Raw genomic sequence first — 57,228 nt, forward strand, 5'->3', positions numbered from 1 at the left:
CTTTTCGCACCGCCGGCAACCCGATCAAGCTCAATGCCTACGCCGACATCGACGTCACCACGCCGGTGCGCGCCCCGGGCCTGGACGAACATCGCGAACGCATCCTTTCGCAACTGATGTCACCCACCGGCGATTACGCGCCCGCCGCCGGTACTTTCGACGAATCGCTGCTGCAAGAAGCTATTTGAAACCCTTTCAAAGCCTGCCCCTTTTTCCGGGAGAATGCTCCATGACTGCTGCAACCGTTCCAGCCATCCAAGACAAGAAATCGGCAACCACCAGCGTCAAACCCGCCACCGAAACCCGCAGCGCTCCAGCGCCGCGTTACGAATCGATCCTGGCCGAAAGGCGCGAACGCGTCGGGCTGATCACCCTGCACCGGCCCAAGAGCCTCAATGCCTTGAGCGTGGCCATGTCCCGCGAAGTGGTCGCGGCGCTGCACGCCTTCGATGCCGACGACAACATCGGCGCGATCGTCATCGCCGGCAGCCCACGGGCGTTTGCCGCTGGGGCGGACATCGAGGAAATGGCAGACAAGACCTTGGTCGAGCTGCAACAACACGACGTGTTCGCCGCGTGGTCGCAACTGCCCACCATCAGCAAACCGATCATCGCCGCCGTCAGCGGCTATGCCCTGGGGGGCGGTTGTGAACTGGCGATGATGTGCGATTTCATCATCGCCTCCGAAGATGCGCAGTTCGGTCAACCGGAAATCAAACTGGGCATCCTGCCTGGCATCGGCGGTTCTCAGCGCTTGACCCGCTCGGTGGGCAAGGCCCTGGCCATGGACATGATCCTCACCGGTCGCACCATCAACGCCGCTGAAGCCAAGGCTGTGGGCCTGGTGGCCCGGGTGGTGCCGCCGGCGGACCTGCTGCAAACCGCACTGGAAGCCGCCCACACCATCGCCGGCTACAACGCCCCGGCCGTGCGCATGGCCAAGGAAGCGGTCAACCGTGCACTGGAAGTGAGCCTGGCCGAAGGCATGCTGCACGAACGCCGACTGTTCCAGGCCGCGTTCGCCACCGATGGGCAAAAGGAAGGCATGCAGGCGTTTCTCGCCAAGCGAGCACCGGTTTTCCGCCATCGTTGAAGGGTTGACTGACGCACCGCCTTCGCGAGCAAGCCCGCTCCCACAGGGATCTGCAGCGTACAGAGGATTTTTGTACGACGAAGAACAACTGTGGGAGCGGGCTTGCTCGCGAAGGCGTCGGCAGCATCAACACCATCAAATCGAATATGAGCGGCGCGGGGGAGCGGTGATGCACCTGCCCCCGTTGCCCATGAGCATCAAAGCTCACCGGTCAAAAACTGCGCCCGGCCATGGCCGAAACTCCAGTCGGCATCTTCGTTGGTCACAATGGAAACCATCACGTCGCTCGGCTGTATATTGCAGTGGGTCTGTAACGCCTGAGTCAGCAGCTCATAGAACCTGACCTTCGACGCTTCACTGCGCGGTCGGCTGGTCACGCTGACAATGATCACGTCCCGGGTTCTCGGGATGTCCAGCCCGGTGTCCTGGACGATCATGCGCCCGGGCCGGTGCTCGTTGACGATCTGGTAACGGTCACGCTCCGGCACGTCAAACGCTTCGACCATCGCACCATGCGCCGCGTCCAGCAGGGCTTGCAGTTGGGCGTCGTCGCGGCCCTCCATCACATCGAACTTCATCAGAGGCATGTGGGAAATCTCCGGTATCAGGGGGATGCTGCATCGCAGCGGCAGACCCACACTAAGCCTTTGCTTTGTTCATGACGAGGTGCAAAAATCGAATTAATTGTTTGCCTACGAGAACAATCCCATCATGCCTAAAGTGGAAGTCGAACGACTCTGGACCCATGTGCACTGGCTGGCGATCCTGGAAGAGCAGGGGACTTATACCGCCGCAGCCATCCGGCTCGGGGTCAGCAAATCGGCGGTGAGCCAGCGCATCGTCGAGTTGGAAAAAGCCACCGGATTGAGCCTGGTCCAGCGCACCACCCGCAGCGTGCGCCTGACCGACGCGGGCAACGCCCTGGTGCGCGACGTGCGCAGCGCCTACGAACAAATCGCCCGCAGCTTTACCGACGTTCGCGATTCGGCCGGGGTCGCGAGGGGGTTGCTGCGACTGACCGCGCCCGTCGCCTTTGCTCGCCAGCAACTGGTGCCGGTGCTGGCCGGCTTCTTCAACGAATTCCCCGAAGTCCGCGTACAGCTCGACGTGTCCGACCAGATCTCCTCCATTGCGTCGGAAGGTTTTGACCTCGCCATTCGCCACAGCAACCAGATCCCCGACACCCACGTCGCCTGGAAACTGAGCCCGACACGCTCGGTATTGGTCGCCACCCGCAGTTACCTGGACGCCTTCGGCGAGCCGCAACATCCAGAAGAGCTCGTTGACCATAAGTGCCTCTATTACCCCAGAGGCAGTGACACCCCAGCCTGGGCATTCGAAGCGCCTGCCACCTCGCCAATGGCAGGAAAACGCCTGACAGTTCCGGTCAAAGGCCTGTTCGCCACCAACAACAGCGAAGCGCTGCGCGATGCGGCGTTGACCGATCTGGGCATCGCGCTGTTGCCGGATTTCAGCGCTCAAGCGGGGCTCAGGAACGGCACGCTGGTGCAGGTGCTGCCAGAGTGGAAATCGGTCGGAGCCTTCCCGGAGGACATCTACCTGGTGCGGCCTTATTCCACCCATGTGCCCAGAGCAGTGACGGTGTTTGTGGAGTATTTGCGCGGGCAGTTTGCGGGGGGATTCATGGAGTGACCAAGGCAGCTCTCATGCGCCGATTCCCGACGAATAAGCAGGGTAGAGAGGGCGCTTGCCATGGCCCTTATATATAGCTCTACTAAATAGACGTTTAGTATAGTTAATTGCTATTGATATTAAGTTTATCATTGTCATGGATAATCGATAGGGGCAGCAAAATGATCCGTCCCACATTCACATCCTCTCATTTGTCCAGGCATTCAATTATCGCGGCCCTCGACCTGCAACCGCACCAGGAAGGCGGTTACTACCGCAGAACCTTTCAAAGCGATCAACACCCAATGATCGCGACCCCGCAAGGTCACCGATATTTGATGACCTCGATCTACTATCTGCTGACCGAAGAATCGCCCATCGGGCATTTTCATCTCAACCAATCGGACATCCTGCATTACCACCAATTGGGCGACGCAATTCGCTACAGCCTGATCTATCCGGACGGCACGTTGAGAACTGTGGTGATGGGCAGTGACATTCTGGCGGGACAGCAATTGCAGCTGCATGTACCCGGTGGCGTCTGGAAAGCCTCGCAGCTGGAAAACGGATCGGCGGGATTTGGTTTGATCAGCGAAGCGGTGTCGCCAGGGTTTGATTATGCGGATTGTGAATTGGGGCGTAGAGAAAAGCTCTGGGTGGAATTTCCGGAGCATGTGGAGCTGATTGAGGGACTGACGCGTGACTGAGTTTTCGAGGGTGGTTTCTGGTGGTGAAAAGCACTGGGCCACCGGGGTGACTTTGTTACATCGCATTACGTGTAATGTATATTATGTTAAACGATGTGTCAGAGCGGAACCTTACGAGGTTGCTATCTACCTGTAACCGTCTCGCAACATAGAAATATCTCGCTGGCCTTGATGTTCTCTCGGTGGAAAATTGTTTGGCATCGCGAAGCCCTCGTAGCTATTCATCCTTGTCACTCTCTCGCAAGTCATCCTTATCACGCTCTCGTAAGAGCCAGCAGACGATGCCGAGCACCAGGGTCGCAAATCCTAGTGCGGCAATGGTGAGCGCAGGCGTAGCGGCAGAATCGAGAATAACGAACTTCCGGCTGAGCGCCAGCAAGGCGATCAACAGCACGGTGCGAACCTGAACGATGCTGTTGCGTCGTAGGGCCGGGCGCACAATCGAATGCTTAAACTCCAGGGCTATCAGCACGGTGAAGATTGAACCAAAGAGGGTCTGGAAAACATCGTGATCTAGAGGGTCAATCGCACCATCGATCACCAACGGCACAACCCTGCGACAGAGCTGCAGTAGCGCCATCAAAATCACAGACGCGATGATGAGACTGAGCGCAAGAACAACCAATTGTTCGAAACGTTCGTACGCATTCATCAGCGCCCACTGAAGTCTGAAATTTTTCAGCGTCGAGTTGCGCTCACGCCCTTCAGAATCAGGCTTTGGCACGATAACCCTCCACACTTGCGTCTTCAGTCTGCCGGGCTCATCCAGGCATTTGAGGATCCAGTAGATCATTGCACGTCGTGATCAACAGGCCCGCTCCCAGGTTACGTGAGTGTGTTGAGGCTAAGTTCCAGTCTCCGCAACAGGTGCCAGATCATCTGGCTGGTCTGGAGGACTACCCTTTTCGGCGGTCTTTGGCGCATCCACCTCCACCTTATTGAAGACCACTTCGCTGCGCTCCTTGTCGTAACCCAACTCAACGCTGTCGCCGGCTTGCAGCTTGTCAGCGAGCATTTCCTTCGCAAGCCGCGTTTCGACGGCCTGGCGAATCTGACGTTTCAACTCACGCGCGCCAAACTCAGGCTGATAACCAACATCCGCCAGATGATCGATGAGTGAGCCATCAATTTTCACTGTGATGTTCTGTGCAGCTGCGGTTCGAATGACCCGATCAAGCTGAATGCTCACAATCGATCGGATGTTGTCACGGGTAAGGGCATGGAACACGATGATGTCATCAATACGGTTAAGGAATTCGGGACGAAAATGCCCTTTCAGGACGCCCATTAATTCATCGCGTAACGCTTTATCCGTAAGGCGTTCATCTTCGGGGCGCTCAAGATTCTCCATGATCACGGGAGAGCCCAGATTGCTGGTGGCAATGATGATCGTATTGCTGAAGTCCACGACACGCCCCTTGCCGTCCGTGAGACGCCCATCGTCGAATACCTGCAGCAATACGTTGTTCACGTCGGGATGCGCCTTCTCGATCTCGTCGAGCAGGATCACACTGTAGGGTTTGCGGCGGACACGCTCTGTCAACTGCCCGCCTTCGTCGTATCCCACATAACCGGGTGGCGCACCGATCAACCGGGCAACCGCATGACGCTCCATGTACTCCGACATATCAATACGAATGATCGATTGCTCATCACCGAACACCGTTTCCGCCAACGCTTTGGCAAGTTCGGTTTTGCCGACACCCGTAGGGCCAAGAAAGAGAAACGTGGCAATCGGTCTGTTGGCCTGGCCAAGGCCGGCTCGAGACAAACGAACGGCATCGCTGACCGCGCGAACAGCATCTTCCTGCCCGACCAGCCGATCACGCAATGTGTCTTCCATATTCAACAGCTTTTGACGCTCCTCCTGCGTAAGTTCGGTCACAGGAATACCGGTGAGACGGGACAGCACTTCGGCAATCGACTCCAGGGTCACCTCAAGGGTTTCGGAACCTGTTTTGCGCTCCCAGGCTTCTGTTTCCTCTCCCAGTTGCGCTTGTTTTTGACCAATGCGCTCTTCGAAGCCTTTGGATTCATCAAAACGTTTACGGGAGGATGCATAGTCCTGCTCACGTTTAAGTTGGGTGATTTCGGCTTCCAGCTCCTGAATGCCAGCCGGCCTCGAGGAGGAACTGATTCGAACGCGGGCCGCTGCCTGATCGATCAGGTCAATGGCCTTATCCGGCAGATAGCGCGAGGTGATGTAACGATCCGACAGCTCTGCCGCCGCCACAAATGCTTCATCGGCGAATGTGACCTGATGGTGAGCCTCAAGCTTGTCGCGCAGCCCACGCAGAATAATGATGGTCTGTTCGACGGTGGGCTCGGCTATCAGCACAGGCTGAAAACGTCGTTCAAGCGCTGCGTCTTTTTCGATGTGCTTTTGATATTCATTGAGTGTCGTCGCACCGATCAAACTGAGCTCCCCGCGCGCCAATGCGGGTTTCAGCACGTTGGCAATGTCCAGGCCGCCCTCCTCACCACCCTGCCCCGCACCAACGATCGTATGTAACTCGTCGATGAACAGAATGAGCTCCGAGCTTTTTGCGGCGACTTCATCAAGCAGTTGCTTGGCTCGCTCCTCAAATTCACCACGATATTTGGAGCCTGCAACCATTGAGTTCAGATTGACTTCAACAAGCCGTCTGCCGCGCAAAATCTCAGGGACATCGCCCTTGACTATTCGTTGTGCAAGCCCTTCGACGATGGCTGTCTTACCGACGCCAGGTTCGCCGATAAGCACCGGATTGTTCTTTCTGCGCCGCGCCAGCACCTCGATGGTATTTTCGATTTCCTGTGCGCGCCCCAGTACGGGATCCAGTTTGCCCTCACGAGCCAGCGACGTCAGGTCGCGACCGAACTTGTCGAGTGTCGGTGTTCCCGTCGGGGTGTCGACTCGCCCATCCTCAGCGCCCTTACCCACTACCTTGACCACCTTCTGCCGCAAGGCTTCAGGCGTTACGCCGTATTTTTTAAGCAATGTCCCGGCAATACTTTCCGGGACAGAAGCAAGCCCGATCAACAAATGTTCGGGGCCTACGTACGAATGCCCTAAATCACGAGAGGCCTGGAATGCAAAATTGAACGCTTTCTTCAAGCGCGGAGAAATGGTCATCTGATCGACCGAAACCTCGGCAGTGCCCCTCTGCGCATGTTGATCGACGTAGCCTTTGATATCGTCCGGAGAAAGCTTCAGCTCCTTGAGCAAAGCCGCACCAACATCGGTATCCGCCAGCACGTACAACAGATGCTCGGTATCGAGATCGCTGCGGTTCAGCTCATGGGCTTTCTCTCCTGCGCGCTGCAGGATTTCGAGCGTCTGGGAACTGAATGCATCGGTTGCATCGACAGATTCTCGAGGCACTTGCGCAGAGAGCCTGAAGTCATCCGCCCCCTGCTCCATTGCTCCGCCCATACCGTCGAAAAAGCGAGAGACTCCCCCGCCCAACAGAGAGTCGAATGGGTTCAACATGCTTTGATGACGTATAAGTTGGCGGTAATCGTGGTCGCAAACGGACATTGTTCTGGCTTGGCCATTTTGCGATACGGTCACGCGCGCGACCGCTGGTCTCGCATTACATATTTCACAGAGAGTAGCCATGATGAGTTGTCTCCAAAGGTGGATAACACGAACTCATTCAGATGGATCTACTTCCCTGTAAACGATGCTCAAGAAGCTGAGACATGAGATCCGCATTACATTGAGCTTGTTCAGGAAGACGATTACGTTGGAGGGAATGGCTGTCACGACAGACGACGCCATCCAATCAAGATAGTCGGATCTCATCAAAACACGCTATGGGCGACCCAGGATACCGACGAACGACGTCTGATAATTTCATGGGCAACAGAACGAGCGCGCGGGGCCTTGCTGAGGAAACCGAAAACTCGTTCAGCGACTACGGCAAGCGATAACAACGACTATAGTCATTGGTGAGCCAGAGCGAATCCTGTCGCCGCTCTACCCTCCTGGCCCTCAATCAAATACCGCGAAAGCGCGGCGGACGTCGTCGTGCTTCTTGACGCGGAACGTGAACGTCTCGTTGCCGAAAACACTCAGGCTCAGGCTGAGATCGAGGCATCGTTGCCTTTATAAATCACTTGATGGTGGATGGAGTTATCCCGCCGGGCAAGTCGTATCCCCCTGAGTAGACCCCAACCACCTTTCTATCAGGGCTCAAGCAATGAACACCTCAGAATTGGATGATGCAAAAAAAACGAATGACGACCTGGCTCAGGGGCCGCTGTCTGCCGGCACTGTCGCGCCCGACTTCACGCTGTACGCGACTCCTGATCAGCAGCTATCGCTGCGCGAGCTAAAGGGAAATCCCGTGATTCTGGCGTTTTATCCCGCTGACTGGAGTGCGGTTTGTGGTGACCAGCTGACCTTGTACAACCAGTTGCTACCCACATTTAGAGAATACGGTGCGACGCTACTGGGTATTTCGGTTGACAGCGCCTGGTGTCATCAGGCCTTCGCCAAAGACCGGAATTTTCACTTCAGCCTGCTGGCCGATTTCGAGCCCAAAGGTGCTGTGGCGCGACAGTATGGAGCGTACGACTCCCCCTTGGGAGTTTGTAAGCGGGCACTGTTCGTGATTGACAAGGAGGGAGTGATCGCCTGGAGCTACATCTCACCAATGGCAATCAACCCTGGGGCGGACGGCATTCTGGACGCGCTGGATGCTCTGGCGAATTCGCCACAAAGCACGCTAACCAAAAATTAACAGGTGATCACATGGCCACTCTCAAAGTGCCGGTAAGTGCCAACGACCATCGCCAGGGAAATGCGCATGCCAAAGTCACCTTGGTGGAATTTGGCGACTATGAATGTCCCTACTGCGGTTTAGCGTATTGGGTCGTCAAAAAGCTACAGCAGCATTTTCGCGATGATCTGCTGTTCGTGTTCCGTAACTTTCCACTGACCACCGCGCACCCGCATGCGATGGCCGCAGCGGTCACCGCTGAGTATGCCGGGAGTCGAGGGTTCTTCTGGGAGGCTCACGACGAATTGTATGAAAATCAGGATCGATTGGGTCCGCCGCTGTATCGCGCCATTGTTCTAAAACACGGCCTTTCCAGCGAGGAACTCGACGTTGCCATGCGAGAGGACACTTACATCCCCAAAATACAATCCGACTTCAATGGCGGTGTACGCAGCGGCGTGAATGGCACCCCGGCGTTTTACATTGACGGGCTTCGCTATGACGGGGCTCCAGAGTTCACCGAAATGAGTCAGCTGATTGAGCTTCTGTTAGTGCGCGGACGAAATCGCTAGATAGCCACATCGGCCTGGCATCACCCACACCGTAGCCGAGGGCGAACGTGCCCCATTGCGCAGTGCACCAGGTGTGCATTCGATAATATTTCAATACGGGAGATTGAAGAACCCACGGTGCTGCCAGCGATAAGCATCGCTCATAAAGCAGCGGCACGAAAATTTCAGCCCAGCGAACCAAGGACATAAAAAATGGCGATGTTAATTTTTGACAATTCGGAAGATTCCATAGTCGAGGCCCGTGTCCTGGTCGAGACGCTGAATGAATGGTTGGCGGAACAGCAACCCAGTTGCCCGCTAAGGTCCGCCCGTGCGCAATGTTGCTATCGGCCCGATGGCACGCTGGATTCTGTATTGACCGTACTAACAGACGTGGTGGTGGATTAAAGAGGTGCACACGGAGCCAGCAGCGAATGAAATCTTTGAAGTATTATGAAAAGAATCGACACGCCACATGGTTAGAGTTGTTTTTTGACCTGATTTTTGTTGTTGCAATTGGCAAGGTTACGCATACTCTCGGACATCTTCATCACGGCCATTTTGAACAGGAGCAATTATGGACATTTTTACTGCTTTTTGTTCCATTATGGTGGATCTGGTCCAGCCACACGATTTACTCAAATAGGTTTGATACAGACAGTAATCTTCACCGCTTGGCAACTTTATTTTTAATGTTGCTGCTCATTGTGCTGTCTGCACGGATTGGGGAAGAATTGGAAGTCAACTATGCGCTTGTTATTGCCTGCTATTTTGGTATACGTGCCATCATCAGTATTATGTACATTTCGTCCATAAATAAATTCGATCATCGTAGCGAATTCTCCTTCAGGCTTGGCTTCGCCCTGTTAGTTAGCGCAGTTGTTAGTCTTTCATCCATTCTTTTTGACCCACCTATGCGTTACCTTGTCGCTTACATTGGGATTTTTCTTGACATTCTGCTCCCTTTGTTTTCTTGGGGTAAGCTAAAGCCATTGCCTGCACATACAGAACACTTGGTTGAACGACTAGGTTTACTCACCCTCATCTTATTGGGCGAGTCGGTAATTAGTCTTACTGGAGGGTTATCTGACATTCAATGGGATCGTTATAATGTGATGGCAGCAATCACCGGATTTATCATGATTTGCAGTATCTGGTGGATCTATTTTGATAGCTTTTACCTACTGAGCAAAAATGAAAGTAGTATGAGTGGACACTCCTTAATCTACTCGCACCTTTTTCTATTTATGGGGCTAGCACTTCTCGCAAATTTGATCAGGCATGCGATCCTGAATGACATTGCGATGCGCGATTTCCAGATTACGTCAATCATCGGCATGGCCTTATTTTTCTTAGGCAAGCAATATGGCTACTTCATAGCGGTACCTAAAATAAGGAAATACATACTACAAAACACCTTGATCGTGTTTTCTCTAGGTGGTTTGGTTATATTCCTACCCCGCGTCGAGTACATATTGGTCGGCCTGACAGCAACCATGATCTGTTATGTTTTACTAAACTTCCGGTATCGTTGAATCTTTAACGTTGGGCCATATCACGGGTGGATCAGCTATCCGCGCACATCAATACACCCCACCAACCAAAGCGGGTGGTCGCCTGGAAAGCACGGGGGGCAAACACCGCGCGGCGGGAGGCCCGCGCCAAGCGGCAAAAACCTAATCAAAGAAGGCCAGGGTCCGAACTTCGATACTCTCACGCGGCGGGGATCCCGGCGGCGTATTGGGGTCCTTGAAGGCGGTATGGGGCGTGAAGCGGGCACGGCCGTCGTGACGTGAGTCATACCCCTTGATCAGCAAGACTTCGTCACGGCGCATATCCGGAAAATAGTACCAGCGCTGTTGCGGATTGTAGGCCAGGTGGTAGATCTCACCGATACGATCCGGATAGACCAAATCGGTGGCCAGCAGGTCATTGGGGTCGAGCGTCGAGGCATCCAGCACCGCCAGCGGTGAGCGCTTGACGGGCCCGCTCATCGGGCGCCAGAGGTTAATCTGGGCCACCGACACCAGTGCGGCGGCCTGATCCTGGCCCAGCACGTCGCGAATACGCTCAGGCCCCGAGCGGTCTGTGTAGTCATTATGCACACGGCTGGCTGGCCCGCGAATATCCCGCCGCTCGGCGTCGCTGCGCCTGGTGTGGTCGAAGATGACGACCCGGCTCGCGCCCGTCAACTCCTTGATCAAGGCCCTGACCTCGTCATAGTAGACGCTTTCCACTGAGGTATCGTCGTAGAGATCGTCGACCACCGTATCCCGCCGATGGAGTTCAAACCCCTGCTTGTCCAGAGAAAGGCTGTCTGCTAACGGACGACCGTTGTGTATCGTGACCTCGCGCTCCTCCTGCTCAGCAAAGTAGTGCGGTTCACTGTTACCGGTCAGAGCCTCGGTATGCACATAGGGCTTCGTATCGTGCTTGACCAGGTAGGTGAGTTTTGTGATGACGCTAGCGGGCATATCAGTTGTGCACTTCAAGTAACGCCTCCCGGTCTGCTGACCGCATTCGGCGTGGTGTCACCGTGGCGGCGCTGTCGCTTGCCTGTAAACTGCCTCATCCTCGATCGTATGCCTTCCAAGGGACACTTTCAAATGCACCCCGAGGTGCATGGTCCCCGACCGGTAGAAAAGGACATACCTACCTCGGCACCGACGTGCAGCTTGACCAGTACTGGCGCGTCGGACTCCAGGCCCGCGCCTAGGGCGACTACTACATCGAAGTTCTGAACCAGCAGCGCAAATACGGTGGATATCCGGATGGAAGATCGCATCCCAACACATCATCTTTTGCGCAGCATTGATCAGTATCTCTATCTGAGCAACCTGCGATAGCTGACCAAATTGAGAAAGAAAAAACTAGATATTGACATATCTCGATATCACAAATAGTGTGAGTTCGAAGCCACCCCCCGTATCTCAGGAAGCGCCAAATGCAGAAGATGTGGGTGAACACCTCAACGAAGCGCCTTACGGTTTGCTCTGATCCCGTGGATCCGCATCCATTTAGCGTAATACATCGATATTTCTATATATGCAGGTAAATGAAATGACACAGTCCGCGCTCTTCAAAACCGCACAGCTGGGGCCCTACACCCTCAAGAATCGAATCGTTTTGCCACCACTTACCCGTTCGCGTAGCTCCCAGCCTGGCAACATTCCGAACGATCTCATGGCCACTTATTACCGCCAGCGTACTGGCGCGGGATTCATGGTGACCGAAGGCACCCAGATCGAGCCTCGTGGACAGGGTTATGCCTGGACTCCCGGCATTCACAGCGCCGAGCAGATTGAAGGCTGGCGCAAAATCACCGACGCCGTTCACGCCGAAGGGGGTGTGATCTTCGCTCAACTTTGGCATGTCGGCCGCGTGTCGCACATGTCCTTGCAGCCCGGCGGTGAAGCGCCGGTCGCGCCGTCAGCCATAAAGGCGGACAACGTCAAGGTATTCATCGAGACCGGCCCTGGCACGGGTGCACTGGCCGATCCATCGACCCCGCGCGCTCTTTCCACCGCAGAGGTGAAAGAACTGGTCCAGCTCTATGCACAGGCGGCCCGCAATGCCCTGGACGCTGGGTTCGATGGGGTGGAACTGCACTGCGCGAACGGCTACCTGGTGAACCAGTTCATTTCCGCCCACACAAACCAGCGTGATGATGAATATGGTGGCTCGTTGCAAAATCGACTGCGCTTCCTGCGCGAAATCACCCAGGCAGTTGCTGGCGTCGTTGGCAAGGAGCGTATGGGCGTTCGCTTCGCCCCGCTCTTCGCGACCACCGATGAAGATCGCGTCTACCTCGGCCTGGTCGAGAAAGATCCCCATCAAACCTATGTCGAAGCGGTGAAGATTCTCGAGGAAGTGGGTATCGCCTACCTGTCGCTCGCCGAGGCCGACTGGGAGAACGCACCCGATCTACCTGAGGCGTTCCGGGAAGATATTCGCAGTATCTTCAGCGGTAAGATTCTCTATGCCGGCAGGTACACCGCTGAACGCGGAAATCGTGTCATCCAGGCGGGTTGGGGGGATCTGATCGCGTTTGGTCGTCCTTTCATCGCCAACCCCGACCTGCCCGCCCGTATCGCCAACGACTGGCCGCTCAATCCGGTCGACCCGACAAGCATGTATGGCGGTACCGACAAGGGCTACACCGACTATCCGAGCTATCGCCCCTAAGCAATCCGCGCCGCGTCCCGGACTCCAGGGCGCGGCTTACGCTTGCTGACCGAGGAAGAGGAACATCTTGCCTGGCAACAAACGGACGCAGAGGCCACTTTGGGTGCCTTCCAATTCTCCGTGCGAACGACGAAGATATCGCAATATCGCGAAAAACAGGTATCGCCAACTTTATGAACATTGACATCAACGAAGCCCTGAAAGCCTTGGCGAACCCGACGCGCCTGGACATCCTCAATTGGCTCAAGGATCCCAGGACGAACTTTCCCGAGCAGGAAGTCGACCCGGAAACAGTAGGCGTGTGCGTCAGCATCATCCAGGAGCGCACGGGCCTTTCGCAGTCCACTACATCGCTTTACCTCACAACCCTGCAGCGCGCGCACCTGGTAACCTCGCAGCGGATAGGCCCTTGGACCTATTACAAACGTCACGACGAAAATATCAATGCCTTTTTCAAAGCGCTGCAAGAAAAGATCTAGGTCCAGGCTACCTGAGGACCGTTTACCGGCGGCGCCCAAAGCTTTCCCTTAACGAAAGCGCTTCAAAAGGTGGATTGTCGCCCATCAGCGCTCAGTTTAAACGGGGTGGGCCGCGACCCACTCTTTGAGATGAGCAACAAAACTGAGAACAGTCGGAGCGATGTTTTCTCTCGAAGGGTATACCGCATAGATTCCCACCGGCGGCTCAATGGCCCAATCGGAAAATGCCTCCACCAGTTTTCCTGAATCAAGATCATCTCGTATATGCCAGTCCATCAGCAGCGCTACTCCATGCCCATCTATTGCCATCTGGCGAACCACTTCCCCCAAACTGGATGAAAAACGGTTGCGTATTTTGCATGTTTTTTTAACGCCTCCTCGGGACATGGTCCAACTGGAATCTTTTCCGACGATGAGGCCGTCCAGCGTGGTTAAGTCTTTTGGAGAGGTAGGCATACCCTGTTTTTCCCAATATTGGGGGGCGGCGCAAATCAGACGTCGGGACGCAGAAATCCTCTGCGCGATCAGGGATGAATCGGCCATTACTCCGTGCCGAATCGCAAGGTCGGTACCATGGGCGGCCAAATCAACCAGTTGATCTGTCGGGTGTAAATCAACGATAACGCCAGGGTAGCGTTTGAGATAACTGCTCACGACGCTCGATAAATAACCTTGGGCAAATGTCGCGGAAGCGGTTATGCGTAGATGACCGGTAATTTCGGTCTTCTGGAAAAATCCTCGCTCCGCTTTTTCGACGCTTTCCAGGATGCTTAGTGCGTGTTGATAAAGCTTCTCACCGTCCGAAGTGGGACTTAGCTTGCGGGTGGTGCGGTTAAAAAGTCTCCGACCAACGCTGTCTTCAAGGGCCAGAAGACGCTTGCTTGCGCCTGCGGCAGTTATCCCCATGCGTTCGGACGCTGCGCGAATGGAACCCTCCTCGAAAACAGCAATAAACAACCGCAATTCATCAATGGAATCCAGCATTTATTACCAACCAAAAGGACCGAAAGATTCAATAATTCTAGCGTATTTATCCCATATTACTGATGATAAATTTGTTGGCCTATTGTTCCTCGGAGTTTAAGCCTTGAAAGCCATTGTGATAAATCAGCATGGTAACTCAGACCTTTTTGTAGAAATTAATACGGAAAACCCCGTTGCCCGCCCAGGTCATGTGATTATCGACGTGCGGGCGACAAGCGTGAATCCAGTGGACACGAAAATTCGTCGGGGCAGCGAAGGTACGGCCGGTCTGACTTTTCCGGCAATTCTTCACATCGATGTTTCAGGGGTGGTCAGCTCCGTTGGTGCTGGTGTGACCCGCTTTAACGTAGGCGATGAAGTCTATGGCTGTTTCGGCGGCATCGTGGGGATTCCCGGTGCGCTGGCAGATCAGATGGAGGCCGATGCTGAGATGCTTGCTCTAAAACCCAAGTCGCTCTCTTTTGGCGAAGCAGCCAGCTTGCCGCTCGTGGCAATTACGGCCTGGGAGGCGCTGATCGACCGAGCCTCGATCAAACCCAATGACAACGTCTTGGTGCATGGTGGCACCGGTGGTGTTGGGCACATAGGCATTCAATTGGCCAAGGTCCTGGGGGCCAGGGTTTCGACGACGGTTTCAACGCCAGAAAAAGCGGAAATTGCCCGTCAACTGGGCGCCGATGAGATTATTTTTTATAACAGCGAGACGCCCCAGGAATACAGTCAGCGAATCACCGAAGGAAAAGGATTCGATACGGTCTTCGATACCTTGGGCGGTGAGGTCTTACAAAACTCACTGAAAGCCGCGAAGCTTAAGGGCCATGTGGTCTCGATCATCGGTTACGACAGCTACGATCTGACCGAAATGCACTTTAAGGCATTGAGACTCGACTTTGTATTCATGGCTATTTCGATCATTCATAACGAAGGCCGCAAGCACCATGGCGAGATCCTGCAAAGACTGGCTGCCCTGGTTGATCGCGGCCTGGTTAAACCATTGATCGATGAGCGCCATGACTTCACTGCTGCGGGTGTCAGCGCGGCACATGATCGCCTTGAGTTAGGCCGTGCCATTGGCAAAGTCGTCATTGAGCGACAGGCTTAGTCGTGCTGGGACAGGATCGCTTCCAGCAGGCCCGGAAAACGGTTACTCAAGTCTTCTCTACGCAACGAGTTCATGTGGGTCGTGCCGATGGTCTGGGTTTGAACCAAGCCGGCATCTCGCAGCACCCGAAAATGATGGGACATGGTGGACTTAGCGCGGCCACCGTCCAGGTCGCCGCAGCTGGCCTCTCCCAGCTCGGCGAGGCGCCGAACAATCTCCAGGCGTACAGGGTCGCTCAAGGCGTAAAACAGACGCTCAAGAACGAATTCGCTGAGAGGAAGGTGTTTGAAGGGGCGCATGAGCGAATCATACACGGGTTTGCTCTAGGTCAATAGTTCGAATATTATCGAACAACAGTAATAGTATCCCTCGGAGAAAAAACCTGATGTCTGCACTGTTCCAACCTTTCACGCTCAAGGATGTCTCCCTTCGCAACCGGATCGCGATTCCCCCCATGTGCATGTACTCGGCCAATGATGGCCTGATCAACGATTGGCACACTGTGCACTATGCCACCCTCGCGCGTGGCGGGGCGGGACTGGTGGTTGTCGAGGCGACCGCCGTGTCACCCGAAGGACGGATCACGCCTGGCTGCGCTGGTATCTGGAATGATGAGCTCGCTCGTGCCTTCGTGCCGGTGGTGCAATCGATCAAGGCTGCCGGCGCAGTGCCAGGTATCCAGATTGCCCACGCGGGGCGCAAGGCCAGTGCGAACCGTCCTTGGGAAGGTGATGATCATATCGGCGAGGATGATTTGCGTGGCTGGCAGACCATCGCCCCGTCTGCTGTTGCCTTTGGCGCTCACCTCGCCAAGCAGCCGAAAGCCATGACGCTGGACGATATCGCCCGAGTGCGCGAGGATTTTGTCTCCGCCGCTCGCCGTGCACGTGAAGCCGGCTTCGAGTGGTTGGAGCTGCATTTCGCCCATGGCTATCTGGCCCAGTCATTCCTCTCTGAACACTCCAACCTTCGTGACGACGCCTATGGCGGAAATTTCGATAACCGTAGCCGCTTTCTGCTGGAAACACTGGCGGCGGTTCGCGAAGTATGGCCAGAGCACTTGCCGCTGACCGCTCGTCTGGGTGTCATCGAATACGACGGTCGGGATGAACAGACCTTGTCAGAGGCTATCGAACTGACACGTCGTTTCAAGGACGGTGGATTGGACTTACTCAGCGTCAGTATCGGGTTCACCATCCCTGAATCCAACATTCCTTGGGCCCCCGGTTTCATGGGCGAAGTTACCCAGCGGGTACGGCGCGAGGCGGGGATTGCGGTGGCCTCGGCATGGGGTTTCGGCACGCCGAGCGTCGCCGAAGAAGCGGTGAAGAGTGGTCAACTGGACCTGGCGATGATTGGTCGGGCGCACCTGGGCAATCCCAACTGGTCCTATTCAGCCGCCCAGGCGCTGGGTGTAGAGCGTGCTGCCTGGACCCTGCCCGCTCCCTATGCCCATTGGCTTGAACGCTACAGGTGATCCCGCCGGAGCGAGGGCGCTCGCATGGCCTTAGGGCTATCAACTTGGTCGAATGCCCAAGCGGGCAAGATTGTTGTCGCGCTCTCACCCGGATTCAGGTTTTTGGCCGCATGGCCGGCATGGACATCTTCGATACTCCGTGCCAGCCAATGCGCTCCCTCTTTATATCGCACACAGACAGGAGGTTTGATGACCACCCCTCTGACACTGATTGCCACCTTGGTCGCCAAGGCCGGCTTCGAAGCCGAGCTCGAGCAAACGCTGCAGGGCCTGCAAAGCCCAAGCCGAGGCGAAGCGGACTGTATCCAGTACGACTTCCATCGTGATGCCGAGCAGGCTCGCACTTTCCACATGATCGAGCAGTGGCGGGACGAAGCGGCGCTGACTGCTCACGAAGCGACACCGCATTTTCAGGCAGCGCTCCCTTTCATCGAACGTGCTGCTGAAAAGCTCACCATCACGAAAATGTATCGCATCTCCTGAGGATCTTCGAATGAAAGCCATTGCACACTTCAAATGCCTGCCTATTGAACATCCCGACGCCTTGGTGGAGATCGATATTCCCGAGCCAGTGCCGGGGCCGCGCGACTTGCTCGTAGAGGTAAAGGCCGTCTCGGTCAATCCTGTCGATACCAAGGTGCGGCAGGGCTACGTACCGCACGAGGACGAAAGCCAGCCGCGCATCCTCGGTTGGGACGCTGCTGGCGTGGTCAAGTCGGTCGGCAGCGACGTGACGCTATTCAAGCCCGGTGACAGGGTCTGGTACGCCGGATCGCTGATCCGCCCGGGCAGCAACAGTGAGCTGCAACTGGTGGACGAGCGTATCGTCGGCTCAATGCCCCAGTCGCTGGATTTCAGCAAGGCTGCGGCATTGCCACTGACTTCCTTGACCGCTTGGGAATTACTGTTTGATCGCCTCGGTGTTGCACGCGATACCACCGACAGGGGCGAAACGCTGCTGATCATCGGCGCTGCAGGCGGGGTGGGTTCAATCCTGACTCAGCTGGCGCGTCAGCTAACCGGGTTGACGATCATTGGTACGGCTTCGCGCCCTGAAACCCAGACCTGGGTCACCGAGCTTGGTGCGCATCATGTCATCGACCATACCAAGCCACTCAGCGAGGAGCTCAAGCGCATCGGTATCGCACAAGTCAGCCATGTCGCTAGCCTGACCCAGACCGATCGGCACTACGAGCAAATCATCGAATCACTGAAGCCTCAGGGCAAGCTGGGCCTGATCGATGACCCGGCCACGCTGGACGCCGTACCGCTCAAGCGCAAGAGCCTGTCGTTGCACTGGGAGCTGATGTACACCCGCTCGCTTTACGAGACAGAGGACATGCAGGAGCAGCACAACATCCTCAACGAAGTTTCGCGGCGCATTGATGCGGGTGACTTGCGCACCACCGTTGGCGACAACTACGGGCGCATCACCGCAGAAAATCTTCGTCGTGCCCATGCTCTGCTGGAAAGCGGCAAGGCGAAGGGTAAGGTCGTGCTGGAAGGCTTCTAAGAGGGTGTAGACAAACCCGCCGCCCCATTCGTTTTAATGCGATTTGACCATGCCACACTACAAGGCTGATCGCGGATGGGCTGGCTGGGGCAACGTCTTGGGCTGCGGGCCAAAATTCTGCTGTTATTGGCGGAGGGATTAACGCCCAAAGAGGTCAGCCATCAGTTCCAGGTCTCAGCGCCCGCAGCGCTTGCCAAACTCTTCAAGTGGAACAAGACGACTGAATCCATCATTAGCTCTGTAAACAAAAACAAAGCTGGGAATTAACCGCTCATGACAATAGTTAGAGAAGCGGAATGCTATAGGTCACAAAAATACGATTCTGATCTACGTTACGAGATGCTTCGCTGTTGGACTTGCCGTTACGCCAGCCGAACCCGACGCCTTTTAGCGCTCCCGACTGAAGGACGTAGTCCAGGCTAATGTCTCTTTCCCATTCCTTTTGGTTGGCGCCTGACGTCGTTTTAATGTTATCGCCAGAGAGGTACATGACCGAGCCTTTTAGGCCAGGGACGCCCAGAGCGGCGAAGTCGTAAGCATACTGACCGAAAGCTGTGCGCTCGCCTGCGCGGGTGAAAGTTTGGATAAAGCGGTCTGTATACAGATACAGGCTTGCTCCACCGGCGCCCTTGTTTGGCAGGCTACCTTGACTGAGTTGAGTGAAGTTGCTGCCATCCGACACACTTTGGTACCCCGCAGTAATTGCGTGGCCACCCAGTGTGTAAATCAACGCGGCACTCCAGGTACGGTTATCGATTTCTCCATCACCGTTTTTGGTGTAGCCACTCATTCTGTAGCCTGACGTACCGGAGCTATTTGCACCTGACGAGTCAGTTTTGAAGTAGCGCAGGTCGGTTTTGAGGGACTGATTGTCCGAGATGGCAAGGGTGTGAATCAATCCCAAAAAATGCTGCGTATAGTAGTTATCGAGGCCGGCGTAGTAGTACTGAGCTGTCAGATCCTTGGTGACTTTCCAATCGCCCCCGGCGAAGTCAAACTGATTGCTTTCACGCGTACCACCAGTAACGGCCAGCCCCGTCTGATCGCTCGAGCCACGTCCTGTTGCATGTTCAATCCGACCTCCAGTCAAGGTCAGGCGATCGAGCTCGCTCGAGGTGATTTGAACGCCCTCGAAGGTTTGCGGAAGCACGCGCCCATCGTTGGCGACCAGAATGGGGAGTTTCGGAATCAAGGTGCCGTAGCGAAGTTCAGTTTTCGACATTTTGACTTTTCCGGTCAGCCCCAGCCTGCTCCACTCGTCGACGGCACGGTTGTCACTGTCAGAAGGCATCATGCTGCTGCCGACATGCCGTCCTTTGCCGCTGTCCAGGTTAACCCCCAGCAACCCCAGGCCATCGACACCAAAGCCAACCATGCCGTCGGTATAGCCCGATTTGAAGTCCAGCATGAAACCCTGCGCCCATTCTTCGGTTTTAGAAGGGGCGGCAACGCCATCGCGGTTGTCGTTATTGAAGTAGAAGTTTCTCATTCCCAAGGTGGCATTGCTATCACTCAGGAAGTCAGCATGCGCCTGGACACTCAGGGTGATACTAAGAAACACCGAACTTGCAGTTATTGTTTTTCCACTCATTTATATAGCGCTCCATTTGTTATTTTGAAGTAATAGAAGCAACGCAAAATTTTCCAGGTGCGCGTTTTTTTATTCTTAATATCCTGCTAAAGACGAGAAATCGACGATGCCTAGCCCCTCCTGCATCAAGCTAATATCGTTAATGCAAGTTCCAAAGTTACTCATCGCACCTGTTTCTGTTATGCAGCGCGATAGCGTTAGAGCCGATTGTGTGAGAAAGGCGCAGGGAGTGCCTTGCCTGGGGAAATGGAGTTCTGCGTTGGGGTCTGAAAATTTATCTTATCGTCTGAATTTCAGGACTGGGGCCGGACACAATTGTCGGTCGAGTATCTAAAGGCTCAGCGGGCTGACCTGACGACTGTCCTCAATAGCAACCCGCGGCGCGCCGATCACGACGCCCTAAGGCCCAGACTGCGGTGTAATCATCTGCGACAGGTACCGAGACGGACGACGAACATGGCGGTTCCCCGCAATGCCGCCTACGCTTGTTGGATGGTGCCCATGCTTTTGCTCAGGCGATGTATCGGGTTGGAACGATCTGATTTATTTTGACCGTCCGCTCAGTGCCAATCCGGACCTGCCCGCCGCGTATTGCCAGCAACTGGCCCCTCACTCCGGTCGACCCGACCAGCATGTACGGCGCAACGGGCGAAGACTACACCATTACCCCACCTGTCGTTCTCAAGCGACCGATGCCGCAGCAACTCTGGAAACAGGGGCGCTGTTCACGTTCTCCCATTGAGGAAGATGAGTATGTATCGGCCGAGCACGATTCCTTATCAGCAGCATCGAGGGTTCAGCCGAACCTTCACTCAGGGTCATTTGAGCCTTGGATTGTTCTTTCCTTTGGAGGCCTTCGATGGGGACACTCCGAGCATGCTCAACCAGGTCGAATTGGCCAAACGAGCGGAGGCTCTGGGCTTCTGCGCACTCTGGTTTCGCGACGTGCCTCTTCGGGACCCTGGCTTCGGCGATGTTGGCCAACTGTTCGACCCTTGGGTTTACCTGGGCTACATGGCTGCTCATACGTCGGAGATAACGCTTGGCACCGCATCCATTGCCCTCCCTGTACACCATCCTCTGCACACGGCCAAGGCATCAGCCAGCGTTGATCAGTTGAGCGCAGGTCGCTTGATACTGGGGGTAGCTTCCGGCGATCGCCCAGTGGAGTTTTCGGCTTTTGGCGTCGATCCCGAAAGGCGCGGAGAAATCTTTCGGGAGCACTACGAGGTGATTCGCAGAGCCCACAGCACCAGCTTTGAGCCCATTCGCTGGAGCGGTGGAGAGATGCGGGGCGCAGACCTCATTCCGAAACCCACTACCCAAGTCATTCCAATGCTCGTGACTGGGAATAGTCGCCAGTCACTGGATTGGATCGCGCGCGAAAGCGTCGGATGGATCAACTATCCACGTATACCGAACATGCAGCGAATGATCGTGGAAGATTGGCGGCAGGAGGTCATGAAGCAATGTGGCCCCGTCTATAAGCCCTTCACTCAGTCGCTCTACATCGACCTTGATGAGAACCCGTCTACGCCGCCCACTCGCATTCATTTGGGGTTCAAACTTGGACGCTACCATCTCCGGTTTTTGCTCGAGTCGCTTGAGGAAATCGGAGTGGACCACGTTATCCTGAATCTCAAATACGGAAAGCGCCCTGCTGAGCAAGTCATTGAGGAGCTGGGTACTCACATCGTTCCGCAATTCGGAGTACAGCCGCGTCCTGAAGCGAATTGATACGCCGGTTGGTTTGCTGCGTTACAACAGACGGGCCTCACGGCCGTGCTGTTACTGGAGTGCGCCGCTCTAATGATGCTCACTGAGCATCCCGCGCTTCTTGGTTTGGCGGATCAATGCGCTCGATGTTCCCTAGTACCAACGCTCGTCCGGCAAACAGGCCGCCCGATGTTTCCAAGGCAAAACGTTCGGCATCACGTTTGCGCACTTCGTCGATCACCGCGTCGGCTTCGCGCTCCGACGCCCCCAGAGTCACCACCGCCTGACGGCCGAACAGCAGGGCCGACTCAAAGGTTTCCCGCACGATATAGTCGGCGTCGTGTTTGACCAGTTCCAGCGCATGTTCGCGGTCAAAAGCGCGCACCAGCAATTTCACTTGCGGGCAGTAGTGCCGCGTACTTTCGACAATGCGTGTCGCGGTTTTTTTTACCGTCCACACAAACAATGATGGCGCGGGCGTAGCACAAGATCCTGAGCGTTCACCAGGAACTCTCCAGGGTAAGAGTGGCACCTGAAGTGTAGTTCAGGACACCGGCATCGTTTGAAAGGGTGACCAAAGATTCAGCAGCTTCTGCCGGTCCATACCGTAAAGGGCGTCCTAACAATCCTTTCATTTATACCGAGCGCGCAGGCATGGCTTGAATCTTGGGCAATGCACTTTGCCCACGATAGTCAGCTTAAATACAAGTGTTTTAAGGGGTCGCCAACCAATCCATCTGATATGGTAAATTTTCGATCACCTGAGCCTTTTTCGTCAACCAACAGTCTATAAAGCGCATGCCCGATGCTCTTTCAAATAACAAAAAGCAGCCGACTAGTTTTGGCTCTTGGGCACGGTGACGCGTTCAAGAATTTAGACCACCCCAGGATCAACAATAGAACCCTATTTATCAGAAATAAATGGGACAAATAGCTATTCACTTGATTTGGAGATAACCACTGTGCGAAAGCTTGGCTTGGGCTTCCTGGTAACTGGCGTTTTTGGGCAACTATCAGCACTGCTATGGACCTACACGTCCACTGGACCAATTTGTCAAAATAACGCCGACAATTCATACCTCCAACAAAAAGTGACAACGTTCGAAAAACTACTCGATGACACCGCTAATAAAGTTGTGACAGAGCTCAGTACAAAACATTCCGGCGGACTCGTGCCCTTTGAGAAAAACAGATCCAACATACCAGATTCAACCGAGGCTGACGCCGTACAGTTTCTGGTCGAAAAGCCGGACGAAACACCAGAACTTACGCTGCCTTCATTGCCCACACAGGCACACAAATGGACAATTATTCTGAGCAGTCTGATTGCTTTTACCGGCCTGCTCTTGGCAGTCTTCGCCCGCAAAAAAACCATTGATCCGCAATGGCACGTCTTTCGCACCGTGCCAGGCTCGCTAATCACGCAGGAACGCCCGTGTTTGACGTGCGGCGGCTTCATTTCCCACGCTGCAAAAGCCGCTTCAGCCACGCCTTCATCCGGCCTGTGGGTTATCGAAATTGCGTTGAACACACCCAGCCGTCATCGCACCACAAAAGCCATTAAGCAGCTGGAGTTACCGGTAGCGCGTAAAGAAAACAACTTTGTCGTCATCGGCCCGTATAAACAAAAGCAGGACGCGGCTCGAGTCGTGAAAGAGTTGAGTGAAAGTCATGGCGTTAGAGGATGGGTGATGGCGGGAATTTGACATAGTCCGATTTAGCGCTGGGCCGACTTCGAACAACCAGCTACTTATTTTATGCCACAAGAGAGCATTCATGATCGCAAAAGAACTTAGAGCCGAACTCGCCCTAAATAAATTCCTGGACGCCAACTTATGGATCCAACTTGAACTCAGCGAACTGAACTACAGCCTCGCTGAAAACTGCGGGCTCTCGCCAGAAGAATATCGACTTAAATTTCTGCAAGAAGCATTTGAAGCAGAAGCGGACGCTCACGATTGCGATTACTGGGACTTCATTCTGCAATGGACAGCCGAAACCGAGGAAGAACTTGAGTTGATGCGGGAAGAACGCATGAAAGAGATTTATGACCTTCTGGACAATTAGCAACCCTTACAACTTTCGTACTCTTTACAAGCCGCCAGTTTCAAAATGACAGACCAACTTCATCGACGGGAGTATTGCCCAATACCTCCGCCCTCCTCTCGGTTCAAACCGCCGCATAACAATCCACTACACGCCGGTACTGGCTGGGAGAAGCGCCGATGTGCTGACGGAAAAACCGTGTGAAATGACCTTGCTCGGAGAACCCGAGATTCTCCGACAACAGGCCCAACGTTCCACTGCGCTCACGTTCCAGCCAGGCAAAAGCCCGGCGCATGCGCGCGTCGTTAAGCAAAAGGGTCGGCGTCATGCCGGTATCTTTCTTGAACAGCGCAAAGAAGTGTGCCCGAGACAGACCACAGGCCCGCGCGGCGTTGTCGATCGGGTTCGGATCATCGAGGTGCTCAAGCAACCAGGCCGTGCCACGGCGCACGCGCGCATCCCGGAACTCACCTGTGTTGGGCGCACCCAGTAGAGACAAATGCCGCCAGCTGGAAAACGCCTCGATCAGTTCGATCAGGAAGTCGAACAGCATGAACTCCAAGCGCTCTTTCGGCACGATCCCACAACCATGCGCTTCGGCGACCAGGATGTCGGCCAGGGTGCGATTTCGACTCGACAGCTCGATGCATGACTGGGCGAAAAAGTCCGGCCGACCGCTGAGCGCCAGCGACTGCTGGGCGGTGGCCAGCCAGGCGGGCTCGATGTAAAGCGCCAGGATAAGGGTGGCACTGGCACCCGGCTGCGGATCATAGAAATGCGGCTCCCAGGCGTTGACCAGCACCGCAGTGCGATCACTGAGCGGAACCCGCCGACCGTTAACGTTGAAGTAAGTGTCCTCGCCGGACACTTTGACCAGCACATGGCATTCGGAATGGGTATGGGTGACCAGCGAATGATCCATATTCAGCAAGGCGACCCGGCCAAACCTGCCGTGGAAAACCCGTTGGGCAATCGACATCAGATTCCTCCGCTCGCTTGAAGCGATATTGTTATCGGCCTCAATGCCTATCATCGGGGCGTTTATCTATTACTCAAGCCCGTCGATCGGTCCATGGTTCAGCAACACTTGGCTGACCACTATCGCGCGCGACTGACCGAGCGTCTACCTCGACTTTCGCAGCCCCCACGTTCGTCGGAAAAAACGCCTTACAAGGCATGGCGTTCTTTGCCGTGATAAACGCGCAGGATATCGGCGACCACCGCCAGAGCGATTTCCGCCGGGGCCTTGCTGCCCAGATCGAGGCCGATGGGCATGTGTAAACGGGCGATCTGTTCATCCGTCAGACCACCGATGCGCTTCAGCCGCTCGGCGCGTTTGGCCGAGGTTGCCTGAGAGCCCATGGCGCCGATGTAAAACGCCGGGGTGTGGACCGCTTCCATCAGCGCCAGATCATCGATTCGCGGATCGTGAGTCAACGCCACCACCGCGGTCGCTGCGTGGCAGCCTCCGGCGGCAATGAACATCGAAGGCAGCACACGTTGCATCTCCACGCCTTCGAGATGTACATGCTGCATCTCTTCCCGGGGGTCGCAGGCGATGACTTCACAGCCGATGGCGCGGGCAAAACTGGCGCAGACTTCCGCGACCGGCGACAGCCCGGCCAGAATCAGTCGCAACGCAGGGCCAACACTGATGCGCACCGTCTCGTCGACGACTTGCACCCGCTCGCTGCCGTGTCCGGTGTCCGGGTCCAGGCGCAAGGCACCACTGCTCAGTTCGACGTGACGCAGCAGACGACGCTGACCCAGCAACGCCGCTTGCAGACTCTCCAGGTGTGCGATCCATTCAAGGCTGGCAGCGCGGTGTTCGACCAGCACTATCAGCACGCCACCACAGGGCAACCTCAGGCGGTGGCGTTGCTGGACGCTGTCGCCATAACTGACGATCTGTGCCGGTTCGCGTAATTCACCGCGCGCCAGACTTTCGAGAAACTCCTCTTCGACGCAGCCACCCGACAGCGAGCCGACGTGTTCGCCCGAGCCGTTGGTCACCAGCATCGCACCCGGCGCACGCGGCGCCGAGCCATAGGTGGAGAGCACCGTGCACAGCCACTGTGCCTGCCCAGCGCGAGCCCATTGCAGTGCCTGGTCGATCACCTGAACATCGAGATGATGCATGTTTTCTGTACCTCAAGCAAAGCGTGGTGCTGCATGCAGGGTTACGTTTACGGTAACCTGCGAGCAACCTTGTTCAATCGTTGATTCAACATGTCGCCACAACAATTTTTGCAACTTGGGCCGCTGCGCCTGGAATATCGCCAAATCCCTGCGGCTGACCCATCGCGACCGACGCTTGTGCTGCTGCACGAAGGCCTCGGAAGCGCCGATCAATGGAAAGACTTCCCCCAGCGCCTGGCCCAGGCCAGCGGTTACGGTGTAGTCACTTACAGCCGTCAGGGTTATGGGCAATCGAGCCCGGTGCCCCTGCCGCGTCCGCTGAACTACCTGAGCAGCGACGGCCCTCGTGAACTGCGGCAACTGCTCGATGCCTTGCAACTGCCGCAAGTGGTCTTGCTCGGTCACAGTGACGGCGCATCCATCGTCCTGGCCTATGCCGCCGCCAACGATCCGCGCGTGTTGGGCAGCATTGCATTGGCGCCTCACGTGATTGTCGAGACCGAAAGCCTCGATGGCATTCGCCATACCACTGAGGCTTGGCATCAGGGCGAATTGCGCGAACGCCTGGCGCGCCACCATGGGAGCAATGTCGACGGTGCTTTTCACGGCTGGAGCGACAGTTGGTTGCACCCGGACTTTTCCCTGGACGATCTCGAAACGCAGTTGGCTTATATCGAAAAACCGCTGCTGGTCATCCAGGGTCGCGAAGACCACTACGCGACGCCCGAGCAACTGGCAGTCATCCAGCGACAGGTGCCTGGACCGTGCCGCTGTGCGTTGCTGGATAACTGTCGGCACTTTCCCCAGACTGAAGCGCCCGAGCAGACCTTGCAGCTGATCTGCGAATTCCTGGAGCACCTCCCCGCGTTTATTTGAAATTGCCTTGGGTTTCTGGAATCACCACACTGCCAATCAGGTAGATCACAGACAGACCGACGGCAAAAAACGCCAGTACCATGGGGATCTGCGCGGGGCTGCTGCTGACCAGAGACACAAAGGTCGGCATGGTTCCGCCGAGGGCGAAACCGATGTTCCAGGACAATCCGGTGCCGCTGGCTCGCAGCTCGGTGGCAAAGCGTTCGTTGAGGAAGATCAGGATAGGCGCGATGATCGCCCCGCCCATGAAGCCTATGCCCATGCAATACAGCGCGGTGCGGGTCAGCGAACCCGGCTCGGCGACCCCATGGAACATCATGGGCAGGCCCACCAGGTTGATCACACCCAGCAGCATGAAGGTCTTCTTGCGACCGATCAGGTCACTCAGGTAACCGAAGGCCAGTGCGCCGACAATGGTTGCCACCGACCCATACATGAGCAGCTGCGAAGTCTGCGCATGAGGCACTTTGGCGACCACGTTGAGCAACGTCGGCAGATAACCGCAGGCCAGGTAATACGTGGCACCGCCTCCGAACGTAATCAGCAGATTGACCAGCATCACGCCGCGGTACTCGCGACCGAACAGACGCTTGAGCGGCGACACGACCACTACCGCCGGCCCCTTTGTTTTGCGGGCTTGTTGCAGTTGCCGCCAGACAGGGCTTTCATCCAGGTAACGGAACATCACCAGACCGAAAAACGTGCTGAGCAGGCCGCAGAAGAACATGAAGCGCCAGCCCCAGACGTCAAATTCTTCCCCGGGAAAGATCTCCGACAACACCAGATAAGTGAATGACGCCAACAGCGCGCCCATACCGGCGCCGGCGCCACCGATCAACCCGGACATCAAGCCGCGATAGCGCGGCGAGATGGATTCGGTGCCGATGGTGTGAGTGGAGGCAACGATACCGCCAACGAAAATGCCCTGAATGACCCGCAAGAGCAAAAACAGTACCGGGGCCAACACCCCGACCTGGTGAATGGTCGGCAGCGCGCCAAACAGTGCCGTGGAAATACCGACGCCGACCATCGAGACCATCAGCGCACGCTTGCGACCGTGTTTGTCGGCATACGCACCGAAGATCGCCGAGCCCAGCGGACGCACCAGCAAGGCCACGGCGAACGAGGCATATACTGCGGCCAGGGACAATGTCGGGGTGTCCGAGGGGAAAAACATGCGACCGATGATCGGTGCCACGTAGAGCAGGATGAACAGGTCAAACAAATCCAGCGCCCAGCCGAATGTCGAGGCAAATGCCGCGAGCAAGGCCTTGCCCGGTGGAATCTGTGGTGTATCGGTAGTGGCGCTGGTGGGTGATGCAGTTATTGTTGTTGTCGTGGTCATGGTTGCCTCACACAAGCGGTGAATCAAAAGGGGCGGCAGGCCCTGCTCCGTAAGGTGTACGCCGTTACCAACATACTCCCGGGCCTGCTCGCCGGTACGATTTACTCGCCGATAAACACGGCCGCACGCTTGCTGTGGAACGCCTCGACGCCTTCCTTGAAGTCCTTGGAGCTACGCAGACGGCTGTAGCAGTGACCTTCCATCTCGATCGCGACGGTCAGCGGCGCATCTTCGTTGTCGTTGATCAATTTTTTCGCCGTGCGCTGAGCCAGCGGCGAGAAGCGCCGCAGTTCATCGACCAGTGCATCGACGGTGCTTTCCAGTTCGGTGTCCGGCACGACCTCGGTCGCAATTCCCCAGGCATAGGCCTGGTCGCCAGTGATGCGCTTGGCGCGCATCACCATGTGTTTGGTGCGGGTGATGCCGATGATTTTCTGCAGGCGTGCGGAGCCACCCGAGCCCGGGATCTGACCCAGGTTCTGCTCAGGCAAGGCGTAGCGAGTGGTTTGCGAAGCAATGCGGAAATCGCAGGCCAGGGACAGCTCGAAACCGACGCCGAAGGTGTAGCCACGGTTGGCAACGATCACCGGTTTTTCGCAACGTGCCGGTGCCGCAACGTTCCAGGCCAGCTTCGAAACGTGCTCTGGCGAGGCTTCGAGGAAGCCCTTGATGTCGCCACCGCTGGAGAAGTGTTCACCCACCGAGCGCAGCACGATGACGCGTACGCCTTTGTGTGCATCGAGGGCTTCGAAGACCTGGCGCAGTTCATCACGCTGCCCCATGGAAATGACGTTCAACGGCGCGCGATTGAGGATGATGTCGGCGCGCTCGCGAGACACATCGACTTCAACCTGGAAGCCATCGAACTGAGTGTCGAGAAATTGCTGGATCGCTTGCTGTTGCATGAGAGTTTCCTCTGGATGATTAGCTGATGGCCTTCAAGGCCTGTTCCTGAAATTGAGCCAGCAGCACGCGCCGCAGCACCTTGCCCACTGGAGATTTGGGAATCTGATCGACGAACTGGTAACGCCGTGGCCGCTTGAATTTGGCCAGGCCCGAAGCGATGCAATGGGCATCGAGGTCGCCTTCCGAGACGTCGGCGCGCAGCTTGATAAATGCAGCAATGATCTTGCCCCACTGCTCGTCGGGCAGACCGACCACCACCACTTCTTCCACGGCTGGGTGCAGGGAAAGCATGTTTTCGATTTCTGCCGGGCTGACGTTTTCGCCGCCGGTGATGATCAAGTCATCGACACGGCCCGTGACGAACAGATCGCCCTCCTGATCGAAGTAGCCGATGTCACCGGTGAAATACCATCCGTCACGCAACGCCTTGGCGGTCGCTTCGGGGCGGTTCAGATAGCCTTCGAACGCCTCGTCACTCGCCAGGTCGGCGATGATCTGGCCCTCCTCCAATGGGTTGACCTGCACGTCCGCCGTTTCAGCATCGATCGGCACCACGCGCACGCGCTGGTTCATTGCACTGCGCCCTGACGAGCCGGGTTTGCGGCTGGCTTGCTGGTCGATGGTGAAGGTGTAAATCTCCGAGCTGCCGTAATGATTGACGAACAATTGCGGCTGGAACGCCTGCTCGACGCGACGCATCAAGCCGTCGCTCATCGGTGCACCGGCAAAGCCGATTTTTTCCACACTGGCGACTCGCTCGCGAGCAAAGGCCGGGTGTTCGATGAGCATGTGGTAGAGCGTCGGCACCAGGTACAGGTTGCTGACCTTTTCCCGCTCGATGGCCTGCAGCGTGGCTTCCACATCGAACTTCGGCACACAGACGAAATGTCCGTCGATCAGCGCCATGGACAACAACGAACGCACGCCCATGGTGTGGTAAAGCGGCATGACGCCCAGCGTGCATTCATTCTGGCGGTAGAGGTTTTGCGCTACGTGGGCAACCGCCGCGGCGCGTTCGCTACGGTGCCGACGAGGCACGCCCTTGGGCTTGCTGGTGGTTCCGGAGGTGTACAGCAGCAGTGAAAAGTCTTCGGCGTCGGCCTGCAAAATCATGCCGGAGGGGGTCTGCGAACACAGTTCCTCGAAACTCAGGTCGGTGTTGGCGGCACGCAGACCGGTGGCGATCCGTGGCAGCCTTGTAGCGGCGCTGCAACCGGCCACGGCGGTCACGGTCGCGTCGTCGTAAGCCACTGCACGGATTTGCGCATCTTCGATGCAGTAGCCCAGTTCCTCGGCAGTCGAACGCCAGTTCAACGGGGTCATGACGATGCCCGCAAACTGACAGGCCCAATGCAAGGTTGCCATCTGCCAGCGGTTTTGCATCACTACCAGCAGTCGATCACCGCGTTGCAGCCCAAGGCATTGCAAGCCCCAAGCGGCGCTCTGGATATCGACGAACCATTCTTCATAGGTTTTCTTCAACGCACCGTCACTGACCGCCACGGCATGCGGTCGGCGTTCAACGGCAGCGAGGAAACTGCGTCCGAGATCGAACATTTTTGTTATACCCCTTTGTTCGTTTGGCGCTGGGCAGCGACTTCGAGCACGGCCTGAACGATGCCGGTGTAACCCGTGCAGCGACATAGGTGCCCCGAAAGCATGTCGCGTACCTGGGTCTCGTCCGGGTTGGGTACCCGCTCGAGAAAATCCACGCAGGACATGAGAATGCCCGCAGTGCAAAAGCCACACTGCAAGGCGTGATGACGGCGAAAGGCTTGTTGCAGGTCGCTCAGAGTGTCGTCGTCAGCCAGGGACTCGACGGTCTCGATACGCCGCTCGTGCCCCTGTACTGCGAGCATCAGGCAGGAACGCATCGCGACTCCGTCCACCAGCACCGTGCAGGCACCGCAGACACCGTGTTCGCATCCGACATGGACACCGGTGGCACCGAGGTCGTGGCGCAGGAAGTCGCAGAGTTGGGTCCGCGGTTCAGCCAGGGCTTCGCGGGAGCGGCCGTTGAGTTCCAGGCGAATCGGAAAGGTTTGGTCGGCAGTTACACGCATGTTCAGACTCCTTCGATCAGCTGATGACCCAGCTCGCGAATCAGTTGGCGGCGATAGGCAGCGCTGGCCTGCACGTCGTCTTGTGCGTCGAGCGACCAGGCGGTTTGATTGAGCGCGTCCGGCAGCCCCGCACCACGAGGCAGACTGCGACGTTGCGGACGGTCCGCGACCCCGCCGATGCCGAGTTCGACCTGGTCCGCGCCGATGGCCGCGGCCAGGGAGACAATTGCAAAGTCGCCGTGGCGCATGGCGATCTCGCGGAAGCGATAGGTAATGCCTTCGCGCTTGAGCGGAAAACGCACCTCGACAACCAGTTCATCCGCACGCTTGTCGGTGGTGAGAATGCCTTGAAAGAAGTCGGCAGCCTTGACGATGCGCTTGCCTTTTTTCGACTCAAGAACGATCTCGCCACCCAGCGTCACCAGGCACAGCGGTAACTCGGCGCTCGGGTCGGCATGAGCCACCGAGCCACAGACTGTGCCGCGATTACGCGTCTGGAAGTGACCGATCCAGGGCATCGCCAGTGCCAATAAAGGCACCTCGTCCATCAGGGTCGAACGCGCCAGCAACTGCGCCTGCCGTACCCCGGCACCTACCGCCAGACAATCCTTGCGCAGTTCGATATAGGCCAGGTCAGCCACATGATTGATATCGATCAGCAACTTGGGTTGAGCCAGGCGCATGTTCAGCACCGCCATCAGCGATTGGCCTCCGGCGATGATGCGAGCTTCCTGGCCATACTCGGCGAGCAACTCAACGACCTGACGACGGTTTTCAGCCCGAACGTAATCGAAAGCAGCTGGTTTCATTGAGCACCTCCCTTGCCAAACAGCGCGCCAAGCGAGGCACGCAATCGCGCCCACCAGCCGGTGGAGATGGCTTGGCCGCTGACCCGTTGCGACAGGCGAGTAAAGATTTGTCCGATGATCACTTTCGAGGCCCCTTGCAACATTCGGCCGCCGACCGCGGCGACTTTGCCGCTGACCGCCACCTGGTATTGGTATTCCAGGCGTGTGTGGCCATTTTCCAGTTCGACGAAACGCACCTTGGCCTGCCCCTGGGCCGACCCCATCGAGCTGCTGCCGGAACCGGACAGACGCAATGAATGCGGCGGGTCCAGATCACTCAGGGCAACCTTGGCCTCGAAGCGCGCGCGGATCATGCCGACGCCGACGGTGACATCTGCGCGGTAGCGGTTTTCGCCTTCAAGCACGAGGTCGTGACAGCCGGGAATGATCGCCGCCAGCGTCTGCGGGTCGAGCAAGGTGTCGAAGACCTGTTGCGGCGAAGCAGGAATCACCACCGAGTCGTTGGCCCGCAGTGCCGGTCCACCGGCAGGTGCTGCGTCGAGGTTGTCATCGGCCTCCATACCGGCTGGCCGTGGCGGCTCGTCGATGCCGATGAGCGTGCGTACTTTCGATGGCGTCAGTGGCAGGCGGATGTCCGAGCGAGCGAGGGCGTCGGCCACCGCGTTGGCGATACACACCGGCGTGCTCATATTGTTGCCCTCGCCCACACCCTTGGCGCCCAATGGGGTGAATGGCGATGGCGTTTCCATGTGCAGGATCACCGGTTCGATCGCTTCCGGTGCGGTGGGCACCAGATAATCGGCGAAGGTCCCGCTCAAGAAGCTGCCGTCCTCGCCGTAGGCGAACTCTTCCATCAGCGCCGCGCCGAGGCCTTGGGTGAAGCCACCACGAATCTGGCCATCGACCAGCGCCGGGTTGAGCAGGCGGCCGGCGTCATGACAGGTGACGTAGCGATCGATGTGGATCTCGCCGGTCATGCGGTCGATTTCCAGACCGCAGATGTCGAAGACAAAGCCGTAGCACAGCGAGCTGTTGACCTGATCCTGGTCGTCTGGGGCCACCAATTGCGGCGGGCTCCAGAACGCGGTTTCGCGCAGACCGCCACTTTCACCTTCCGGCAGCAGGCCCGGCGACCAGTGGGTCGCACCGGCTATCCGATGGAATGGCGCCACCGCCCCGCCATTGACCACAAAAATCTTGCCGCCGGCGAAACGAATATCTTCGGGACTGGCCTGCAATTGCTCGGCGGCAATCGCGGCGAGGCGATCGCGGATCTTCAGCGCCGCCTTGTAGACGGCACCGGCCACAGCGCCGGCGAAGCGGCTGGAATAGTTGCCCGAGGCAATCGACCAAGCGTCCTTCTGGGTATCCAGTTCGACGTTGACCACGATAGATTCCAGCGCAACCCCAAGCACTTCGGCGACGACCTGAGCGACGGTGGTTTGATGGCCCTGCCCTTGGGGTGCCGAGGACACGTGCACACTGACGTCACCCAATGGGCCGACGTTGATGGTGGCGGTGGCGACAGCGCCGTTTTTCGGACCGGCCTTGCGCCGCTCTTCGGGTGTCATCGCGGTGGTGATGTATCCCATGTTGGAAATCGAAGGCTCGATGACGGCGGCATAACCGATGCCGTAGATCCGGCCTTCGGCACGCGCCTGATCACGACGTTTGAGCAACTCGCCGTGTCCACCGTCAGCCGCCGCCAAGGCAATGCCTGCCTGGTAATTGCCGGAATCGAGCAACGCACCGGCGGCCGCGCGATAAGGGAAGGCATCGGCCGGCACCAGGTTGCGGCGGATCACGTCCAACGGATCAAGCTTCAACTGCACGGCGATGTGTTGCATCAGACGCTCAAGGGCGAAATACACCTGTGGGCCACCAAAACCACGGTTCAGGCCGGAAGGTGTTTTGTTGGTCAGCACCACTCGGTTGCGCACTTGCAAATTGCGGATCGCGTAGGCGCCCGTCAGGTTGCCGTGCATCCGGTAGAAAGTCGCCGGTTCAGGCGCTCTCAGGTAGGCACCACAATCGTCGATCTGGTCATATCGCAAGGCGGTGATGCGGCCATCCGCTTCTACCGCCGCTTCAATTTCGGTCACCCGATTGGTCGCCGAAGAAGCCCCCTGAAGATGTTCCAGACGGTCCTCGACCCACTTCACCGGTGCACCGACCTTGCGTGACGCCAGGCCCATCATCACCACGTAAGGGAAAACCCCTTGCTTGATGCCAAAGCTGCCGCCGGAATCTTTCGGTGTGCGCAAACGCAAGCGGTTACCGGGCACATTCAGTGCCCTGGCCATGACCGTGTGCAACGCATAGGGGCCCTGGAAATTGGCCAGCACGTCATAAATCCCTGTAGCGCGCTCGTACTGAGCCAGCACCACATAGCATTCAATGGGCGTGCAGGAACTGCGCGGAAACTTCACTTTGAGCGAGACTTTGTGCGGCGCCTGCTCGAACGCCTGCTCCGGCTCGCCATAACGAAAGCGTCGTTCGTTGACCACGTTGCTGCCGACGGCTTCGTGCAGGATCGGCGCCTGTTCGGCGGTGGCCCGTTCGGGATCGATGATCGGGGGCAGCGGCACGTATTCAACGCGCACACCTTCGATGGCGTCCTCGGCCAGATAGCGGCTCTCGGCGATCACCACGGCCACAGGCTCTCCGACGTAACGCACCTTGTCGACGGCGACGCACCAGTGCTCCATGGGCTGCCGCACCCCCACCGGGAACGGTAGCGCCCAGCGTTTGACGTCTTCGCCGACCAGTACGCCGTGCACGCCTTTCATCAGCAGCGCTTTGGAAAAGTCCACCGAGGTGATCCGCGCATGAGCGTGGGGTGAACGGATGATCGCCGCGTGTAGCGTACCCGGCGGGATCGCAGCGTCATCGGCATAGCAGCCAAGGCCGCGCAACAATGCGGCGTCCTCGACACGGGTCTGACGGGCGCCGATGTGGCCGGTCTGGCTTTCGGTAGCAGGCTGGAAACTAGTCATTTTTTTCGCGGCTCTTGTTGTTGTGCAGCGCGATAGCGTTAGAGCCGAGTGTGTGAGAAAGGCGCAGGGAGCGCCTTGCCTGGGGAGAGGGAGTTCTGCGCTGGGGTCTGAAAATTTGCCTTAGCGTCTGATTTTCAGGACTGGGACCCGACAGAATGGCCGGTCAGGGATGGGACGCTGGATGGCTCAGGAAAGCTTCGATTTCTGCACAGGGCATCGGTTTGGCAAAGTAATACCCCTGAAAAACATCGCAGCGACTGCCCTTCAGGAAGTCCACCTGAGACGCCGTTTCAACGCCTTCGGCGACCACCGTCAGGCCGAGGTGATGAGCCATGGAAATAATGCCTTGAGTGATCGCTGCGTCGTGATGGTCGGTGGCGATTTCCTGGATGAACGAGCGGTCAATCTTGATCTTGTCGATGGGCAAACGCTTGAGGTAGCTGAGGCTGGAAAAACCGGTGCCGAAATCATCGAGAGCAATGCGCACCCCCAATGCCTTGAGCCGGTGCAACGTGTCGATCGCCTGTTCAGCGTTATGCAACAGAAGCGACTCGGTGATCTCCAACTCCAGTTGCTCACCACAGAGTCCGTGTTTCTCCAGGGTGGCTTGTACATACTGGACGAAATGGCCACGCTGAAAATGCATCGGCGAAATATTCACCGCCATCGAAATGCCCGTGATGCCCTGCTCGCCTAGCTGGCGCAACTGCGCGCAGGCCGTATCGAGTACCCAAAGGCTCAGCGCAATGATCTGACCGCTGTCCTCTGCCACCGGCACAAACACCGCGGGTGAGATAAATCCTTTTTCCGGATGCTTCCAACGCAGCAACGCTTCGATCCCGACCACCCGACCCGTGCGCGCGTCTATCTGCGGTTGATAATGCAGCTGTAACGACTGAGTTTCGATAGCCTTTTGCAGGTCATTGCGCAGACTCGCGTGCTCGCAAACGCGCTGATTAAGATCGCTGGTGTACCACTGAAAGTTGTTGCGCCCTTGTTGCTTGGCTTTGTACATGGCCATGTCAGCCTGCTGGATCAGCTGCATCGGCTGCTCGATGTGACCATCGCTCAGGGTGATGCCGACGCTTGCACTCAGGTGCAGGTCAATGCCCTGGATGCAGTAGGGCCTGGCAATGCTGGCCATCAATCGCTCGGCTACCGGGACAACGTCCTCATCACGAAGCAGGTCCGGCAGCAGGACGATAAATTCGTCACCGCCCATGCGCACGATGGTATCGCCGGGACGAACCTGCTGAGTCATTCGCTGCGCCACCTCAATCAGCACCTGATCGCCAAAGTAGTGCCCGATCGAATCGTTGATGGATTTGAATCCATCCAGATCAATGCACATCACCGCCAGACGACGCTTACGCCGACGACTGATGTGACAATCCAGAACAAGCCGGTCTTCAAGCGAAACACGGTTAAGCAAACCGGTCAGGCGGTCATGGCTGGCGTTGAAACTCAATTGGCGCTCGAAATGCTTTTGCTCGCTGATGTCCCGGGCAATGCCAAATACCCCGACGATTTCTCCGTTGACCATGATCGGCAGGTTAGAGATGTCCATGGTAAGCAGGTTTTGACTCTCGTCGAGAACCCGCGCCTCGAAACGCTGAGGTTCTCCGGCGCGGGCTGCGGAAAAATGCTGACTGACCCGTTCCAAGTCTTCTTCGAGTACCAGATGGGAGAAGTGATGACCAATGAAATCGCTCGCGGTGTGCGGTTTCAGCTTCAGGCCCGCCGGATTCACACTCTGGATGTTGCCGGCCAGATCGAGGGCGAATACCGGGTTGGGGTTGTAGGTGAACAAAGAACGAAAACGTTGTTCGCTTTCCTCCAGACGTTGGCCGTCACGCTCATGACGGATCGCAATGACTGCCAGCTGGGCCGCGCAGGCCAGTCGTTGAATCTGCGCCTCATCCGGCGCATTCGTGCGGTTCTGGTACAGGGCAAATGTACCCAACACGCCTCCCAGATGGGAGAGCAAAGGCACCGACCAGCAGGAACGCAGGTTATGCCACAGCGCCAGGCCGCGAAAACGCTCCCAGTTTGGATCTCGGGCGATGTCTTCGGTCACCACAAGCTCGCGCCGGAACGCTGCGGTGCCGCAGGTTCCTTCGTGTGGACCAATGGCCATTCCATGAATCGCGTCACTGTATTCGACCGGCAGGCTGGGCGCCGCGCCGCTCAGCAAGCGTTTGCCCTCGGCATCAGTGAGCAGGATAGAGCAGAAGGTTTCGGGGGCCTGTGCGTCGTGCATCTGACAGATGGCGCAGAGTATGTCGCCCAGATGATGGTCGGTCGCGATCATGCCGAGAATGTCACGTTGCGACTCGGGGAAGGTCTTGCTGTGAAAGCTCGGACGAGTATTCATGGTGGTTCCTGAAGACTCTCGAGGTCGTCCGGTCTTCAGAGAGCCAGAAATAGTGGCGGCCGATCACTGTCCACTAGTGCTTCGGACGCGCACTCTATAGAGCGCCAGCTAACTAATAAAAGGCTCAGATCCAACATAAAAAACAGTATCAGATTGCCGCGGTTTGGCTGAAATGGTCGGGGTGCTTGGCCGTTTTGATGTTCTGCTGGCGCGGACAGTCCGGAAGCTGCAGCCCGGTTTCCATGAACTTGGACCGATGAACATTTCCACGCCAATAGCCTTCGGACCTGCCGCAAAACATAGTAACGGCCTGCCTATGAACATCTGACATGGCCCACTTGTTAAATGATGTGTCAGCCTAGGTCTCCCCGTTGATCTTGCAAGTCCACAATTATGCAATGGCATGTTTAAGCGTTAGCGATACCCAAGCGTGCATGTACCGTCCATAAACCACTCAAATTACATAAGGCTCGAACAGCCTCCGGACATTCACCCGCGCCTTCAGCTTTGCGGCCAACAGGTACAAACCTCCCACCTTGCGATGCAGAAACAGTACATCCGCAGGTGGCGTGTGCCAGAAGTCGCGGTCGGCACCTAGTTCCCAACCGGTATCACGCAGGCGTACGGCCAGGTCAGACGTCGCAAAGTCATAGGCACCTTGATACCTGAGAGGCTCGCAGGCCTGTGTAATGAGCTCAGTGAGCACCGCTCGGTGTCTGGGCAGCGTTTCAGGTCGAAAGTAGCCAACTTCCAGCGCGGCATTGGTGATGGCGGCACGGTCTTCATGCAGCCCTGCAATCAGCAAGCGGCGATAAGCCTCGGTGGTGTTGCGGTCATAAAATCGCGTGGCACCGAAGTCCAGCAACACCATCCGGCCGGAATCCTGCTGATAACGGTAATTGGCAAAATTAGGGTCGGTCTGCACGCACTGGAAATCGAACACCTCGCGCAGAAACAGGCCGAATAGCAACATGATGATCCGGTTGCGCTCTGCCTGGGGCGCGTGCTCCAGTGACTCCATCGCAACTCCGTCAACGAAGGACATCACCAAAATATTGGGCGTGCTGAACTGGGCAAACGCACGAGGAACCAGAAAGTCAGGACTGTCGGCCAACAGTTGACCAAAGCGCTCTAAGTGTTCGGTTTCTTTCATGTAGTCCGCTTCATCCTGCAGTTGACGCTTGGCCTCTTGCAGCAATGGGCCGACGTCCATGCCCTCAGGCAGCATCCCGGACAGGCGCAACAAGGTAGCAACGTTATCCACATCGCTCGAAATACTCTCGCGCACGCCAGGATATTGCACCTTGATCGCCAGGCGTTGGCCGTCCTTCCCTTTCGCAACATGAACCTGGCCGATGGACGCTGCCGCCAATGGCGTGAAGGAAAACCGTTCGAAGCGCCCTTCCCAACCCTTGCCCCAGCTTTCGTTGAGGACTGCCACCAACTGGCTCATGGGCATAGGATGAGCGTCGCACCGCAGACGAGAAAGGATGTCGCTGAACTCGCGCGGCAACAAATCACCGGCATCCATCGATAACAACTGCCCGACCTTCATGGCGGCGCCACGCAGTTGCGACAGTTGCTCGACCACCCGGTGCACATTGCCCGACGTCAACAGCAGTTCGCTGAGCGCCGGACGCTTGCCCTGAACCCACTGCCGAGCGCCTTCGGCTAGCATGCCGCCCGCGACACCCGAGGCCAAACTGCCTAAACGCATCAACCGCGATAAGCGGCTGCCAGGCACGGGCAACGAGCCGGGCACCCGAGGCTTCATGAATGAAGCGCCTCAACGATCGCGGCAAGCAACAAGCAGACGCTCGCCACGAGGGTAAGCCGTAACCGCATCGGCAGGTACCAGGCGGGCAAGCTCGTAACCCGCAGCAGCTGCCTGTCCTGCCGGAGGTGGGCAACTAAACCGATCACCAACAGCACGCAACCCAATGGCATCGGCAGTAACGTGGCAAGCCAGGCAATAAGCGCAGGAATGACACTCCAGATGAACCGGTCTCTGCCCTGCTCTGCGCTCATGTCTTGCACGGTCATGGCGAAACCCCAGTGTAAGGCGCCTACAAAGCCCAGTATGACCGCGCCATAGTTAACAAGCGCAATCGCAAACAACGGTCGATAGTCGAGAGAAAACGGGATCAGCAGCGCCAGAAAAATAAACGGCAAGAGACCGCCATAACCCAGCAGGCTGATGTGCTTGGGCAGAGAGGTTGAAGGCAACGCGTTCATTTGTATTCCTCGCAGTGAGCGACACTCAAGACTGTAGGCGCAAAAGCCCCGCCTGGGCGAGATATTGAAGGGGATCCGAAGCTGGGGTCAGTGTAATGAGTCGCTTGGTAGAAACAGGTCATTGCCCCATTCCGTTTGGGGCAGGCAGGCGACTGCATGGCCACTCAAAAAATCCCAGATCCACCCATGATTGATTCATTTCACAGTAAAAGAATGACCGTGATTGTCAGGTTGTATGTTTGGGCCTATCTTATACAAAACCTATACAAGACAATCAGCAATGTACAACAAAGAGCCTTGGCCACTGACGCTGTACTTTGACGGCAACTGTCCGTTGTGTGCGCGTGAAATCACGATCCTGCGCCGTCACGCTGCACAGACCCGACTGCTGTTTGTTGACATGGAAAGTCCTGAGTTCGACGCCAAGGCACTCGGTTTCACGTTCGAGCAAATGCAAGCGACGCTTCATGCCCGTTTTGCCGATGGCCGCTGGGTCAAGGGCCTGGACGCCACCCTTTGGAGCTGGCGTGCAGCCGGCTTGGGATTTTGGGCCACGCCGCTAACTTGGCGTGCACTCAGGCCCCTGCTTGCACTCGGTTATCGCATCTTTTGCCGTCTCCGTCCCCATTTGGCGTGGTTACCTCACCCGGATGGCCGCCGTCGATGTGTCGATAACCGTTGCGCGGTGCCGCAAGCAAAACCCCCACACGAACGCCTCTACAGCCAAGGATTGCCGTCACCTAAAGCGCAGCATGGCTGCGAGGAGTCCAAATGATCTCAACAATAGCCGAGCATTATCGTGAGATTCTCGTTGCCGTAGGCGAGAACCCTGAGCGTGAAGGATTGTTGGACACGCCCAAGCGCGCAGCCAAAGCGATGCAATACCTGTGCAACGGCTACACCATGGATCTGGAGGAAGTCATCAACGGCGCACTGTTCGAATCGCTAAACGACGAAATGGTCATCGTGCGCGACATCGAACTGTATTCGTTGTGCGAGCACCACATGCTGCCCTTCATCGGCAAGGCTCATGTCGCGTACATCCCGACCGGCAGGGTACTGGGCCTGTCGAAGGTTGCACGAGTGGTCGATATGTTTGCCCGCCGATTACAGATTCAGGAAAACCTCACCAGACAAATTGCCGACGCCCTTCAGCACATGACCGATGCCGCCGGAGTGGCGGTGGTTATTGAGGCAAAGCACATGTGCATGATGATGCGAGGCGTGGAGAAGCAGAACTCGGTGATGACCACATCGGTGATGCTCGGCGCCTTTCGCGACTCGTCCGCTACCCGTCACGAGTTCCTGCAACTGATAGGGCGACTTGGATAACGCCAATGGATCACGTCTGTCTGCGTGGAGGCTGAATGAACCGTTCCTTCAGGATGAACTCCCTTGGCCAGGGCTACCGTGCCTTGGTGATAGGCGCCAGTGGAGCCCTCGGCGCGTCGTTTTGTGAGTTGCTCAACGATGATCCAGGATGCTCGGTTGTTCGTGAACTGGGGCGTAACAGTGCTCCAGGATTGGATCTGGAAAAGCCCGACACGATCGCCAGCGCGGCCGCTGAATTAGCGCAAGAAGCCCCGTACCAGTTGATTTTGCATGCTGCCGGTCTGCTTCATCGCGAAGACATCAAGCCTGAAAAAAGTTACACCTCAATGGAAGCGGATGCGCTCCAGGCGATCTTCCAAGTCAACACGCTCGGGCCTGCACTGGTTCTGCGTCACTTCCTGCCCTTGCTTGACCGTAACGGCGCGATGGCGGTGCTCTCCGCCAAGGTGGGCAGCATCGGCGATAACCGTTTGGGCGGCTGGTATGCCTATCGCGCCTCCAAGGCAGCATTGAACATGCTGATTAAAACGGCTGCGATCGAACTGGCACGAACACGCCCTCAGACCCGCTTGTTCAGTCTTCATCCGGGCACGGTCATTTCGGGCCTGTCCAAGCCTTTCAAAGGCGCTTCTGCCGCCAGGCCTGCAAGCCTCGCTGCACGCGAACTGTTATCACTGATTGACCGCTTGGCGCCTGCCGACAGCGGCCATTTTTTTGCTTATAACGGAGAACGCCTACCCTGGTAGGCAGGGAGTGCACCTTGAATCTGCAAGCGTTGACCGAACGGGCCGCGAATGGCGAGGTAAGGGAGCTGGAGCTGCTGTCTCTGGAAGGCGGCTTTTATCTGGCGCGAGTCGGGCTGGATCACGGCCAATTCACGCTGCTGGACGACGAAGCGAAGCCTATGCGCCTTCGCTCTATCAATCACCTGCGTGACATGTTGCAGTTTGTCCCGCCATTTCCCTGCGTGCTTGTGCAGCAGTGCGTCCATGATGAGATGTGCGGATCACGTGAAGAGCCCATTGGGGCGCTACGCATTCCTTTCTCGCTGATTGCGCCTTGGTGAGTCGTCTTCCGTTGAACGCCGTCGAATGGAGAGGCGACGCAAGCGTGGCCGTCAGAAACTGCTTGAAAACTGGATGCCGGGGAGTTGTTTTGAAGAAGAGTGAACTGCCGGTCAAAACCTGTGCAGCCTGCGGACTGCCCTTCGCCTGGCGTAAGAAATGGGCGCGCTGCTGGGATAAGGTGCGCTACTGCTCGCAGCGTTGCCAACGGCGCAGAAGCAATGGATGCCATGTCATCCCCTCCCCGACTTGAATGCCGAGTCCGTAACAGCCTCATTTCTAAATGGCCATGCCGAGACAAGGGCGTGCGGTGTTTAACCTGGAATATTCTTGTACATTAACAACCATTCTGTATAAGTTTTGCAGGGGCGTGATGAACGTGCCGTGCAGTCCCTACCCACCGAGGTACGTATGTTCAACTCGCAAATCAAAAAAGAACTGACCATCTGCAAGCAGCGGTTGGCTGACAGTGAAGCCACCCTCGCAGCATTAGATTGCTCCATGGCTCTGATTGAGTTCCTACCTGACGGGACGATCCTCGGCGCCAATCACAATTTCCTGACGCTGATGGGCTATCGCCTTGAGGAAATTCATTCCCGGCATCACCGTTTGTTCTGTACACCACACTACGCCAACAGCCTCGCTTACACGGGTTTTTGGTCACGGTTGAGTAGTGGTGAGTCCATAAACGGCCGCTTCCTGCGCTTGGACAATCAGGGGCATGAGATCTGGCTGGAGGCCAGCTATAACCCTGTTCGCGACGACGCTGGACGGGTGATTAAGGTCGTCAAGATTGCTACGGATGTCACTGCCCGGGTGCAGAAGGAACAAGAGCAGGAAAGTCAAATCAATGCGATTAACCGCTCCATGGCAACCATTGAGTTCAACCTGCAGGGACAAGTCATCACCGCCAATGAAAATTTCCTTGCCGTGATGGGTTACCGTCTCGATGAGATTGTTGGCAAGCACCATCGCCTGTTCTGTGAGCGTCGCGAAAGTGAATCCAATGAGTACCACCAATTTTGGGAGCGCCTGAACCAAGGCGAATTTTTCTCCGGTAAGTTCAAGCGTTTCAACCGTCAGGGACAAATCGTCTGGTTACGTGCGACTTATAATCCAATGTTCGACGCCAACGGTCGCCTTTATAAAGTCGTCAAGTTTGCAAGCGATATCACTGCTCAGGTACTCCAGCAGGAAACTGAGTCACGCGCAGCACGGATGGCCTATGAGACTTCGCTGAAAACCGACAATACCGCACTTGAAGGTGCCCGAGTGGTGCAGGAGACCGCGGATGTCATGCAAAGCCTGGCTGGGGAATTGAATCACGCAGCCGAAGGTATCAATGATGTCAGTCAGCAGTCGGAAGTAATCAGCAGCATCGTGCAGACCATCCGTGGCATCGCAGAACAAACGAATCTTCTTGCGCTGAACGCAGCCATCGAAGCGGCTCGGGCCGGAGAGCAGGGTCGAGGTTTTGCGGTGGTCGCTGACGAAGTGCGAAATCTTGCTTCGCGCACAAGCCAGGCGACTATCAAAATTGTCGAGGTGGTGCAGCACAATCGTGAATTGGCCCGGGGGGCAGTGGCCAGGATGGAGGCGAGTAAAGACAAGGCAGAACAAGGCGTCAAATTAGCCGGTGAGGCTGGTCAAGTAATCCTGGATATTCAGGACAGTGCTCGCCAAGTCGTACACGCGATCAGCAAGTTCTCGTCGACATTAGCCAGATGATTGAGCCTTGCGGCATGTACAAAATGTTGGCTTGATCGATAGCTTCATAGTGATTGAAAAAACGGGGGTTTGAATGAAAGAAAGATCGCGACCGGAACCTCCTTGTAAGGCCTGCAGGGAGGGCAATGAACTGGGTTTTGAGTTCAGCATGGCGTTCCAGCCCATCGTAGATCTGCGCGATAACAGTATTTTTGCCTACGAGGCTCTGGTACGTGGTTGCGATGGCACTGGTGCGGCTGCCATTCTTGGACAGGTGAACGAACAGAATCGTTATGCCTTTGACCAAGCATGTCGAGTCAAGGCTGTCGAGCTTGCTTCACGTTTACAAATACCCTGCTTTGTCAGCATCAACTTCTTACCCAATGCGGTATATCAAGCCGCCACGTGCATTCGGGCGACGCTTGAAGCTGCGCGCAGATTTGGATTTCCCACCGAAAGGCTGATTTTCGAGATCACCGAAAACGAAGAGCTGGTGGACAAGGAACATCTGAAAAGCATCATTCGAGAATATCGCCTCAAAGGCTTCAAGACAGCGATAGATGATTTCGGTGCTGGGTACTCGGGGCTTAATTTGCTGGCAGAGTTTCAACCTGACATCATCAAACTGGACATGAGCCTGGTGCGTAACATCGGCACTGACCCGGTGCGACAGGCCATCGTCCAAGGTATATTAGGTGTATGCAAAGCGCTCAATATTGAAGTGATTGCAGAGGGCGTAGAGACCCATGCCGAACTGCAGCAGTTACTGGGCTTTGGCATTAACTTCTACCAAGGTTATCTGTTCGCAAAACCCGAATACGAAACCCTGCCTGACGTGCAATGGCCGACATCCGATAACGGCGTTCATTTCAGCCCATAGCAATCGTTCCTGGCCCACCAGGGTTTCCAGCCAGAATCGCGAGCGATTGGCCGTTGAACCCTCTGAACTCAGCGGCCGTGTATGGCGCTAATGCCGATGGTTATACTGATGACTTCGTGTAAGGCGGGTAATCGCCAAAAATGAGATGTCACTCACTGGGGCTCTGAGAAATGATCGACGCAGAACTGCTAAAACTCGTGGTTGAAGCCTCCAACGACGGCATCGTGGTAGCAGAGCAGGAAGGCGACGAAAACATCCTGATCTACGCGAACCCAGCCTTTGAACGCCTGACGGGGTACAGCATTGACGACATCCTGTACCAGGACTGCCGTTTCCTGCAGGGGGATGACCGTGACCAAGCCGGCTTGACGGTAATCCGCGAGGCGATAAGAAACGGTCTCCCCTGCCGACAAGTCATTCGCAACTATCGCATGGACGGCAGCGCGTTCTGGAACGAACTGTCAATTACCCCCGTGTTCAACGACACCGATCAACTGACTTACTACATTGGTATCCAGAAAGACGTCAGCGTCGAAGTTGAGGCTAGAGAGCGAGTGCGTGAGCTGGAAGCTGAAGTCGCACAGTTGAAGACCCAACTGGCTCAATTGCAGTCTAAAGCCCGTTAGCGTCAGGGCGCCTTGTTTTCGACCAGACAATGACCGCCATCCAACTGTTCAGCCGTCAGTCATCGTAACGGCGTTGCGTCCCAGCGGGTTCAGGTTCCGGCACTTTCAAGGGGAAACACCAAGTGAAAGCGGGTACCCGCTTCGGTACTGTCAACGCTTACAGAGCCGCCGTGCAGTTGCATGATTGAGCGCACAATGGCCAAGCCCAGGCCACCTGAGTCGTCGGGCTGATTACGTGAAGGGTCGCACCGGTAAAAGCGCTCAAACACTCGCGGCAGATGTTCTGCTGCAATAGGTTCGCCGTGGTTGTGCACCGTAATTTCGAGTGTTCCTTGCGAAACTCTGCTGCTGATCGTCACGGCAGATCCGGCAATTGCGTAGCGCAGTGCGTTGGCCAGCAAGTTGGCCAATGCTCGACGGATCAGGCCTGGATCACCCAGCAAGTGGTCCTGAGTCTGGTTTATCAGTTGCACATCTCGCTCTTGCGCCACGCCTTCGAAATACTCACATAACTGCTCAATCAGATCGTGCAGGCCCACTCGCTCAAGTTTTACGCAAGTGTTCGGTTGCTCGGTCCGGGCAAGAAACAGCATGCTGTCGATCATTCGTGCCAGCCTTTCATACTCTTCCTGATTGGAAACCAGCAGGTTCTGATAGTCCTCGATCGAACGGCTGCGCCTGAGGGCTTGCTGGGTATGACCCATCAGGTTACCGAGCGGGGTTCGCATCTCATGGGCGAGGTCTTCAGAGAAACGTGAAAGCTGGGCGAATCCGTCTTCAAGGCGTGCAAGCATTTGGTTAAGGGCACTGCAGAGCAGTTTGAGCTCGGTCAGTTCATTGAACTCATCCAACCGCAGATGCAAGTGCTGCACATCAATTCCAGCGGCGCGCTTGGCCAGCAGGCGCACAGGGTACAAGCCTCGTTGACTGACCCACCAACCGAGTGCGAAAGCCAAGAGCGCGCCGACAGACATGGCCAACCAGAGCTTGAGTCGGTAGGCCCCCAGCATTTGGTCGCGCTCACTCAGCAGCTTGCCGGCGATCAGGGTCAAACCGCGATCACCCTCCGTGACATCCTTCCAGGCGAGCCGCACTGACTCCGTAGAGTGATCGTCACCCAGGCGAGCCTGGGGTGCAGCCGACAGCTTGGGCAAGGTCATGCGCACTGGGTTGATTTCGATCAACACTTTGCCGGTGTCATCAACGATCCAGAGCAGATTGTCGCGATTGCCCAACATGTTTTCGTAGAGCTTGGGCCGACCTCGCAGCTGCTCGATGCTGTCGCTGTCGCTGATCAATGCTTGCATTCGATCCAGTCGTCCCAGCAGCGCCTGGTCATCGCGCCAGGCAATCTCTCGCTGCAACGATTGATAAAGATAAAAGCCAATGGAGCCCAGGAGCAGCGTGCTGACCAGCGCGAACATGATCGCCAGGCGCAGGCTCAGGGTGCGCGGAAAGAGTTTCAGGATTGCACCTCGAGCATGTATCCGATGCCACGCACTGTGTGTATCAATTTAAGTGAATATGGATCGTCAACCTTGGCACGCAGTCGACGAATAGCGACATCCACCACATTGGTGTCACTGTCGAAGTTCATCTGCCAGATCTGCGAGGCAATCAGCGAGCGCGAAAGCACCTCCCCTTCACGACTGAGCAGCAGATGCAGCAGGGCGAACTCCTTGTTGGTCAGGATGAGACGCTCACCGTTGCGCGTTACCCTGCGTCGCAACAAGTCCAGGGTGAGGTCGCCAGCCACAAAATGCTCAACCTCGCGAGGCGGGCCGCGACGCAGCAAAGTGCGTACGCGTGCCAACAACTCCGCATAGGAAAAGGGCTTTACCAGATAATCATCGGCTCCCGACTCCAACCCCTTGACCCGATCATCAATCGAATCGCGTGCGGTGAGAAAAAGTACCGGGGTCTGCCACTTGCGCCGAATGATTTGCAGCAATTGCCAGCCATCCAGCCCCGGCAGCATGACATCCAGAATGATCAGATCGAACTCACTCTCCTGTACCAAATGCTGGCCATCCAGCCCATTAAGGGCAACCTCTACGACGTAACCCGATTCGGTCAGGGCTTTGCGCAGGTAATCGGCCATTTTCGTTTCATCTTCAACCACCAGGATACGCATCTGTTCCTCCAGGACTGGAGCACAGGCTAGCTCGCTTCGCTGATTTCTCACATTACAAATTGGTAATCCGCAGGCAATGATACTGACGGGGCGGGCTGGTCATGATGTCTGGCAATGACTCATACAGACTCAACCGACCAAGGAAACAGCATGCGTACAAGCCTATCGACTTCATTGCTGATCACACTCGCAATGAGTTCTGCGTTCGCCGTTGCAGCCCCGGCCCAAGTGGCACAGCGCAAGGATGTGACCCTTGCAATGGCCAATGATCTGCTGGATGCCGCGCTGATGGCCTGTCATGCCGATGGCCGCACAGCCGTTGCCGCAGTGGTAGACCGCGCAGGCAATCTGGTTGCCCTGCAACGCGACGACAATGTGGGCCCGCACAACACGCTGGCCGCGCAACGCAAAGCCTATACCGCGCTGTCGACCAAGACCTCCACGCTGTTGTTGGCGCAACGCGCCCGCGCTAATCCAGATGCAGAAAACCTCAACACCCTTGACGAGCTATTGCTGCTCGGCGGCGGCGTGCCATTGCAATTTGAGGATGAAGTCATCGGCGCCATCGGTGTCGCCGGTGCGGGCGGCGCTGCAAACGATGAAGGTTGTGCAGCAGTCGCTATCAACAAAGTTTTACCTGCCGTTAAAAACTAAGGACATCACCATGACTGTATTGAAAGGTTTCTTCGCTGGCGCGGTATTGAGTGCCCTGTCTGCCTTTGCATCAGCGGCCACCAATCCATTGAGCGTGCACGTACTCAACTTGCAGGATGGCCTGCCCTCCCCTGGCGTCAATGTCACGCTGGAAAAACAGGACGGTAAAGACTGGGACATGCTCAACAGCGCGGCAACCAATGAGCAAGGTCGTATCACAGGGCTGTATCCGGAAGGTCGGGATCTGGAGAAAGGCACCTACCGTGTCACCTTCAAAACCGGTGAGTGGTTCAAGGCGCACAAAACGGCCAGCTTCTTTCCAGAGGTACCGGTCATTTTTGAGGTGGACGGCACCGTTGCGCACTACCATATCCCGTTGCTTCTGAGCCCGTACGGCTTCTCCACCTACCGAGGAAATTGACAGTCAAGTGATGCGTGATGGCGCAGCAGAGCGTCCATGGCGAAATGTGCGGCTGGCGTGAAGGGCGAGGGTGTCCGCGTACTTTCAAGCGAACACCATTGCTCTTCACGCCGGGACTTCGGTGCGTCAACGTAGCGTTCACTCCTCGCCGAGCAGCAGCGCAGGTAATTGATAAATCTCACCAACGACCTGCATCGTCGCCTCCTCGATCGTCCCCTCATTACGACACAAAACCCACCCCTGATCCGCAACCGCCTGTTCGAACGCCTCGGTACACGCGATCTGTTCCGCCAGGCTGTGAATCACCGTACTGCCCAATCCACGAGATCGCGACGCAGCCCTTGCCCATGAAATATCCGGGGATGTGACAACGCCGACATGCAGGTCCGGCACTTGCACGTTCCGATCAATGTTCAACCGTAGAATCTCTGCAAACGGTACCATCCGGCGAAACGCGGCATCGGATGGATACCAGCGATCGATCAGGATAATGCTGCCCGATGGTTGCTCAGGCAGTACATGCCGGCTGATCCACAGGCGGCTATCTGCAAAGCGCCGACAAACCTCCAGCTCCAACTCCCTGCCAGGGTTTCTGACGAGTTGGTTAACGAGCGCCATTGTTTCAGCCCTGCAGGGATCGTTATTTCTCTCGCAAAGCCGGATGACCTTCCTGTTATCAGCCCTCAGTGCTTTCGTAACGGCTTCCAACAGCGTGGTTTTGCCCGTGCCCTTGGGCCCGTCCAGAGAAACGAATATCGGACGGGTCATTGTTCAAGCATCGATTGACAGACGGTTTTTCCAGGACTGAAAGCGTGCATTGGCATCGGGTTACCTTAACAAGTAGGGTGCTTCTGAACCCTATGATCGCCTGTAAGTTAAACGCTGTCTCAGGCATTGACCTGCGGACTGTGCCTTGCCCTCCCCCCAACCACCGTTTTGCACCACACAAATCCCTCCCACGGTTTCGCCACGCCGTTTGATCGCTGTGGTTGCACGCAGCGCTTTGGGATTCACATCCTTTGTAATGACCGCACTGCACAACTTTCGTGATTTTCCGATTTTGCGGCGTGTGGTACGGCGTGATGATGGCATTCGTCTGAGTTCATTCACGCGAGGTAATGATCGATGCAAACCATGCTGCAAATTCAGCAGCTGCAGTTGAAGCTCGTTGAATCGGCTTCAGTCAGCGAAAACTGTGCAATCGACCTGATGGACATTCTTTTCAAGTTGAAGGCTGAGCAGGCGAAAGATGTGCTCGGCATCATCGAGGTGTTGTTGAGCGAGGCCGAGGCGTTGAAACAGCTGTCACGGGATGTCTGGGCGAGTCATGGGTGTGCGTGATGGCCAGGCACGCACCGTGAAACAATGACGCGATCAAACTTTCGCCTCGTCAGTGCGGGTGCCATCAGGATCGAAGGCGTTTTCTATGGCCGACACCTTGCCCTCCCGTACATCGAGAATCTGGTCGGCAATGCGGATCATGGCAGGACGATGGGACACTGCGATGACCGTAATGCCAGGGGTCAGATTCTTCAGGACCTGGCATATCTCGGCCTCCGATTCCGGATCCAGCGCACTGGTGGCTTCGTCCAGGATCAGCAGCTTGGGGCTATGGGCCAGGGCTCGTGCGATGACGATGCGCTGCCTTTGGCCCCCGGACAGTTTGGCACCCCGCTCGCCTACGATCGATTGCAGCCCGCCCGGGCACTCCTGCACAAACTGCCACGCGCCGGCCTGACGAAGCGCGCGCTCCGCATCCGCGGCATTCAAGGCCTTGTCACCCAAGGTGACGTTCGCCAGGATGCTATCGTGCAGCAGTAGCGTTTCCTGTGTGACGTAGCCGATCATTCGGCGCCACGCTCTCCTGTCCAGGTCATGCAAATCATGGTCGTCTACCCTGATGCGCCCCGATTGTGGCGCCAGCAGCGAACAGATCAGGTCGAGCACAGTGGTCTTGCCCGCACCGGAAGGACCGATCATGGTGGTGAAGGTACCGACCGTAAAACTCATTGAGACGTCGTCAAGCACCTGACGCCCGCCGTAGCCAAAGTGGATATTTTCAAAGGTGATATGCCGCTTGAGGGCAGGAATGCGGGTGCCGCCGACGGGCTCGGCGTCGGCGATAGCGTTGTCGATCGATTCGTTAATGGCCCAGTAGGCGCTCTCTTGAGCGGCCATCCGGTGATAGCGCTGCTGCGCCTTGTGCAGCAAGCCCAACATGCGTATTACCACGAATATAAGCACCATCACCGAAGACAGCGGCAGCCCGCCCATCACCAGCCCGGCGTAGAGACCCGCCGCAGCAAGGATCGCCAACATGGGCTCCTGCAGGGCCCGCAGTGTTTCGCGGCTCATCACCTCACGTTCCAGTGCCGTGTTGAGCTCGCCGGCATGACCGCGCAGCAGGGAGTCGGCGATGTCATCCCGGGCCATGGCCTTGAGCGGTTTGACCGAAGCCAGCGTATCGGTCAGGTAGACCAGCAGCTCACGCATCAGTCGGGTCTGGCTTTTGCCCACGCGCCGCGATGTCTTCACCAGCCCCCGCACAGCCACCAGCAACACCGCACCGATCAGCAGCGACAGGAGCGCCGCCTGCCAGGAAACGAAAAGCGCGATGACTGCATAGGCCGCCGCCTGTATACCCAGTGCCAGCATATTGGCGGCGTGCTCATACGCGGTGGAAGCACGGTAGGCTTCGGTCGCCACGGCATTGGCCAGGGCGCCCGCCGGCTGGCGCAGATAATATTCCCAGCGGCTGCCCAGCGACGCCTTGATCAGGTCAATGCGCAAGTCAGTCGCCACATGCGCCACCGTGTAGCCAACCTGCCGATTGCCCAGCAGTATCAGCAGGTTGCTCAGCGTCATGCCCACGACGATGATCACCAGCATGTTCGCGATGGTGGGTTGCAGACCGATCGCGTCCATTATCCCGAAGACCTGCACCGCCAATTTTGAGTGCGGCTGGTCCTCCAGCACAGCCGATATCAGGGGCAGCATCGTGCTCAGACTGACGCTTTCAACCACCCCTGCCAGCAGCAAGCTGAGCAGCATCAGGACGGTACGGGCCGGATAAGAGCGGCCAAAGGCAAAAATAATCCGCATGAGTGTCGTTCACTATGACTGGGTAAAGATTAGCTCACCGACAGCTCGCGACACTTATCAAGCGCCCACTGTGACGAGGCCCATCGGGCTGCGCAATGAAGCGAAGGCCTCGATGATCTGGTCTATTTGTTGGGGTGTATGCGCCGCACTGACGCTGCAACGCACCAATGTGACGGCACCGGGGGTCGCGGGAGGAAGGACCAGATTGACATAGACGCCCTTCTCTATCAGCGCTCGCCAGACAGCCAGGCCCTCGTGAGGCGAATTGAGCATGACGGCAATCACCGGGCTGGCTTGCGGCCCCAATCGGTAGCCGGACTCTGCCAAACCCTCATAAAGCCGCCGGGCGTTCGTCCACAGCTGACGCCGCAACTGCGGGCGTTCCTTGATGGCCATCAGCGCCGACCTCACCGAAGCGATCGCCGAAGGTGCAGGCGAAGCAGTGAAGATGTAAGGTCTGCTGGCGTAGCGCAGCAGGTCCATCTGCGCGTCGTGGCAGGCCGCAAATCCGCCGACGGCGCCCAGGCTCTTGCTGAACGTGCCCAACAGAATGTCCACCTCCGAGTCCACGCCCAACGCCTCGGCCAGCCCTCGCCCTTTTTCACCCAGGACGCCAAAGGAATGCGCTTCGTCAACCAACAGGTAGCCTCCGAGGCGACGTTTGACCTCGACTATTTCCCTGAGCGGGGCCTGGTCACCCAGCATGCTGTAGATCCCTTCCACCAGGATGATCGCTTCGCGCGCGCGTTCGCCGAGCCGGATCATGCGCCGCTCAAGGTCAGCGACGTCGTTATGGCGGAACCGGATGATCTCCGCGCCTCCCAGTTTGCAAGCGTCGTAGATGCTTGCGTGGCAATCGGCGTCAAGCAACACCACCTCGCGCGCGCTTGCCAGCGTTCCGATGACGCCCAGGTTGGCGACATAGCCCGTGGAGAACACGATGACCGAACGCCGCCCCAGAAACTCGACCAGTTCCTCCTCCAGCGCGCTGTGCCCGGCGTAACTGCCGTTGGCCATGCGCGAACCGGTGGTGCCAGTGCCTTCAAGCTCCAGTGAGCGCTGTGCGGCCTTGATACTGTCGGGGTCGAAGGTCAGCCCGAGATAGTTATTGGTGCCGGCCAGAATGACCTTTTGGCCCTGGATGCTGCCCTCGGTCGGGGAATACATCTCATCGATGCGAATCCCGAAAGGATGCAGGTCTGAATCCGTGAGACTGGCACGCTCCGCTGCCAGTTTGCCGAACTTGTCAAACAGTCCCATCGGCATGCTCCATCAGGTTGAGAATTGCGTGTGACAGCTGCGCGGGTGTGCGCACATCCATCAAAATATTGAGATGGATCGAGATGTCGAATTCGTCTTCCAGCTCCATCAGCATGTCCATCACCTTGATCGACTCCATACCCAGGTCCTGGGCCAGATCGGTATCCGGGTAAATTGACGCGCCGGGAGGTGCGAACCGCCCGATGAGCATCAGCACCCTTTGGAGTATCGCTTCTTGTGTGATCATCATCGGTCTCCTTGAGTTCAGTGGCTCTTTGCCCGCTCAGAACAGGTGATTGCGCAACGCTTGCCGCAAAAGAATCCGCGGCTCCCAGCCCAGCGTCGCGCTGATGTGCGCATTGCTGCACGTCCAGTCAGGGTGCATCAATTCATTGACTTTACCGGGGGTCAGCATGGGGGCCTGGCGGGTGAACCGGGACAGCACCAGGTTCGCCCGGGCGATCCCTTTCAATACTGCACCAGGGAATACCGCTTGCCGTACTGGCGCCTGGCGGATATCGGAGGCGATGCCCGCCAGGCTTGCCCAGTCATAACCCTGCGCCTGGCCGTCACACAGCTCAAAGGTCTGCGATTGCCCGACAGGCGCATCCAGCCACTGCATGACGGCACTGACCAAATCGTCCACATGGAGAAAGCTGAACAGTGAATCATCCCGACCCAGGGTCACCAGCCAGCCGCGCAGCAGCCACTCGAACACCGGGCGCAATTCGCGGTCGCCGGGGCCGTAGACAGCGGTCGGCCTGAAAATGCACACCGGAATCGGTCCGGCCGCGGCATTGACCTGTCGTTCGCCTTCGAATTTGGAAGCGGCGTACCAGGACAACGTCGGATGACGGGCGGCAAGGGACGAAATCAGCAGAAAGCGCTCGCAACTGCCGCTACGCCGTGCTGCCTCCATCAAGCGCTTGCTGCCCAGCACATTGACCGCGTCGAAGTCCCTGGCATCTCGGCCCCTGACCTTGCCAGCACAGTGAATGACCGCATCCGCCCCCCGGGTGAGCTCGGCAAGCGCCGGTTCATCTTCGAGTGTTCCCTTGATCCACGTCGTTCCATCCTCTGCCGTCCCGCTCCGGGAGCGAGCCAGGGCCCGCACTTGCACGCCACGGTCGACCAGTCGCTGGCGCAAGACACCGCCAATGAACCCGGTAGCACCGGTGAGCGACACCACGCGTACGGTCACGTCTGCTCCAGTGCCGGGCAAGAGCGGTCGATGTTCGCCTGGGCCATGAATCGCTCAAGGGCCTCGGCACGGGATGGCTTGCCCGAGGAGGTTCGAGGCAGCGAGTGAGGCGGCACAAGGTCAACCTGGGCTGCGAGACCAAACTCACTGATGATCTTCGCAACGAGGGTGCGCACCAGTTGCTCGCGAGGTTGCGGCTCACGAATGCGACATTGAACCTGAACCACGACCTGGGGCTCATCATCGCCGGGAACAATGAATACGATGGCATCGCCGGGCCGCAGATCGGGTTCGGATTCCACCAGGTACTCGATATCCTGCGGCCAGATGTTTCGACCGCGGACAATGAGCAAATCCTTGCGCCGGCCGGTGATGTGCAGTTCGCCCCCGGACAGATAGCCCAGGTCACCGGTGTCGAGCCAACCATCTTTCAACGCTGCCCGGGTATTTTGCGGGTCATTGAAATAACCCGCCATGACGCTGGGCCCGCTCACGAATATCTCCCCTATCTGACGTTCAGCAACCACCCGCCCCAATGCATTGCGAATCTCCACCCGATGCCCGGACAAAGGGGCGCCGCAATTGGTAAACGCACAGCTTCCCGGATCATCCGCGGCGACTGTCTGGGCCCTGAGTTGATGCTCCACGACCTGGCGATCGACATGATCGACCAACACCCCTACCCCGCGGCGGGCGAAGCTGACGGCAAGCGTGCTTTCCGCCAGGCCATAGCAAGGGGTGAATGCAGCCGAGTCGAACCCGCTGTCGAGAAAGCATTGCGCAAAACGATTCAAGACCGATGCCCGAACAGGTTCTGCCCCGATCCCCGCGACACGCCAGCAGGAGAGATCCAGCGCAGCTTTCTCGGAATCCCGGATTCGCCGGGTACACAGGTCATAGCCGAACGGCGGTGCGACAGAAATAGTCACCCGGTTCTGACTGATCAGTTTGAGCCATTGCCCGGGTCGCGTGGCAAAATCCCGGGTGTGCAGGTAGTCGACGGTCAGTTGCGCGGCCATGGGTGCCAGGACAAAACCCACCAGGCCCATGTCATGATAAAACGGCAGCCAGGAGGCACAGCGGTCCCCCGGGCGAACGCCGATACCTTCCACGACGATGCCTCTGACATTGGCCATCACTGCACGCTGGGTGATGATCACACCGCGAGGAAAACGGGTACTGCCGGAGGTGTATTGCAGGTAGGCGATGTCCTGCGGCTCTACAACGGGAAGTTCCTGCACCGCGGGCAAGTCGCTCATTTGCGCTACAGTCCCCACGAACACCTGCTGGGAGTTGCCCAGCGCTTCGCGGACACAGGGCAGCCACTCTTCCAACCCCAGGACGGCCGATGGCGTGCAGTTGGCGAACAACCCTTTCAACTTGTCGACGTAAGAACGATGGCTTCCCAGGCTGGAAGGGACCAATAGAGGAACGGCGACCAGGCCGGCGTATTGGCAGGCGAAAAACGACTCGATAAAGCTTGGGTGCGTATCGGCGATCAACGCAACCCGGTCGCCCTTCTTTAACTTGAGCCCAATTAGCCGTTGAGCAATTGCCACCGCATTACTTCGCAGCGTCGCGTATTCAATCGCAGTACTGACCTGGCAATGTCTGTCGTAGAAGTTCATGCCGGTTCGACCTGAAGCGGCATAATCGAGCGCTTCCACCAGCGTGGAAAAGTCGGCCAGACGTTGGTTGAGTGCCTGTTTTGCAGTGGTCGCAGACATAAAGAAACACCCATCCATTTAGCCCGAGAAAGGAAAATTCAAATAGCGGGTTGACCAACTGTCCCAGTCAATCGACTGGTGTTTACTGCCCCCCTTTGCCGTTCCCTGACGTCCAGACGCCAGGGATAACCGGCTGGCAGAAAATCTTTTGAGCTTTTCAAGTAATTACAAAGCCTAACGCAATACTAATCGGCATCTGGGTGAGCGCAAATTTTTTCCAGAATCAGCGACGACCGGCGAGCAACGCCTCTGGCAATAGCACACCGCGGTCAACGCGCCCCCACGATAACTACAATGCATTTAAGCCTTAGAAAAGCATTGGCGCCAATATTTGGATCACACCCGCCCTCTTCCAATACTTGAGCTACGCTCTCACGGGCAAAGCCAAACAGATGCTAGTTCAACTGATCCTGACTTTTGTGGCCAACGATGACCAATATGAAGTTGCCAATCATTACGCGACCTGTCCTTACACGTTTGGATCTCAAGACATTCATCACTTTCCCCGGCACTCTTTATCGCAACGATCCTTGTTGGGTCGAACCGATCCACTATGAGCGCCATGAACTGCTTTCCAAGAAAAATCCGGCGTCCCCTCATCTGACATGGCAGGCATGGCTGGCCTGGTCCGGCAACCAAGTCGTGGGACGGATCACCGCACAGATCGACACCCTGCACCGGCAATTGCACGGTCAGGATTCAGGTCATTTCGGGATGCTTGAAGCCGTGGACGACCCCGCTGTATTCGACAGCCTGTTCGCGGCGGCAGAGGCCTGGCTGCGCGAACATGGCGCTGCTCGTATCACAGGCCCTTTCAACCTGACCATCAACCAGGAAAGCGGGCTGTTGGTGGAGGGATTCGAGACTCCGCCGTCCGCCATGATGGGACATGGTCAGCGCTTTTATGACCAACGACTCACCGCCCTGGGCTACCGGCAAGCCAAGGACCTGCTTGCCTACTGGATGCGCACCGACCAATTGCACTTCCCGCCGGCCTTGTCGGCGATGATGGCGCGTGAGCGACAGCGCGTGGTGATCAGGCCGCTGGACACCCGACAGTTCCGGCGCGACATGCGAATCCTGCGGGAGATCTTCAATGATGCCTGGAGCCGCAACTGGGGCTTCGTACCCTTTACCGAGTCCGAATTCTTCGAGCTTGGCAGCCAATTGAGGCTGCTGGTCCCCAAAGACCTGTTGTACATCGCTGAAGTCGACGGCGAACCCTGCGCGTTTATCGTGGCCATCCCCAACATCAACGAGGCGATCGACTCCCTCGAAGGGCAATTGCTGCCCTTTGGTTGGCTGCGGCTGCTGTGGCGGCTTTACGTCAAGGGGACGCGCACCGCTCGGGTGCCCCTGATGGGCGTCAAGCAGCGTTACCAGTTCAGTCGATTGGGACCTACACTCGCCTTGCTGTTGATCGAAGCGCTCAAGCCGCCCTTCGTCAAACGTGGCATACAAGCGCTGGAAATGTCCTGGATCCTGGAGTCGAATGCTGTGATGCGCAAGATCCTGGAGCAGATCGGTGCCACCCCTTACAAGCGCTACCGGATTTATGAAAAGCAAATCTGAGGCGAAACCATTCACGGCGCTGG

General features: G+C 57.0%; 56 protein-coding genes and 3 pseudogenes (1 of these 59 only partly in view). 32 read left to right on the top strand and 27 right to left on the bottom strand.

The annotated features are described in order from the left end of the window. Nucleotides 1-188 (top strand): hypothetical protein (locus B0W55_RS05915; protein WP_256576201.1); only part of this gene is annotated, 188 nt, incomplete at its 5' end. Between the two features lie 41 nt (nt 189-229). Then, nucleotides 230-1,093, top strand: a complete 864-nt coding sequence (locus tag B0W55_RS05920) for an enoyl-CoA hydratase-related protein (RefSeq protein ID WP_077045085.1) — start codon at nt 230-232, stop codon at nt 1,091-1,093. 197 nt (nt 1,094-1,290) lie between these two features. On the opposite strand, the gene B0W55_RS05925 is transcribed toward B0W55_RS05920, so the two are convergent. After that, the gene (locus B0W55_RS05925) at nt 1,291-1,680 is read right to left on the bottom strand and encodes a tautomerase family protein (RefSeq protein WP_077045086.1); all 390 of its coding nucleotides are present in this window, start codon (nt 1,678-1,680) and stop codon (nt 1,291-1,293) included. 124 nt (nt 1,681-1,804) lie between these two features. On the opposite strand from B0W55_RS05925, the gene B0W55_RS05930 reads away from it, so the two are divergent. Together B0W55_RS05930 and B0W55_RS05935 are read left to right on the top strand one after the other, a co-directional pair. After that, nucleotides 1,805-2,746 carry a LysR family transcriptional regulator gene (locus B0W55_RS05930; RefSeq protein ID WP_077045163.1) on the top strand — a complete coding sequence of 314 codons (942 nt, stop codon included), beginning with the start codon at nt 1,805-1,807 and terminating at the stop codon, nt 2,744-2,746. A 161-nt stretch (nt 2,747-2,907) separates the two neighbouring features. Further along, nucleotides 2,908-3,432, top strand: a complete 525-nt coding sequence (locus tag B0W55_RS05935; protein ID WP_077045087.1) for a cupin domain-containing protein — start codon at nt 2,908-2,910, stop codon at nt 3,430-3,432. A 217-nt stretch (nt 3,433-3,649) separates the two neighbouring features. On the opposite strand, the gene B0W55_RS05940 is transcribed toward B0W55_RS05935, so the two are convergent. Together B0W55_RS05940 and B0W55_RS05945 are read right to left on the bottom strand one after the other, a co-directional pair. Further along, on the bottom strand, nt 3,650-4,084 hold the full coding sequence (locus tag B0W55_RS05940) for a phosphate-starvation-inducible PsiE family protein (RefSeq protein WP_077045164.1): 435 nt from the start codon (nt 4,082-4,084) through the stop codon (nt 3,650-3,652). A 192-nt stretch (nt 4,085-4,276) separates the two neighbouring features. Beyond that, nucleotides 4,277-7,036 (bottom strand): ATP-dependent Clp protease ATP-binding subunit, encoded by a 2,760-nt coding sequence (locus tag B0W55_RS05945; RefSeq protein WP_371807257.1) that lies wholly within the window; start codon nt 7,034-7,036, stop codon nt 4,277-4,279. 269 nt (nt 7,037-7,305) lie between these two features. Here B0W55_RS05945 and B0W55_RS31495 point away from each other — a divergent pair. The 4 genes and pseudogenes from B0W55_RS31495 to B0W55_RS05965 all read left to right on the top strand — a co-directional run. Continuing rightward, nucleotides 7,306-7,580, top strand: a pseudogene (locus B0W55_RS31495) (TolC family protein); the annotation flags it as partial. Between the two features lie 36 nt (nt 7,581-7,616). After that, on the top strand, nt 7,617-8,159 hold the full coding sequence (locus B0W55_RS05950) for a redoxin domain-containing protein (protein WP_052193591.1): 543 nt from the start codon (nt 7,617-7,619) through the stop codon (nt 8,157-8,159). Nucleotides 8,160-8,170: 11 nt separating this feature from the next. Further along, the gene (locus B0W55_RS05955) at nt 8,171-8,710 is read left to right on the top strand and encodes a DsbA family protein (RefSeq protein ID WP_077045089.1); all 540 of its coding nucleotides are present in this window, start codon (nt 8,171-8,173) and stop codon (nt 8,708-8,710) included. A gap of 413 nt (nt 8,711-9,123) precedes the next feature. Further along, nucleotides 9,124-10,224 (top strand): low temperature requirement protein A, encoded by a 1,101-nt coding sequence (locus B0W55_RS05965; RefSeq protein ID WP_077045091.1) that lies wholly within the window; start codon nt 9,124-9,126, stop codon nt 10,222-10,224. Nucleotides 10,225-10,365: 141 nt separating this feature from the next. On the opposite strand, the gene B0W55_RS05970 is transcribed toward B0W55_RS05965, so the two are convergent. Continuing rightward, entirely contained in the window at nt 10,366-11,181 is an 816-nt protein-coding gene (locus B0W55_RS05970) for a CmcJ/NvfI family oxidoreductase (RefSeq protein ID WP_083743161.1), read from the bottom strand. A gap of 568 nt (nt 11,182-11,749) precedes the next feature. Between B0W55_RS05970 and B0W55_RS05980 the strand changes: the two genes are divergently transcribed. After that, nucleotides 11,750-12,874, top strand: coding sequence for an alkene reductase (locus B0W55_RS05980; RefSeq protein WP_077045093.1), 1,125 nt, complete (start codon nt 11,750-11,752; stop codon nt 12,872-12,874). Nucleotides 12,875-13,047: 173 nt separating this feature from the next. Next, the gene (locus tag B0W55_RS05985; protein ID WP_077045094.1) at nt 13,048-13,353 is read left to right on the top strand and encodes a helix-turn-helix transcriptional regulator; all 306 of its coding nucleotides are present in this window, start codon (nt 13,048-13,050) and stop codon (nt 13,351-13,353) included. Nucleotides 13,354-13,449: 96 nt separating this feature from the next. On the opposite strand, the gene B0W55_RS05990 is transcribed toward B0W55_RS05985, so the two are convergent. Then, nucleotides 13,450-14,337: a LysR family transcriptional regulator gene (locus B0W55_RS05990; RefSeq protein WP_047530949.1), complete on the bottom strand. Its 888-nt coding sequence runs from the start codon at nt 14,335-14,337 to the stop codon at nt 13,450-13,452. A 103-nt stretch (nt 14,338-14,440) separates the two neighbouring features. Between B0W55_RS05990 and B0W55_RS05995 the strand changes: the two genes are divergently transcribed. Beyond that, nucleotides 14,441-15,439: a zinc-dependent alcohol dehydrogenase family protein gene (locus B0W55_RS05995; RefSeq protein ID WP_077045095.1), complete on the top strand. Its 999-nt coding sequence runs from the start codon at nt 14,441-14,443 to the stop codon at nt 15,437-15,439. Here B0W55_RS05995 and B0W55_RS06000 read toward each other — a convergent pair. Continuing rightward, complete coding sequence (locus B0W55_RS06000; RefSeq protein ID WP_077045165.1) at nt 15,436-15,738, bottom strand: helix-turn-helix transcriptional regulator; 303 nt, start codon at nt 15,736-15,738, stop codon at nt 15,436-15,438. The two genes, B0W55_RS05995 and B0W55_RS06000, sit on opposite strands and share 4 nt — an antisense overlap. A gap of 86 nt (nt 15,739-15,824) precedes the next feature. Here B0W55_RS06000 and B0W55_RS06005 point away from each other — a divergent pair, with 86 nt between their 5' ends. The 3 genes from B0W55_RS06005 to B0W55_RS06015 all read left to right on the top strand — a co-directional run bounded on the left by B0W55_RS06005 (nt 15,825) and on the right by B0W55_RS06015 (nt 18,429). Then, nucleotides 15,825-16,916: an NADH:flavin oxidoreductase/NADH oxidase gene (locus B0W55_RS06005; protein WP_077045096.1), complete on the top strand. Its 1,092-nt coding sequence runs from the start codon at nt 15,825-15,827 to the stop codon at nt 16,914-16,916. Nucleotides 16,917-17,105: 189 nt separating this feature from the next. Continuing rightward, on the top strand, nt 17,106-17,399 hold the full coding sequence (locus B0W55_RS06010) for a putative quinol monooxygenase (RefSeq protein WP_077045097.1): 294 nt from the start codon (nt 17,106-17,108) through the stop codon (nt 17,397-17,399). Between the two features lie 10 nt (nt 17,400-17,409). Next, entirely contained in the window at nt 17,410-18,429 is a 1,020-nt protein-coding gene (locus B0W55_RS06015; protein ID WP_077045098.1) for a zinc-binding alcohol dehydrogenase family protein, read from the top strand. Between the two features lie 283 nt (nt 18,430-18,712). Here B0W55_RS06015 and B0W55_RS06025 read toward each other — a convergent pair whose 3' ends face one another. Next, nucleotides 18,713-20,020: an OprD family porin gene (locus B0W55_RS06025; RefSeq protein WP_077045099.1), complete on the bottom strand. Its 1,308-nt coding sequence runs from the start codon at nt 20,018-20,020 to the stop codon at nt 18,713-18,715. Between the two features lie 753 nt (nt 20,021-20,773). Here B0W55_RS06025 and B0W55_RS06030 point away from each other — a divergent pair. After that, entirely contained in the window at nt 20,774-21,757 is a 984-nt protein-coding gene (locus tag B0W55_RS06030; protein WP_077045100.1) for an LLM class oxidoreductase, read from the top strand. Nucleotides 21,758-21,836: 79 nt separating this feature from the next. Here B0W55_RS06030 and B0W55_RS06035 read toward each other — a convergent pair. Continuing rightward, nucleotides 21,837-22,215, bottom strand: a pseudogene (locus tag B0W55_RS06035) (potassium transporter); the annotation flags it as partial. Nucleotides 22,216-22,713: 498 nt separating this feature from the next. Between B0W55_RS06035 and B0W55_RS06040 the strand changes: the two are divergent. Continuing rightward, nucleotides 22,714-23,442 (top strand): SPOR domain-containing protein, encoded by a 729-nt coding sequence (locus tag B0W55_RS06040; RefSeq protein WP_256576202.1) that lies wholly within the window; start codon nt 22,714-22,716, stop codon nt 23,440-23,442. Nucleotides 23,443-23,512: 70 nt separating this feature from the next. Further along, nucleotides 23,513-23,803 carry a DUF6388 family protein gene (locus B0W55_RS06045; protein WP_077045102.1) on the top strand — a complete coding sequence of 97 codons (291 nt, stop codon included), beginning with the start codon at nt 23,513-23,515 and terminating at the stop codon, nt 23,801-23,803. Between the two features lie 103 nt (nt 23,804-23,906). Here the strand turns inward: B0W55_RS06045 and B0W55_RS06050 are convergent, their stop codons facing one another. Continuing rightward, nucleotides 23,907-24,761: an AraC family transcriptional regulator gene (locus B0W55_RS06050; protein WP_077045103.1), complete on the bottom strand. Its 855-nt coding sequence runs from the start codon at nt 24,759-24,761 to the stop codon at nt 23,907-23,909. Nucleotides 24,762-24,949: 188 nt separating this feature from the next. Next, nucleotides 24,950-25,921: an XdhC family protein gene (locus B0W55_RS06055; RefSeq protein WP_077045104.1), complete on the bottom strand. Its 972-nt coding sequence runs from the start codon at nt 25,919-25,921 to the stop codon at nt 24,950-24,952. 90 nt (nt 25,922-26,011) lie between these two features. Here B0W55_RS06055 and B0W55_RS06060 point away from each other — a divergent pair, with 90 nt between their 5' ends. After that, a complete protein-coding gene (locus B0W55_RS06060) occupies nt 26,012-26,797 on the top strand; it encodes an alpha/beta fold hydrolase (protein ID WP_077045105.1) in 786 nt (261 codons plus the stop codon). Here the strand turns inward: B0W55_RS06060 and B0W55_RS06065 are convergent. The 9 genes from B0W55_RS06065 to B0W55_RS06105 all read right to left on the bottom strand — a co-directional run bounded on the left by B0W55_RS06065 (nt 26,790) and on the right by B0W55_RS06105 (nt 39,525). After that, complete coding sequence (locus B0W55_RS06065) at nt 26,790-28,142, bottom strand: MFS transporter (protein WP_083743162.1); 1,353 nt, start codon at nt 28,140-28,142, stop codon at nt 26,790-26,792. The genes B0W55_RS06060 and B0W55_RS06065 overlap by 8 nt on opposite strands. 101 nt (nt 28,143-28,243) lie before the next feature. Next, nucleotides 28,244-29,047, bottom strand: a complete 804-nt coding sequence (locus tag B0W55_RS06070; RefSeq protein WP_064596713.1) for an enoyl-CoA hydratase/isomerase family protein — start codon at nt 29,045-29,047, stop codon at nt 28,244-28,246. A gap of 19 nt (nt 29,048-29,066) precedes the next feature. Next, complete coding sequence (locus B0W55_RS06075) at nt 29,067-30,605, bottom strand: AMP-binding protein (RefSeq protein WP_077045106.1); 1,539 nt, start codon at nt 30,603-30,605, stop codon at nt 29,067-29,069. A gap of 5 nt (nt 30,606-30,610) precedes the next feature. Further along, nucleotides 30,611-31,111, bottom strand: a complete 501-nt coding sequence (locus B0W55_RS06080; RefSeq protein ID WP_008060977.1) for a (2Fe-2S)-binding protein — start codon at nt 31,109-31,111, stop codon at nt 30,611-30,613. Nucleotides 31,112-31,113: 2 nt separating this feature from the next. Continuing rightward, nucleotides 31,114-31,920, bottom strand: coding sequence for a xanthine dehydrogenase family protein subunit M (locus B0W55_RS06085; RefSeq protein WP_077045107.1), 807 nt, complete (start codon nt 31,918-31,920; stop codon nt 31,114-31,116). Then, nucleotides 31,917-34,916 carry a molybdopterin cofactor-binding domain-containing protein gene (locus B0W55_RS06090; RefSeq protein WP_077045108.1) on the bottom strand — a complete coding sequence of 1,000 codons (3,000 nt, stop codon included), beginning with the start codon at nt 34,914-34,916 and terminating at the stop codon, nt 31,917-31,919. Before B0W55_RS06090 ends, B0W55_RS06085 begins: the two co-directional genes overlap by 4 nt. A gap of 163 nt (nt 34,917-35,079) precedes the next feature. Beyond that, the gene (locus B0W55_RS06095; protein WP_077045109.1) at nt 35,080-37,290 is read right to left on the bottom strand and encodes a bifunctional diguanylate cyclase/phosphodiesterase; all 2,211 of its coding nucleotides are present in this window, start codon (nt 37,288-37,290) and stop codon (nt 35,080-35,082) included. 454 nt (nt 37,291-37,744) lie between these two features. Then, entirely contained in the window at nt 37,745-39,064 is a 1,320-nt protein-coding gene (locus B0W55_RS06100) for an AarF/ABC1/UbiB kinase family protein (protein ID WP_077045110.1), read from the bottom strand. After that, on the bottom strand, nt 39,061-39,525 hold the full coding sequence (locus tag B0W55_RS06105) for a DUF3429 domain-containing protein (protein WP_077045111.1): 465 nt from the start codon (nt 39,523-39,525) through the stop codon (nt 39,061-39,063). The genes B0W55_RS06100 and B0W55_RS06105 overlap by 4 nt, the downstream gene beginning before the upstream one ends. A 280-nt stretch (nt 39,526-39,805) precedes the next feature. Between B0W55_RS06105 and B0W55_RS06110 the strand changes: the two genes are divergently transcribed. The 9 genes and pseudogenes from B0W55_RS06110 (at nt 39,806) to B0W55_RS06145 (ending at nt 45,134) form a co-directional block, all read left to right on the top strand. Further along, nucleotides 39,806-40,300 (top strand): thiol-disulfide oxidoreductase DCC family protein, encoded by a 495-nt coding sequence (locus B0W55_RS06110; protein ID WP_077045112.1) that lies wholly within the window; start codon nt 39,806-39,808, stop codon nt 40,298-40,300. Then, nucleotides 40,297-40,857 (top strand): GTP cyclohydrolase I FolE, encoded by a 561-nt coding sequence (folE, locus tag B0W55_RS06115; protein WP_077045113.1) that lies wholly within the window; start codon nt 40,297-40,299, stop codon nt 40,855-40,857. The genes B0W55_RS06110 and folE overlap by 4 nt, the downstream gene beginning before the upstream one ends. A gap of 35 nt (nt 40,858-40,892) precedes the next feature. Further along, nucleotides 40,893-41,603, top strand: a complete 711-nt coding sequence (locus B0W55_RS06120; RefSeq protein WP_077045114.1) for an SDR family oxidoreductase — start codon at nt 40,893-40,895, stop codon at nt 41,601-41,603. A gap of 14 nt (nt 41,604-41,617) precedes the next feature. Then, on the top strand, nt 41,618-41,923 hold the full coding sequence (locus B0W55_RS06125) for a DUF6482 family protein (RefSeq protein ID WP_077045115.1): 306 nt from the start codon (nt 41,618-41,620) through the stop codon (nt 41,921-41,923). 89 nt (nt 41,924-42,012) lie between these two features. Further along, nucleotides 42,013-42,174, top strand: coding sequence for a DUF2256 domain-containing protein (locus B0W55_RS06130; RefSeq protein ID WP_077045116.1), 162 nt, complete (start codon nt 42,013-42,015; stop codon nt 42,172-42,174). 248 nt (nt 42,175-42,422) lie between these two features. Further along, nucleotides 42,423-43,106: pseudogene (locus B0W55_RS31500) on the top strand (PAS domain-containing protein); the annotation flags it as partial. 111 nt (nt 43,107-43,217) lie between these two features. Beyond that, nucleotides 43,218-43,649, top strand: coding sequence for a methyl-accepting chemotaxis protein (locus B0W55_RS31505; RefSeq protein WP_371807258.1), 432 nt, complete (start codon nt 43,218-43,220; stop codon nt 43,647-43,649). A 73-nt stretch (nt 43,650-43,722) separates the two neighbouring features. Continuing rightward, complete coding sequence (locus tag B0W55_RS06140; RefSeq protein WP_077045118.1) at nt 43,723-44,508, top strand: EAL domain-containing protein; 786 nt, start codon at nt 43,723-43,725, stop codon at nt 44,506-44,508. 170 nt (nt 44,509-44,678) lie between these two features. Continuing rightward, a complete protein-coding gene (locus tag B0W55_RS06145) occupies nt 44,679-45,134 on the top strand; it encodes a PAS domain-containing protein (protein WP_077045119.1) in 456 nt (151 codons plus the stop codon). 89 nt (nt 45,135-45,223) lie between these two features. On the opposite strand, the gene B0W55_RS06150 is transcribed toward B0W55_RS06145, so the two are convergent. Continuing rightward, nucleotides 45,224-46,600, bottom strand: a complete 1,377-nt coding sequence (locus B0W55_RS06150; protein WP_077045120.1) for a heavy metal sensor histidine kinase — start codon at nt 46,598-46,600, stop codon at nt 45,224-45,226. Further along, the gene (locus tag B0W55_RS06155) at nt 46,597-47,268 is read right to left on the bottom strand and encodes a heavy metal response regulator transcription factor (RefSeq protein WP_077045121.1); all 672 of its coding nucleotides are present in this window, start codon (nt 47,266-47,268) and stop codon (nt 46,597-46,599) included. Before B0W55_RS06155 ends, B0W55_RS06150 begins: the two co-directional genes overlap by 4 nt. A gap of 192 nt (nt 47,269-47,460) precedes the next feature. On the opposite strand from B0W55_RS06155, the gene B0W55_RS06160 reads away from it, so the two are divergent. After that, the gene (locus B0W55_RS06160; RefSeq protein ID WP_371807259.1) at nt 47,461-47,922 is read left to right on the top strand and encodes a heme-binding protein; all 462 of its coding nucleotides are present in this window, start codon (nt 47,461-47,463) and stop codon (nt 47,920-47,922) included. A gap of 10 nt (nt 47,923-47,932) precedes the next feature. After that, on the top strand, nt 47,933-48,343 hold the full coding sequence (gene uraH / locus B0W55_RS06165; protein ID WP_077045123.1) for a hydroxyisourate hydrolase: 411 nt from the start codon (nt 47,933-47,935) through the stop codon (nt 48,341-48,343). Nucleotides 48,344-48,481: 138 nt separating this feature from the next. Here uraH and B0W55_RS06170 read toward each other — a convergent pair whose 3' ends face one another. Beyond that, nucleotides 48,482-49,111: a dTMP kinase gene (locus tag B0W55_RS06170; RefSeq protein WP_077045124.1), complete on the bottom strand. Its 630-nt coding sequence runs from the start codon at nt 49,109-49,111 to the stop codon at nt 48,482-48,484. Nucleotides 49,112-49,468: 357 nt separating this feature from the next. Between B0W55_RS06170 and B0W55_RS06175 the strand changes: the two genes are divergently transcribed. Beyond that, the gene (locus tag B0W55_RS06175; protein WP_077045125.1) at nt 49,469-49,684 is read left to right on the top strand and encodes a hypothetical protein; all 216 of its coding nucleotides are present in this window, start codon (nt 49,469-49,471) and stop codon (nt 49,682-49,684) included. A gap of 33 nt (nt 49,685-49,717) precedes the next feature. Here B0W55_RS06175 and B0W55_RS06180 read toward each other — a convergent pair whose 3' ends face one another. Genes B0W55_RS06180 through B0W55_RS06200 form a run of 5 tightly spaced genes read right to left on the bottom strand, consistent with a single transcriptional unit; the run spans nt 49,718 to nt 55,651 of the window. Further along, nucleotides 49,718-51,445: an ABC transporter ATP-binding protein gene (locus tag B0W55_RS06180; protein ID WP_077045126.1), complete on the bottom strand. Its 1,728-nt coding sequence runs from the start codon at nt 51,443-51,445 to the stop codon at nt 49,718-49,720. A gap of 57 nt (nt 51,446-51,502) precedes the next feature. Next, entirely contained in the window at nt 51,503-52,705 is a 1,203-nt protein-coding gene (locus B0W55_RS06185) for an aminotransferase class I/II-fold pyridoxal phosphate-dependent enzyme (RefSeq protein WP_077045127.1), read from the bottom strand. Next, nucleotides 52,692-52,952 (bottom strand): acyl carrier protein, encoded by a 261-nt coding sequence (locus tag B0W55_RS06190; RefSeq protein WP_077045128.1) that lies wholly within the window; start codon nt 52,950-52,952, stop codon nt 52,692-52,694. The genes B0W55_RS06185 and B0W55_RS06190 overlap by 14 nt, the downstream gene beginning before the upstream one ends. 36 nt (nt 52,953-52,988) lie before the next feature. Beyond that, on the bottom strand, nt 52,989-53,906 hold the full coding sequence (locus B0W55_RS06195; protein WP_256576204.1) for an NAD(P)-dependent oxidoreductase: 918 nt from the start codon (nt 53,904-53,906) through the stop codon (nt 52,989-52,991). Then, on the bottom strand, nt 53,903-55,651 hold the full coding sequence (locus B0W55_RS06200; RefSeq protein WP_256576205.1) for a fatty acyl-AMP ligase: 1,749 nt from the start codon (nt 55,649-55,651) through the stop codon (nt 53,903-53,905). The genes B0W55_RS06195 and B0W55_RS06200 overlap by 4 nt, the downstream gene beginning before the upstream one ends. Nucleotides 55,652-56,050: 399 nt before the next feature. Between B0W55_RS06200 and B0W55_RS06205 the strand changes: the two genes are divergently transcribed. Further along, a complete protein-coding gene (locus B0W55_RS06205) occupies nt 56,051-57,205 on the top strand; it encodes an N-acetyltransferase (protein ID WP_256576206.1) in 1,155 nt (384 codons plus the stop codon). Further along, nucleotides 57,189-57,228 carry the start of a nucleotidyltransferase family protein gene (locus B0W55_RS06210; RefSeq protein WP_077045131.1) on the top strand. 791 nt of this gene lie beyond the right edge of the window, so 40 of the gene's 831 nt are visible here — the first part of the coding sequence; the start codon lies at nt 57,189-57,191; the stop codon falls past the right edge of the window. Before B0W55_RS06205 ends, B0W55_RS06210 begins: the two co-directional genes overlap by 17 nt.

It is taken from the genome of Pseudomonas sp. KK4, from assembly GCF_001984065.1.
Classification (GTDB): domain Bacteria; phylum Pseudomonadota; class Gammaproteobacteria; order Pseudomonadales; family Pseudomonadaceae; genus Aquipseudomonas.

Coding starts and splice junctions, on each gene's coding strand:
- B0W55_RS06170 (WP_077045124.1), bottom strand. CDS start 49,111: ATGACCCGTCCGATATTCGTTTCTCTGGACGGGCCCAAGGGCACGGGC.
- B0W55_RS06055 (WP_077045104.1), bottom strand. CDS start 25,921: ATGCATCATCTCGATGTTCAGGTGATCGACCAGGCACTGCAATGGGCT.
- B0W55_RS05950 (WP_052193591.1), top strand. CDS start 7,617: ATGAACACCTCAGAATTGGATGATGCAAAAAAAACGAATGACGACCTG.
- B0W55_RS05930 (WP_077045163.1), top strand. CDS start 1,805: ATGCCTAAAGTGGAAGTCGAACGACTCTGGACCCATGTGCACTGGCTG.
- B0W55_RS06200 (WP_256576205.1), bottom strand. CDS start 55,651: ATGGATGGGTGTTTCTTTATGTCTGCGACCACTGCAAAACAGGCACTC.
- B0W55_RS06075 (WP_077045106.1), bottom strand. CDS start 30,605: ATGTTCGATCTCGGACGCAGTTTCCTCGCTGCCGTTGAACGCCGACCG.
- B0W55_RS06140 (WP_077045118.1), top strand. CDS start 43,723: ATGAAAGAAAGATCGCGACCGGAACCTCCTTGTAAGGCCTGCAGGGAG.
- B0W55_RS05935 (WP_077045087.1), top strand. CDS start 2,908: ATGATCCGTCCCACATTCACATCCTCTCATTTGTCCAGGCATTCAATT.
- B0W55_RS06190 (WP_077045128.1), bottom strand. CDS start 52,952: ATGATCACACAAGAAGCGATACTCCAAAGGGTGCTGATGCTCATCGGG.
- folE (WP_077045113.1), top strand. CDS start 40,297: ATGATCTCAACAATAGCCGAGCATTATCGTGAGATTCTCGTTGCCGTA.
- B0W55_RS06110 (WP_077045112.1), top strand. CDS start 39,806: ATGTACAACAAAGAGCCTTGGCCACTGACGCTGTACTTTGACGGCAAC.
- B0W55_RS06120 (WP_077045114.1), top strand. CDS start 40,893: ATGAACCGTTCCTTCAGGATGAACTCCCTTGGCCAGGGCTACCGTGCC.
- B0W55_RS06085 (WP_077045107.1), bottom strand. CDS start 31,920: ATGAAACCAGCTGCTTTCGATTACGTTCGGGCTGAAAACCGTCGTCAG.
- B0W55_RS06015 (WP_077045098.1), top strand. CDS start 17,410: ATGAAAGCCATTGCACACTTCAAATGCCTGCCTATTGAACATCCCGAC.
- B0W55_RS06090 (WP_077045108.1), bottom strand. CDS start 34,916: ATGACTAGTTTCCAGCCTGCTACCGAAAGCCAGACCGGCCACATCGGC.
- B0W55_RS05940 (WP_077045164.1), bottom strand. CDS start 4,084: ATGAATGCGTACGAACGTTTCGAACAATTGGTTGTTCTTGCGCTCAGT.
- B0W55_RS06105 (WP_077045111.1), bottom strand. CDS start 39,525: ATGAACGCGTTGCCTTCAACCTCTCTGCCCAAGCACATCAGCCTGCTG.
- B0W55_RS06185 (WP_077045127.1), bottom strand. CDS start 52,705: ATGGGACTGTTTGACAAGTTCGGCAAACTGGCAGCGGAGCGTGCCAGT.
- B0W55_RS05990 (WP_047530949.1), bottom strand. CDS start 14,337: ATGCTGGATTCCATTGATGAATTGCGGTTGTTTATTGCTGTTTTCGAG.
- B0W55_RS06145 (WP_077045119.1), top strand. CDS start 44,679: ATGATCGACGCAGAACTGCTAAAACTCGTGGTTGAAGCCTCCAACGAC.
- B0W55_RS05925 (WP_077045086.1), bottom strand. CDS start 1,680: ATGCCTCTGATGAAGTTCGATGTGATGGAGGGCCGCGACGACGCCCAA.
- B0W55_RS06095 (WP_077045109.1), bottom strand. CDS start 37,290: ATGAATACTCGTCCGAGCTTTCACAGCAAGACCTTCCCCGAGTCGCAA.
- B0W55_RS06060 (WP_077045105.1), top strand. CDS start 26,012: ATGTCGCCACAACAATTTTTGCAACTTGGGCCGCTGCGCCTGGAATAT.
- B0W55_RS06160 (WP_371807259.1), top strand. CDS start 47,461: ATGAGTTCTGCGTTCGCCGTTGCAGCCCCGGCCCAAGTGGCACAGCGC.
- B0W55_RS05920 (WP_077045085.1), top strand. CDS start 230: ATGACTGCTGCAACCGTTCCAGCCATCCAAGACAAGAAATCGGCAACC.
- B0W55_RS06070 (WP_064596713.1), bottom strand. CDS start 29,047: ATGCAACAGCAAGCGATCCAGCAATTTCTCGACACTCAGTTCGATGGC.
- B0W55_RS05985 (WP_077045094.1), top strand. CDS start 13,048: ATGAACATTGACATCAACGAAGCCCTGAAAGCCTTGGCGAACCCGACG.
- uraH (WP_077045123.1), top strand. CDS start 47,933: ATGACTGTATTGAAAGGTTTCTTCGCTGGCGCGGTATTGAGTGCCCTG.
- B0W55_RS06045 (WP_077045102.1), top strand. CDS start 23,513: ATGATCGCAAAAGAACTTAGAGCCGAACTCGCCCTAAATAAATTCCTG.
- B0W55_RS06000 (WP_077045165.1), bottom strand. CDS start 15,738: ATGCGCCCCTTCAAACACCTTCCTCTCAGCGAATTCGTTCTTGAGCGT.
- B0W55_RS05955 (WP_077045089.1), top strand. CDS start 8,171: ATGGCCACTCTCAAAGTGCCGGTAAGTGCCAACGACCATCGCCAGGGA.
- B0W55_RS31505 (WP_371807258.1), top strand. CDS start 43,218: ATGCAAAGCCTGGCTGGGGAATTGAATCACGCAGCCGAAGGTATCAAT.
- B0W55_RS06025 (WP_077045099.1), bottom strand. CDS start 20,020: ATGAGTGGAAAAACAATAACTGCAAGTTCGGTGTTTCTTAGTATCACC.
- B0W55_RS06180 (WP_077045126.1), bottom strand. CDS start 51,445: ATGCGGATTATTTTTGCCTTTGGCCGCTCTTATCCGGCCCGTACCGTC.
- B0W55_RS06080 (WP_008060977.1), bottom strand. CDS start 31,111: ATGCGTGTAACTGCCGACCAAACCTTTCCGATTCGCCTGGAACTCAAC.
- B0W55_RS06175 (WP_077045125.1), top strand. CDS start 49,469: ATGCAAACCATGCTGCAAATTCAGCAGCTGCAGTTGAAGCTCGTTGAA.
- B0W55_RS05965 (WP_077045091.1), top strand. CDS start 9,124: ATGAAATCTTTGAAGTATTATGAAAAGAATCGACACGCCACATGGTTA.
- B0W55_RS06050 (WP_077045103.1), bottom strand. CDS start 24,761: ATGTCGATTGCCCAACGGGTTTTCCACGGCAGGTTTGGCCGGGTCGCC.
- B0W55_RS06030 (WP_077045100.1), top strand. CDS start 20,774: ATGTATCGGCCGAGCACGATTCCTTATCAGCAGCATCGAGGGTTCAGC.
- B0W55_RS06100 (WP_077045110.1), bottom strand. CDS start 39,064: ATGAAGCCTCGGGTGCCCGGCTCGTTGCCCGTGCCTGGCAGCCGCTTA.
- B0W55_RS06155 (WP_077045121.1), bottom strand. CDS start 47,268: ATGCGTATCCTGGTGGTTGAAGATGAAACGAAAATGGCCGATTACCTG.
- B0W55_RS06065 (WP_083743162.1), bottom strand. CDS start 28,142: ATGACCACGACAACAACAATAACTGCATCACCCACCAGCGCCACTACC.
- B0W55_RS05980 (WP_077045093.1), top strand. CDS start 11,750: ATGACACAGTCCGCGCTCTTCAAAACCGCACAGCTGGGGCCCTACACC.
- B0W55_RS06005 (WP_077045096.1), top strand. CDS start 15,825: ATGTCTGCACTGTTCCAACCTTTCACGCTCAAGGATGTCTCCCTTCGC.
- B0W55_RS06010 (WP_077045097.1), top strand. CDS start 17,106: ATGACCACCCCTCTGACACTGATTGCCACCTTGGTCGCCAAGGCCGGC.